Source organism: Acidibrevibacterium sp. (genome assembly GCF_049965395.1).
Lineage (GTDB): Bacteria > Pseudomonadota > Alphaproteobacteria > Acetobacterales > Acetobacteraceae > Acidibrevibacterium > Acidibrevibacterium fodinaquatile.
In genome coordinates, this window is sequence record NZ_JBMFWJ010000021.1 from 1 (window position 1) to 47,744 (window position 47,744).

A 47,744-nucleotide genomic window follows, 5' to 3' on the forward strand; every position below is an offset into this window, starting at 1 on the left:
CATGCGCCCGCCACGAATCGGCTTTCGTCGCCGCGCGGCAGTCAGAGCGATTTAGAGCAATTGCAAATCAGGAGGCAAAGACTATTTCAGGGTGTGAGAAAAATAAGTGATAGCATCTAAAGTAGCGTGTTCGTCATAGCGCGACAGTATTGTGGGAGTTTTCTCAAAATTATTTCAGACGTACGCCGGCGATCGAGCCTGTTTGCGCAGCACGCGATCCGGTCTATGAAACCTTCGCCAGGAAAAGGAAAACGACATGGCCGTTGTCGTCGGCATTCCCGCGTGTGCGATTTCCAGTAACGGCCAGGTGCATCACAGCGCACCGGCGCGCTATGGCGCGGCGCTGCTCGAGGTTGCCGGCTGCGTCCCGGTGCTGATCCCACCGATCGGCGAGGCCGCCTTGGATCTGCTCCCGCGACTCGATGGCGTGCTGCTCGATGGCAGCCCGAGCAATGTCGAACCCTGGCGCTACGGTGCCGCCGAGGATCTGACCCCCGAGGCCCACGACCCGGCGCGCGATGCGACCACGCTTACCCTCGCGCGCGAAGCCCTCGCCGTCGGCCTGCCGCTTTTTGCCATTTGCCGCGGCGTTCAGGAGTTGAACGTCGCGCTCGGCGGTACGCTGAGCCAGCGCGTCCACGCCCTTCCCGGCCGCTTGGCCCATATCGGGCGTGAGGACGATCGCGAGGCGCGTTACGCCGCCCGCCATCCGGTGCGGCTCTCAGGGCAGCTCGCCGAGATCATCGGCGAGAGCGAAATCCTGGTGAACTCCGTCCATGAGCAAGCGATCGATCGTCCGGCGCCCGATCTCGCCATCGAAGCCATCGCCCCCGATGGCACCATCGAGGGCGTGCGGGTAGCGAGCGCGTCAGGCTTTGCGATCGGCGTGCAATGGCATCCCGAGTGGCGCGCCGGCGAGAATGTCGCGAGCCGCCGCCTCTTCGCCGCTTTCGCCGCCGCCTGCCGACAGCGTTCGCGCTGAGCCCGGCGCCAGACTCGCAAGAAAGCCGGCGGCGAGCAGCACCAGGAACGCAAGCCCCAACGACCAGCGCAGAGAGTGGCGGAGCAGGCGCAATGCCTGCTCGCCATGGCCGCCGCGGAGCGCCGGCAACAACAGCAGCCGGTTGCGCGCGGCCAATCCGAGCAGCAGCAGAAACAGGAGCGATTTCACTACCACGAGCTGCCCGTAAGGCCCCGCCGTCAGCCCCGCCATACTGCCGACCAAAACGCTCGCCTGCGCGAGCGCCGTCAGCGCGAGGACGGCAACGGCACTCATCGCGAGCGCGGAAAACCGCGCGACCGGTGGCGCCGCGGCGGCCGGGGACAGCCGCCCGAGAAGCACGGCGAGCGGCCAGATCCCGCCGAGCCAGAGGGCGGTTGCCAGCATATGCAGGCTGGCAACTGCCCACAGCGCACCGCCCCGCCAGCCCGGCACCGCCGCGCCGTGGAGCGAGCCCGCGGCCAGGACGAAAGCCAACACAAGCAGCGCCGCACCAAGCATTCCCCCGCGCGCCCCCCGCCCGGCAAAGAGGGCAAGCGCCATCAGTCCCCCCTCCCCCACCAGCATCGTCCCGAAACGGCTGAAGCGGACGATATCGGGAATCACGGCGAGAGCGTCGCCGACGCTCGCCGCTCCGGCAATGACCGCCGCCTGCAGCACGAGCCGCGCCGCCGCCGCCAACAGGGCGAGCACCAGGCTCGCGCGGGCAAGGCCGGCGAGCCGTGCCGCCATGCCATCCCTGGCCGCGCCGTCCAGCGCCGCACCCGGCAGAATCGTCAGACGAAAGACGAAACTCCCGAACGCCGAGACCATGCCGCAGATTTGCACGACCTGCGCCAGGGCGACCGCAGCTTCGGCCGGCGTCACCGCCCTGCCTTAAGGCGCGAGGACGGTGAAACGGAAACTCCCCGACGTCTTATGCCCGTCATCGGCGGAAACCGCATGCCAGTGGACAGTATAGACGCCCGGCGCGAGCGACTTGAGGGTGATGCCAAACCGCGTGCCGTCCTTGTTTTCGGCGTGGAGTTCGCCGCTATCGACCCGCGTCCCGTTACTGTCCTCAACCGTAATGCCGGAAAAGCGCGGAGCGATTTCCTCAGTGAAATCGATCACCACTTGTTTCGGCGCGGTTTTCACCGCGGCTTCATTCGCGGGCTCGCTCGCGCGGAGATAGGAATGGGCGAAAGCGGCGGGCGCGCCCAGCAGAAACGAGAGCGCAAGGAGGATGGATTTCTTGCTCATCAGATGATTTCCTTTGCGAGATCAGTTTTTGCGGACGAAAACCGGCAAGCCGAGCGAATCCGGCAATGCGATCGCAAATTGCATGCCGAGCGTGGTCGAATTCGCAAGACGCGGATTGGGAACGGCAAAGCCAATCTGATCAGGATTGATGATGTATTCGACGAAGGGCTGGATCGAGACTCCGGCACCGACCTGCCAGAGATAGTTCAGTTCGAAATCGGTCTCGCCTTTGTTGGTCCGGCCGGGATAGCCGCCGAGATTGGCGAGCAAGGTCTGATCCTCGACGAGGCGCTGGTTGAACACCTGATACATCACGAGGAAGTTCACCGAATCATGCGGATGGGAGGCGAACGGCCCCTGATCCGAGAGCCCGGCTTGGTAATATTGCCGGATTTCGGACTGGTTTGAGCCAAACATCGTGCCGCCAAACACGGTGAGACCGCGCCGGGTTTCCGAGAGATCAGGCCGCCAGATCATCTGCTGGAACATTGCATAAAGCGATTCCCGCCCCTGGTCCTGCCGCGCGGTGCCGCCGTAAATCGGCAAAGGCAAGCCGGCGCCGTTGAACAGCGGATCGGGATAGGGGCTGTCATCGTAAAATCCGCCGATCGCATAGACGCGTGGATAGGAATCGGTCGGGAAATCGGTTTTATAACCGAGCTCGACCGGAACGAAGCTCCCACTCGCATGACCGAACCCCCAGTTATTGGTGAGGTTCGAGGCTTGGGTGTAGGCATAGGGATCATCTTCATAGATGCCGGCACGGAGATAGGTCTCCGAGGTCGGGTGAATCGAGATCCGCGCCCCCCAGGTCGAGGCGGGTGCGATCGCAGCACTGTCATTGACGAAGAACGCGGTAAAATTCGTGCAGGCGTTGGTAAAGACGAAATTGCAGGCAACGGGTAAGGAGTTGAAATCAAATACCGGCGACTGGCGTCCGATCAACAGCAAGACATGATCGTTGAACAGCGACTGATCCCAGTCGAACTCCTGGAATTGCAGGACTTCGTTCGGCCCGAAGGTCTGCGGCGTTAACGTGTTCGAGCCGCTGAACCCGCCGTAATAGCCGCCGACCCGGTCATCGACGACAATGTGCATCGCCGCACCGGGAATGCCGGCGATGCGAGCCATGTCGAGATCGACCTCGAGCTCGAAATCATTGTCGAAAACCGAGCCTTGCTTGGCCCCGCCGGAGACATTGCCGGCGAGGATGCCGGTCTCGCCGCCATTGAGATAAATGCCGGCATTGGCCATCGCCTGACCGACGCCGCTCGACGAGCCGAAAGTGCTAAAATCGAACAGATAGCCGCTTTGCCAGGCGGTATCACTAGCCGCGGCGGGCGCGGTGGCGCTCTGAGCAAAGGCGGCGGGAAGCCCAGGCAGAAGCCAGAGCAAGGCGGCGGCGAACGGTGCCGCACGCGACGGACGCAAGGGGGGCATGAGCGTGATCTTTCCTGAAACGAGTGCGAAAACCCGCCACCGGCGACGCCGGGACGGGGCAAGCCACTCGGATCAGGCGGGCGGGCCGCGCGGCCAGGCGCCGGCGAGGGCGATCGCTGGCGGCGCGCGCACTGGCGGCAACACGCCGCCACGGCGCTGCCAGGCAAGCGACGGTTCGGGAAGCATCGGCGACGAAGCAGGCCCGGCAAGAAAACTCGCCTCGGCGAAAGCCTGGCAGAGCGGGCAGGTATCGCAATCCGAGCCGTGATGGGGCGCGGTCGGCGCGGAGCCGCCATCGCCGACATGGCAGATGATAGTCCCCGCGCCGAGAAGGACGCGCGTCGCCTCCACCCGCATCAGATCGGCAAACGCGATCTGGCCGATCACCGCCCAAACCGCCGCGATCAGGCCAAAGCGTCGCCCGCAGCTCGCAAATCGACGGCCAGACCCAGGTTTAGCGGAATTTCGGCGCATTTGCGCGAAAACCCTAACGAGGATGCCAATCTCGGTCAATCGGCTTGCGTGATCGCCGGCTTTCGCCGATCATCACATCGTCTCGGACAATAGGGAGATAACATGCATCGCCGCGCAGCACTCGGGCTGATCGGTCTCGCCGGCCTGGGCGCCGCCCTGCGCCCGGCGTTCGCACAAATGCACCAAAAAACCCTGGTCATGATCGCCGACATGGTCGCAACCCCCTGGTCCGATCTGATGGCGAAAGGCTTGCGCCAGGGCGGCCAGAGCTATTTCCTCAACACCAGCCTGATCGGCCCCGAAAGCCCCGAGCCGTCGCGCCAAGCGGCGCTGATGCAACGCCTGATCGACGGCAAGGACGCGCCCGTTGACGCCATCGCCCTGATGCCGCTCGCGACCGCAGAACTCGCCCCACTCGTTCAGGCGGCGCGTGATGCCGGGATCCTGGTCATCACCGTGCAAGGCGAGGCGATCGCGACGCGGAGTTGGGATATTGAGCCGGTCGATCCCGCCGCCTTCGGGGTTCGGCTGATGCAGGCGCTGGCGCATGAAATGGGCGGGCGGGGCAAATATGCTCTCTATGTCGGAACACTCGCGATGCCATCGCACCGGCTTTGGGCAGACGCCGCCATCGCCCATCAGAAAGCCAATTTCCCGGCAATGACTTTGGCCGCACCGCGCTTTCCCGATGGTCTCGAGCGCGCCGCCGCGAGCCGCATCACCGCAGACGTGATCGAGGCCTTCCCCGATCTCGGCGGGATTCTGGCCTTTGGCGAAAGCGGCGCTGTTGGCGCCGGAAAAATCGTCGCCGCGCGCGGGCTCGCGCCGCAGATCGCGGTCGTCGGCATGGCGCTGCCCTCGCAAGCCCGCGAACTCATCATGGCCGGCGCGATCCGGCGCGCTTTCTGCTGGAACCCGATCGAGGTCGGTAACGCCATCGCCGCCGTTTGCGGCATGATTTTCACTGGGCACGGCCTTCACACCGGGGTTGAGATCCCCGGCCTCGGCCTTGCCGATATCAACCTCGCGCATCATCTCATTCACGCTGACCGGGTAATCGAAATCGATCGCGGGAGCCTGCCCGGGCTGATCACTGAGGGGCTTTAAGGATACCCGATCCCGCCTCTCCCTGCTCGCTTATCCGACTATGTTTGCGCGCCGGGCCCGCGCTCCATGTTACGCCTCCGCCAGCCGCGCCGCTTGATCCTCGGCGGCGAGCGCGTCGATGATCTCGTCCAATTCACCGGCCATGATCCGATCGATTTTATGCAGCGTGAGATTGATGCGATGGTCGGTGACGCGGCCTTGCGGAAAATTATAGGTGCGGATGCGCTCGCTGCGATCGCCGGTGCCGACCTGGGCGCGGCGATCGGCGGCGCGGGTTGCGTGCGCGCGCGCGCGCTGTTGTTCGTAAAGCCGGGCGCGGAGGATTTTCATCGCCTTGGCGCGGTTCTTGTGCTGGCTTTTTTCATCCTGCATCGCAACCACGATACCGCTCGGCATATGGGTGATGCGCACGGCACTTTCGGTTTTGTTGACGTGTTGGCCGCCGGCGCCGGAAGCACGAAAGACATCGATGCGAAGATCGGCCTCGTTGATCGCGACATCCACTTCCTCCGCCTCGGGCAAAACGGCGACGGTGATGGTCGAGGTATGGATGCGCCCCTGGTTCTCGGTCGCCGGCACGCGCTGGACGCGATGGACACCGGATTCGTATTTCAGGCGCGCGAAGACCGAGCGCCCGGTGATCTCGGCAATCCCTTCGCGAAGACCGCCGAGTTCGGTCGCGTTATAATCAAGAATCTCGAAGCGCCAGCCACGCCCTTCGGCATAGCGCTGATAGGTGGTGAAAAGTTCGGCGGCAAACAGCGCCGCCTCGTCACCGCCGGCGGCGGGGCGGATTTCGAGGATGGCGGCGCGCTCGTCAGCTTCGTCGCGCGGCAATAGCGCGATCTGGATTTCGCGCAGAAGGCGCGGGATGCGGGCGCGCAGTTCGGCGAGTTCGGCCTCGGCAAGGGCCGCGAGTTCAGGATCGGCGCGCAACGCCTCGGCCTCCTCGGCCTGCCGTTCGGCCTCACGCAGCTCGCTGATGCGCGCAACCAGCGGCGCCAACTCAGCGAGTTCCTTGGAGGCGCGGCCGAATTCTTCGCCGGAGAGACCGGCACTCAGCGCCGCGCGCAGCTCGTCGGCCCGCGCCTCGATGCGGTCAAGTTTCGGATCGAGGGTCAAGCGCCGCCTGCGAGCAGTTTTCTTACTTGAGTGACGACGTCTTCGATCTCGTCATGCGTGGTTTGCTCGCGCCGGCGAAGATCGCGGACGACTATTGCCCCCTGCGCAACTTCCTCACTGCCGAGAATGACCGCGACACGAACATCAGCGTCGGCAGCTCGCTTCAACGCGCGCTTGAGGGACCAGTAGGAATAGTCGACAGCAATGTTGTCACGACGTAATCTCTCCGTGATTTTCAAGGCAAGCCTTGAGTTTTCGGACAACGGGCCTTCGGTATTGAGCGGTGAAATGACGGAAACATGCCGTGGCGGATTGGGTATTCTCTCTTCATGGAGCAGCATCGCTAACCGCTCAATTCCTGCCGCAAAGCCGACCCCGCCGCTCATGCCGCCGCCGAGCTGGTTGAGCAGATCCTGATAGCGGCCGCCCGCAAGGACGGTGCCTTGGGCGCCGAGGCGCTCGGTCACGAACTCGAAGGCGGTATGGCTATAGTAGTCGAGACCACGCACGATGCGCGGATTTTCGATAAAGGCGACGTCGCACTCCGACAAAGCGACTTTGACGTTGTCATAGTATTCCCGTGCGTAGACGGTGAGATAATCCGTAATTTTCGGCGCTTGCGCGACGAGCGCCTGATCGACCGGATCTTTGCTATCGAGGATACGGAGCGGATTTTTTTCCAGACGTATCCGGCTATCGTCGGAAAGCCTGTGAGCAAAATCACGCATATACGTGATCAACGCAGCACGATGTGCCCGTCGGCTCTCATCATCGCCGAGCGTGTTGATCTCGAGCCGCACCTCATCGGCAATCCCGAGGGCTCGCAGAATATCATAGCCGCAGGCGATCACTTCGGCATCGGCGATCGCATGGGTCGGCCCTAACAATTCTACGCCGATCTGATGAAACTGGCGAAACCGCCCCTTTTGCGGCCGCTCATAGCGGAACATCGGCCCGGCATAGAACACGCGCTGCGGCAAAGTCTGGGTCAGACCGTTCGAGACCAGGGCGCGGCACACCCCGGCGGTGCCCTCGGGGCGAAGGGTAAGAGAATCGCCGCCGCGATCGGGAAACGTGTACATTTCCTTGGTGACGACGTCGGAGGTCTCGCCGAGGGTGCGGGCGAAGACCTCGGTTTTCTCGAAAATCGGCGTCACCCATTCTTCGAAACCGTAACGCGCGGCAACCTCGCGCGCGGTATCCGTCACGAACCGGTGCCGGCGCTGTTCTTCCCCGATCAGATCATGGGTGCCGCGCGGCGGCTGGACGGGCGGCATTTATTCCGCCGCCTGTTTCGGCGCTTGCGCCAGTTCGGCGGCCTTGGCCTCGACCAGATCGACGATGTGGTCGATCATGCCCTCGGCGGCAATGGTGTGGTCGGTCTTGCCGGCGTGATAGACCATGTGCCGGCCATTGCCGCCGCCGGTGACGCCGAGATCGGTCATCAGCGCTTCCCCCGGCCCGTTGACGACGCAGCCGATGATCGAAAGCGTGAGCGGCGTTTCGATATGGGCGAGGCGCTCCTCGAGCTTCGCCACCGTCTCGATGACGTTGAACCCTTGGCGGGCGCAGGAGGGGCACGAGATCACCCGCACGCCGCGATGGCGCAGCCCCAGCGATTTCAGGATTTCCCAGCCGACCAGCACCTCTTCCTCGGGCTCTGCCGAGAGCGAGACGCGGACGGTATCGCCGATCCCGGCCCAGAGCAGGCTTCCGAGCCCGATCGCCGATTTCACCGTCCCGGTGCGCCGCCCGCCGGCCTCGGTGATGCCGATATGGAGCGGATGGTCGCAGATTTCGGCGAGCTGCTGATAGGCGGCGACGGCAAGAAAAACGTCAGAGGCTTTGACGCTGATCTTGAACTCGTGGAAATCATGGTCCTCGAGAATTTTCGCGTGTTCGAGCGCGCTTTCGACCAAAGCCTCGGGGTTGGGCTCGCCGTATTTTTCCAAGAGATGGCGCTCCAGCGAGCCGGCATTGACGCCGATCCGCATCGAGCAGCCATGATCGCGCGCCGCCTTGATCACTTCGCGCACCCGCTCGGCGCTGCCGATATTGCCGGGATTGATGCGCAGGCAGGCGGCGCCGGCCTCGGCGGCCTCGATGGCGCGCTTGTAGTGGAAATGGATATCGGCGACGATCGGCACCGAGACCGCACGCACGATGGCGGCCAGCGCCGCCGTGCTTTCGGCGTCGGGGCAGGAGACCCGCACGATATCGACGCCGGCGCGCTCGGCGCGCTGGATTTGCGCGACGGTCGCCGCGACATCGGTGGTCGGCGTGTTGGTCATGGTCTGGACGCTGATCGGCGCGTCACCGCCGACCGCGACCGGGCCGACATGGATCTGGCGCGAACGGCGGCGGGTGATTTGCTGATAGGCTCGATAGCTCATCGCGGGGCTCCGGTTCTGTCGTCGCGCGCCGTCTCCGCCCTGCGGCGGGCGCGGCGCCCGATCTGGGATATGGCCGTTATTGCGCCGGGCTGGAAGAGCGGGGGCCGGAATTTGCCGCCGCCGGCGCGCCGTCCGACACCGGCGCCACACCGAGGGGAACATCCCGCCGCACCTTACCTGCCGCGCCCAAAGGCGGCGCCGGCCTGCCATCAACGACGATTTCGGTGCCGCCGGCATTACCGGTGGTGAGCAGCAATTGCGGCGCGCCCTCGGGCTGGTTCGGCACCGGCCAGGTCTCGCCGCTATGAAGGATGCGGCTCAGAAGGACGTGGCCCTTACGATCACGCACCTCAACCCACGAATCGGCGCGGGCCCGAACGAGAATATGAGTGTCCTCCGCCGCGGCCATCGGTGTCCCGCCCGCGACATTGGCCGGCGCGGCGGGCGCTGTCACGGCCGGCGCGCCTGCCGCCGCCGTGTCCTCGGCGACCAGGGCATTATTGGTGGGCGCGGCATCGGGCGCTGCCGCCATCCGCGCAGGCGGCGCGGGTGCGATCGCGGGCGCCGGCGCGGCGGCGCTCACCGGCGGGGCGGGTGAGGCGGCCGCTGCCGTCCCCGCGGATGTTCCCTCGGGCGGCGCCTGGGATGTCCCTTGAGACGCGCCTTGGGACGCCCCTTGGGATATCATCGGAGGTTGACTGGCGGCTATCTCCGGGGCGCCGGCCATCGCGGTTTTGCCGGCACTCGCCGTCGGCGGCGCCGGCGGCACCACCGCAGGCGTGATCAGCCGGTCGGGGGCGGCAGCGATGGATTCAGGCGCCGGCCGCTCGCCGGAAAGCCGGTACCACCCGACATAGGCACCGATCGCGATGACCGCGCCGAGCAGCACCACCGCACCGGCCGGCACCCCGCGCTCGGGCACCGGGGCGGGGAATTGCAAATCGGTATTGCGATGCTCGCCACCGAGTTCAGCGCGATAGCGCCGCGCCATTTCATCCGGATCGAGGCCGAGCAGCGTTGCGTAGCTGCGGACGAAACCGATCGCATAGGCCGGCGCCGGCAGGTCGGCAACGTGGCCGGTCTCGATCGCCCGCAAATGCGGCTCGCGAATGCGAAGTGTCGCCGCGACATCGGGCAGCGCCCAGCCCATGCGCTCCCGCGCCGCCGCCAAGCGCGACCCAACGCCGGGCGAAGAACGCTCCATCACGGTCATCGCGTCACTCTCGGGGAGAGTCATCGCGCGATCTCCGCCCCGCCTCCCATCTCACGGTCCCTCTGCACGCTACTCAAAGCCTCACCTTCCCTCTGGATCTCATCTTCACTCTGGCTCCGAGCCCCTCTGGCTCCGAGCCGGCAGCCCCACGTCACGGGCGGCCAAACCCTCTCGCGGCGGTGGCGCGATCGCCGGCCGTCCGGCTGCGCTCGCCGGTCTATCACCAGGCCACAAAAACGCGCCAACCAGGGTATCATCACTCATAACCATGATCGACGAAACCATCATGCCGCAATTGCTCTCCGGCGTCGAATCAATCATGCGTTGCACATCATTGCCGATTTCCGCCCAAGCAATCCGAATCCGGCGACCGACCAGCCGCATCGCCCCGCCACATCGCCGATCAGATCGGCACGTCATGCTCGCGCGCCCAAGTATCGAGCGGACCGCGCAGACTAGCAACATTCCCGGCCTGGCGGCGCAGCGTCTCGAGGACGGCGCGGAATGCCGGAAAATCCGCCGCCGCCAGCGCCGCCTTTACCGGCAGGACCGCGGCAGCGTTCATCGAGAGCGTGGTGATCTCGAGGACCGCGAGGACGAGCGCCACCAGCGGCTCGCCGGCGGCCTCGCCGCAGAGCGAGAGCGGCACCCGCGCGGCAGCCGCACGGCGCGCGAGCGATTCGAGCAGGGTCAAAACCGGGGGCGAGAGAATATCATAACGTCCCGCCAGGGCTGGCGCGCCGCGATCGGCGGCGAACAAGAACTGCATCAGATCATTCGAGCCGACGGAGACGAAATCCGCCGCCGCCAAAAGGCCGTCGATCTGCCAGAGCAGCGCCGGCACCTCGATCATGCTGCCGATCGAAAGCCGCGCCGGCGGCGGGCGCACCCGTTCGCGCTCGGCGAGCAAAAGTGCCTTGGCGGCGACGAACTCGGCGACGGTCGCGACCATTGGAAACATCACCGAAAGCGGCCGTCCGCCGGCGGCGAGCAACAGCGCCCGCAATTGCCGCCGCAGCAAAGCCGGGCGGTCGAGACCAACGCGGAGCGAGCGCCAGCCCATCGCCGGGTTTTCCCCCCCCACCGCGTCAGCATCCGGCAGCAGCTTATCGCCGCCAAGATCGAGGGTGCGAAACAGCACCGGCCGCCCCGCCGCCGCGTCCAGCACCCGAGCATAAAGTGCCGCCTGCTCGGCGACATCGAGCAAGCGGCCGCGCGCCAGCATGGCGATTTCAGTGCGAAAGAGACCGATCCCCTCGGCGCCGACCCGATCGAGCGCCGCCAATTCCTGCGCGAGACCGGCATTGATCATCAGCCGGAAGGGAGTCCCGTCGCGGCTCCGCGCCGGCGCCTGCGCGAGATCGGCCCAGGCGAGGGCACGCGCCGCCCGCTCGCGCGCCGCCCGCAAATACGCGCGTTGCAAATCCTCCGGCGGGCGCAGGATCAGTTGCCCCTCATCGCCATCGAGGATCGCAAGATCTCCCGCCGTGGCCGCCGCCACCGCGTCCCGCACGCCGCCGAGCATGGGAAGGGCGAGGGCACGGGCGATGATCGCCGCATGGCCGGCAGCACTCGCTTCCTCGACCACCACGCCGGCAATGCCGCGCCCGTGCCAATCGAGCAGATGCGCCGGCCCCAGCCGCCGCGCGAGCAAAATCGCCCCCGGCGGCACCGGCGGCGGCGGCGCGCCCGCCTCGAGGGCGGCAAGCAGCCGCTCGGCGAGATCCTCGATATCGGCGACGCGTTCGCGCAAATAGGGATCATTGATGCGGCGCATGCGTTCGCGCACCTCGCTCGCCGCCCGCTCAACCGCCGCTTCCGCCGAAAGCCCGGCAGCAACGCGCCCGGCAACCCGTCGCAGCCAGCCAGCGTCCTCGGCGACCAGCCGATAGGCCTCGAGGACGTCGCGCGTCGTCGCCGCGGCCGGCAGCTCGCCTGAGGCCGCGATCAACTGATCGATCCCATGGCGCATCCGCGCGACCGCTTGCGCAAGCCGCGCCTGCTCTTGCGCCGGATCGTCGGCGAGCAGCCGCGTCGGCGCCGGGCGCAGCCCATGCACCACCACCGGCCCGATCGCGAGACCAGCGACCAGGGTCGTGCCGACAAAGTGCCGCGGCAGCGTGGTTGCCAAATCCTCGCCGCCGGGTTCGTTCGCGGCCATCGCGGCGAGCGGCTCGGCGAGCAGCATGGCAACGGTTTCCAAGGTCTCCGCCTCATCCTCGGCATAAAGCCGGGCGGCGCGGTTTTGCACCACGATGACGCCGAGCATCCTGCCGGCCCGCCGCACCGGCACCGCAAGCAACGCGGCGAAAGGCTCCTCGCCGGTTTCCGGGCGATAGGCGAAGGCGGGATGGTTCTGCGCATCCGGAAGATTGAGGGTATCGCCGGTCGCCGCCGACAACCCGACCAGCCCTTCGCCGATCCGCAGCCGGGTGCGTCCCACCGCCTCGGGGCGCAACCCGTGCGTTGCCACCAATTCCAACACCTCGCCCGGGCGGAGGGCGTAGATCGAACACACCTCGCTCACCATTTCGGCGGCGATGACGGCGGCGAGTTCGGAGAGTGGCGCCGCACTGCGCGCCATCAAGTCGCGGAGCCGCGCGAGCAGGCGCCGGCTCATGGTGCCGGTGGTCACGGGCGGAGTGTCCCGTGCCGGGTCATTCCCTCGGCGAGGACGGCGCCGTGCGTGCCAAGCGCGCGGCGAGCGCGGCTTCGGCCTGGCTCTCGAGTTCGGCGATGATCGCGGCGATCGGCTGGATCGCCGCGACCATGCCGACCGACTGGCCAGCCATCACCGATCCGGTCTCGACATCGCCCTCGATCACCGCGCGCCGCAGGGCACCGGCCCAGAAATGCTCGATCTCGAGCTGTGCCGCCTCACGCGTGAGTTCGCCGGCGAGAAACCGGTCACGCACCGCCATCTGATGGGCGAGAAAGCGCCGCGTGCCCTCATTGGCGAGGCCACGCACTGGGATCACCGGAAAGCGCTCATCGAGCTGCACCGAGGGCACCGCGTCGCGGGCATGGGCGCGCAGAAAGGCTTCCTTGAATCGCGGATGGGCGATCGATTCGGTGCTGGCGACGAAGCGGGTGCCGAGCTGCGCGCCGGCCGCCCCCATCTCGAGATAGGCGAGAATCGCCTCGCCGCGGCCGATCCCGCCGGCGACGAACACTGGCACCTCGGTGATATGGGGCAGGATTTCTTGCGCCAACACGGTGAGTGAGACCGGGCCGATATGGCCGCCCGCTTCCGATCCCTCGATCACCAGCGCGTCAGCGCCGAGCCGCACCAAGCGCCGCGCCAAAGAGAGCGCCGGGGCAAAGCAGATCACCCGCGCGCCGCCATCCTTGATCGCGCGGATCGCGCCGCCCGGTGGCAGGCCGCCGGCGAGCACGACATGCGTGACACCGGCCGCGAGTGTCACCGCGATCAGCGCATCGAGCGCCGGATGCATGGTAATCAGATTGACCCCAAACGGCCGATCGGTCAGCGCTTGCGTGGCCGCAATCTCGGCGGCGAGCAAATCAGGCCCCATGGCGCCGCAGGCGATGACGCCGAAGCCACCGGCGTTGGAAATCGCGGCGACGAGATGGCGCTCGCTCACCCAGCTCATCGCGCCGCCGAGAATGGGCACGCGTGCGCCGAGAAACGCCGCGCCACGCGCAAAAAGCCGGGCGAGTTCGGCGGCGGGGGTTGCGGCAGTGTCCGGGGGGGTGATGTCAGGCGGCATCGAGGCCATAGGCGGTATGGAGGGCGCGGACGGCGAGTTCGATATATTCGGCGCCGATCAAGACGCTCACCTTGATTTCGCTGGTCGAGATCACCTGGATGTTGATCCCTTTCTCGGCCAGCGTGCGGAACATGGTGCTGGCAACGCCGGCGTGGCTGCGCATGCCGACCCCGACGACGCTGACCTTGGCGACATCGCGATCGGCGGTGATTTCGGCATAGCCGATCGCCTCCTTGATCCCGGCAAGCGTCGCCTCGGCGCGCGGCAGATCGGCCTTGGGGACGGTGAAGGTCATGTCGGTGGTACCGTCGGCGGCGACGTTTTGCACGATCATGTCGACATTGATCGCAGCACTCGCGAGCGGCCCGAAGATCGCGGCGGCGATGCCCGGCCGGTCGGGCACCCGGCGGATGGTGATCTTGGCTTCGTCGCGCGAATAGGCGATGCCGGCGACCAGGGCTTTTTCCACGATTTCATCCTCATCCACGACCAGGGTGCCGGGCGCTTCGGCGAAGCTCGAGAGCACCTGCACCCGGACTTTTTCTTTCATCGCCAGCTCGACGCTCCGCGTTTGCAGCACCTTGGCGCCGACGGAGGCGAGTTCCAGCATCTCCTCATAGGTGATCTTATCGAGCTTGCGGGCTTTTGCCACGATGCGCGGATCGGTGGTGAAAACCCCCTCGACGTCGGTATAGATGTCACAGCGATCGGCCGCCAGCGCCGCCGCCAGGGCGACCGCCGAGGTGTCCGAGCCGCCACGCCCGAGGGTGGTGACGCGATGATCGGGCCCCACCCCCTGAAACCCGGTGACCACCGCGACCTGGCGTATCTCGCGCATCCGGCGGATGAGCTCAGCCCCCTCGATCGCATCGATCCGCGCTTTGCCATGCGCGCCATCGGTGCGGATCGGAATCTGCCAGCCCTGCCACGAGCGCGCCTCGATCCCGATATGCTGCAACGCAATGGCGAGGAGGCCGCTCGTCACCTGCTCGCCGGTCGCGACCACGGCATCGTATTCGCGCGCATCATGCAGCGGCGAGAGTTCCTGACACCAGGCGACGAGCTGGTTGGTGACCCCCGCCATCGCCGAGACCACGACCGCGACCTCGTTGCCGGCATCGACCTCACGCTTGACGCGCGCGGCGACGTTGCGAATGCGCTCCGGATCGGCGACCGAAGTGCCGCCGAACTTCATGACGATGCGAGCCATCTCTCCCCCGGGGAACGGCCGGCCGGCTCAGGCGCGCGGCGCGCGGTTTGCCGGCTCGACGAGGATGACATAAAGCCGTCCCCGAGGAGAGGCAACATGCGGCACGAAGACTCCGGCGATCCCCGCGCCGATCTCCAAAGCGCGGACAATGTCTCGGCTGCCGAGATCGCGCGTTTCGCAGCACTCGCCGAGACCTGGTGGGATCCGGCCGGGCCGATGCGGGCGTTGCATCGGATGAACGGGATTCGCGTCGGCTGGGCGCTGGCGCGGTTTCGTGAGCGATGCGGCGCGCGGCCGCTCCGCGTGCTCGATGTCGGCTGCGGCGCCGGGCTCGCCGCGGAAGCGCTGGCCCGCGCCGGCCATGAGGTCATCGGTCTTGACGCGAGCGACGCCGTGATCGCCGCCGCCCGCCGCCACGCCGAGGGGCAGAACCTCCCGCTTCGCTATCGCGTCGGAACACTCGCCGCGTTGATCGACGAGGGCGCGGTTTTCGACGCCGTCACCGCCTTCGAGGTGATCGAGCACGTGCCTGAGCCGCCCCGCTTCCTCGCCGAGATCGCCTCTCTCCTCGCCCCTTGTGGGGTTCTCGTGCTGTCGACGCTCAACCGCACGCGGCGCTCGCTCGCGTTCGGCAAATTCGCCGCCGAGTATCTGCTACGCTGGGCGCCGCCGGGGACACATGACTGGCGGCGCTTCCTTGCGCCGGCCGAGATCGAGGACTGGCTCGGCGCCGTGGGGATGGGTCTCTTCGATCTCGCCGGGATGCGCTTCGATCCGCTCCGCCAGCGGTTTTGCCTGAGCCGCGACGTCGCCATCAATTATCTGCTCGCCGCGTGGAAACCGGCGGCCTCGCCGTAATGTGAGCGGATTTCCGCCGCTCGGTGCTGTTCTGGCGGCCTCGAAAGCCCTTATCTCCAGGCTCCATTCCCAAAGGAGCCGACATGACCCGCGACGAGATTCTCGCCTCTTCCTCCATGCCGCTCGTAAGCCCGAGCTATCCCAAAGGGCCCTATCGTTTCATCAACCGCGAATATCTGGTCATTCATTATGAAAGCGACCCCGATGCGATTCGCGCCATGCTGCCCGAGCCGCTAGAGCCGGACGGCAACCATGTATTTTTCGAATGGATGAAAATGCCAGACTCCTCAGGATTCGGGAGTTACCAAGAAAGCGGCTGTGGCATCGCCGCGAAATGGAACGGAACGCCCTGCAACTATAGCGCCCAGATGTATCTCGATGACGAGGCGCCGACGACGGGCGGGCGGGAAATCTGGGGATTTCCGAAAAAAATCGGCCAGCCCGATCTCCGCATCATCCATGACACCCTGACCGGCACCCTGCATTACGACGATATCCGCGTCGCCATGGGCACCATGGCCTATAAATACCCCGATCTCGTGCTCGATCACGGGAAGGTGAAGGCGGAGATGGAGAAGCTCAACGTCAATCTCAAATTCATCCCTCATATCGATGGCACACCGCGGATCGCTGAGTTGATCGGCTATCACCTCACCGACATTACCGTGAAGGGCGCCTGGGGCGGGCTGGCGCGGCTCGATCTCGTCCCTCACGTCAATTGCCGGGTCGCTGATCTGCCGGTGCGGAAAGTGCTGTACGGCCGTCACTTGGTCGCCGACCTCACCTTGCCCTACGGCAAGGTTCTGCACGATTATCTCGCCCGCTGAGCGCATCCCGATTCACCCTCAAGGAGAAAAATCACATGAGTCTCAAAGGTAAGGTGGCGTTGGTCACCGGCTCGACCAGCGGGATCGGCCTCGGCATCGCCCACGCGCTCGCCGCAAGCGGCGCGCATATCATGTTCAATGGTCTCGGCGATCGCGCCGCGATCGACACGCTGGTGCGCGACACGGCGGCCAAATTTTCGGTCAAAACCGCGTTCTCGGGCGCCGATATGACCAAGCCCGCGGAAATCCGCGGCATGATCGCGGATGCGCAAAAGACCCTCGGCGGGCTCGATATCCTGGTGAATAACGCCGGCATCCAGTTCGTCGCGGCGGTGGAGGATTTCCCGGCCGAGAAGTGGGATGCGATCATCGCGATCAATCTCTCGGCGGCGTTTCACGCGATCAGCGCCGCGATCCCGGCGATGAAACAGAAAGGCTGGGGGCGGATCATCAACATCGCCTCCGCCCATGGCCTGGTCGCGAGCCCGCACAAAGCGGCCTATGTCGCCGCCAAGCATGGCATCGTCGGCCTCACCAAAGTGGTCGCGATCGAAGCCGCCAATGACGGCGTCACCGTCAATGCCATCTGCCCAGGCTGGGTGCTGACGCCGCTCGTGCAAAAGCAGCTCGAGGATCGCGCCAAGCAGAACGGCACCAGTGTCGAGCAGGAAAAGAAGGCGATGCTCGCCGAAACCCAGCCGATGCAGCAATTCTCCTCCCCCGAGGAGATCGGCGCGCTAGCGGTATTCCTGTGCTCGGAGGGCGCCAAGACCATCACCGGCGTGCCGCTGTCGATCGACGGCGGCTGGGTCGCGCACTGACCGGGCGCCGCGCTCGACGCACGCGTGATGGCGGCCGGCGGCGAGCGCCCCGGCCGCGCCGTTGCTGGCCCTAATGGGAGCGGCGCCTGAGCGTTTCATGGCGGCGCGCGCCGCTGTGCCGCTGAGCGGTGTTTGCTATGGGCTGGTCTGGCTCGGAACGCTGCTTTCTGAGATCGCCGGCTTGCCGCTCGCCGGCAATGCCGCGGGGCTGTTCTTGCTCGTGTTCCTCGTCTTGGAATGGCCGCGCCAGAGCCGCTATGCCCGCCTCGTGCTGGTCGGTTTTGCCGCCGCCGGCGGGGTCGGCATCGCGCTTTCGGTGCAGAGCGGCGCGGCGGCGATCGGCCTCTTTCTGACCGGCTGGCGGCGCGGCGCGGCGCTCGCGGCTTTCTATTTCGCGCTCGCGGCCCTGCGCGACGCGGCGGAAACCAGCCCGCTTTTTCGCCGCTCGGGGCGGCTTCTACTCGCCCAACCGCCGGGGCGGCGTTACGCCGCGCTCACCATCGGCGGCCATCTTTTTGGTATCATCCTCTCCTATGGCGCGATCGACCTGCTCGGCGCCATGGTCAGCCGAACCCGTGCCGAGGGGACGCCGGTGGCGCTGCCGGCGCGGCGCATGATGCTCGCCATCAATCGCGGCTTTTGCACGGTGAATGCCTGGAATCCGCTCAATGTGATGACCGCGGTGGTGACGACGGCGGTGCCGGCGGCGCCAATGCGACTCTTGATGCCGCTCGGCCTGGTTGCCGCGCTGTTGATGATGGCGATCGGCTGGGCGGAGGATCGCTGGCGCTGGCGGCGGCAGGTGGAACGAACAACATCGCCGAAAGTTGCGATCGGGTGGGCGGAGCCGCTGCGCCTGATCGGCCTGGTCGGGCTGGTCATGGTGCTTGCCGCGGCCGCCAATGCCGCCCTCGGCGGCGGGCTGATCGTCGCGGTGACTTTGGTTGTGCCGCTGGTCGCGCTGATCTGGGTCGGGACGCAGACATGGGGTGGCATCGCTCAGCTCGGCGCGGTCGGTGTCAAGCCGGCCGCCCTGCCGGCCTGGCTCAGCCGGCGCGGTCGGCGCTTCATCGCCCGCGCGCCGGCGTTTCGCGCCGAGGCCCTGGTGCTCGGCGCGTCCGGCTTCATGGGGGTGGCGCTCGGCGGGGCATTGTCTGGCGCCGGCCTGGCGCCGCGCCTCTCTGGCGTGCCGCCGCTTACGATCCCGCTCGCAGTGCCGCCCCTCCTCATGCTCACCGGGCAGATCGGGCTCAATCCGATCGCGGTCGTCGCGCTCATAGGTGCGGCGATACCCAACCCCGCGGCGCTCGGCATCGCGCCTGCCGCGCTCGCCTTCGCCTGCATGCTCGGCTGGGCGCTCGCGGTCTCGGTGACGCCGATGTCAGCGAGCGCGATCACCACCGCGCGCTGGCTCCATGTCTCGCCCTGGCGGGTGAGCACGGTCTGGAACGCCGGCTTCGCCGCCGCCGCACTCGTGCTTGCCTGGGGCGCGATCGGTGCCATATCGTTCGCGATGGAAAGCCGAGCAGGAGGGTAGAATGTCGACACGGCGCGGTTTTCTCAGTCTGGCGGCCCTCGTGCTCGCCGGCTGTGCCGCCAAGACGATTCCGGCAACCGCCCACCTGCCACGCCCGGCGCGCATCTATGTCGAGGATTTCCATGCCCCCGCGGCAACCGCCTTGGTTGACACCAATCAGTTCAGCTATGTCATGGAAGGTCTCGATTATCCGCGCGATACCCATTCGCGTGAAGCCGATGCCGCGGCGGCACAAGCGGCGGTGCGCGAGACACTGATCAGCGAACTCCGTGCCTTGGGTTTTGATGCCCGCCCCGGCTCACCAGCGACTTTCTCGGGCGATGCTGTCATCATCGCCGGCAGCATCACCAATATCATCGAGGCGCTGCCGAGCCAGCTCGCGACCCTCGAGGTTGGCGCGCCGAGAAGCCAGGTGAACGCGCGCAGCGTCGTTCTCTACCGGCCGGCCGGCCAAGCGCCGCGGCGCTGGCAAGAATTCACCGTCAACGCGCCGGTGGTGCCTTCGCCAGAGGAGGCACAGACCAGCGCGGGCGCCTATGGCACGTCGATCGCTTATCTTCCGCCCCAATCGGCCGATATCCGCACCCGCGACGTCGCGCTCCAGGCGCATCGCCTCGCCTTGCGGCTGGTTGACCGTCTTCGCACGCTGTTCGCTGCCGAGGGCTGGCTCAGTCCGACGCCTGCGGCGAAATGACGGCGATCACCTCCCGCTGCGGGCGCGGGCGGAAGCCGGCGACCAAAATCAGCGACAATAGCGCCGACGCGACGAGATAGAACGCCGGCACGAAGCGGCTCGCGGTGAGCCCCGAGAGCCAGGTGACGGTGAGCGGCGCAAGCCCCCCGAACAAGGTGACCGAGAGATTATAGCTGATCGAAAGCCCGGTCGAGCGCACCCGCGGCGGGAAAAAGCTGCCGAGCAAGCCCGGGATCGGCCCGGCGACGCACCCGAGGATGAGGGTCGCGATCACCTGCACAAAAAACAGGTTGAGCCGGCTCGGATGGGCGAGCACGAACGCGAATAGCGGATAGGTCAGCAGGGCGGCGGCGATGACGGCGGGAAAAAACACCCGATAAGGGCCGATGCGGTCGGCGAGCGCGCCGGCGGCCGGGTTCACCACCATGTTGACCAGCCCACACACGGCGATGCCGGCCAACGGTGCTGCGAGCGGCAGGTGCAGCGTGCGCACGACATAGACGGGGAGGTAGGAGTTCCAGAGATAGGTCGAAGCGGTGCCGCAGACGATGGTGCCGATGGCGCAGAGCAGCGGGCCGCGGTAATCGGCGAGCACCAGCGCGAGCGGCGCGCGCTCGGTCCGCGCCTTCGCCTGCCGGCGTGCCTCGAGGAATTCCGGCGCGTCGGCGACGCGGCGGCGGATATAGAACCCGGCCGGCCCGACCAACCCGCCGAGCAGGAACGGCACCCGCCAGCCCCAGGCATTGAGCGCCGGTGGCGAGAGGAGGGTGGTGAGCAGGAACGCCATGCCGGCGGCGAGCGCGACCGCGAAGGATTGCGCGACCATCTGAAAGGCGCCGAAATAATGCCGCCGCCCGGCCGGGGCGTATTCGACCAAGAGCGCGGTCGAGGACGCGAATTCGCCGCCCACCGAAAGCCCTTGCAACACCCGCGCCGTCACCACCAGGATCGGCGCAGCGATGCCGATCGCAGCATAGCTCGGGGTGATGCCGAGCATCACCGTGCCGATCGCCATCACCGCGATGAGCATGGAAAGCGCCTTCTGCCGCCCGGCGTGATCGGCATAGATCCCGATCAAAACCCCGCCGAACGGGCGCACGACGAAGCCGACGCCGAAGGTCGCGAAGGTCAGGATCAGCGAAAGCTCGGGATTACGCGCCGGGAAGAACACCTCGGCGATCACCGCGGCGAAAAATCCGTAAATGAGAAAGTCGAACCATTCGAGGCCATTGCCGATCACCGAGGCGATCACCGCGCGGCGGAGCGTTGCGGCATCGGGGGGATTTACTATCGCCATCGGCGGCGTTTCGCTCTCAGTCCTGGCGGTAATTGGGGGCTTCGCGGTCGAGCGCGACGTCATGCACGTGGCTTTCGCGCAAACCAGCACCGGTGATGCGGCGGAAACGGGCGGATTTCTGCAGCTCGGCGATGCTGGCAGCGCCCGTATAGCCCATGCCGGCGCGCAAGCCCCCGACCAGTTGATGCACCACCGCCGCGACCGGCCCCTTGTAGCCGACCCGCCCCTCCACCCCCTCGGGCACCAGTTTTAGCGTGTCCTTGACCTCCTGCTGAAAATACCGATCGGCCGAGCCGCGCGCCATCGCGCCGATGCTGCCCATGCCGCGATAGGATTTGTAAGACCGCCCCTGATAGAGGAAAACTTCGCCCGGCGCCTCATCGGTGCCCGCGAGGAGGCTTCCGATCATCACGCAATCGGCGCCGGCGCCGATCGCTTTGACGATGTCGCCGGAATGGCGGATGCCACCATCGGCGATCGCCGGCACGCCCGCCGCATGGCACGCCGCCGAGGTCTCGCGCACCGCCGAGAATTGCGGCATCCCGACCCCGGCGACGACGCGCGTCGTGCAAATACTGCCCGGCCCGATCCCGATCTTCACCGCGTCCGCCCCAGCCTCGATCAGGGCACGGGCGCCCTCGGGCGTTGCGACATTGCCGGCGATCACCTGAACCGCGTTGGAGAGCTGCTTGATCGCCGCAACCGCGCGCAAAACGCCGGCGGAGTGGCCATGCGCGGTATCGACGATGATCACATCGGTTTCCGCCGCGACCAGAGCCCGCGCCCGCGCCTCACCATCCTCGCCGACGCCGGTCGCCGCGGCGACGCGGAGCCGCCCGAGCGCGTCCTTGTTGGCGAGCGGATGCGCCTGCGCCTTGTCCATGTCTTTGACGGTGATGAGGCCGATGCAGCGATAGGCGTCATCCACCACCAAAAGCTTCTCGATGCGGTGACGATGGAGAAGATGCCGCGCCTCCTCATGCCCGACCTCGGCCGGTACCGTCACCAGATTTTCCCGCGTCATCAGCTCATAGACTTTGAGCGCGGGGTCGGTTGCAAAGCGCACGTCGCGGTTGGTGAGAATGCCGACCAGGCGCCCAGTCTCGCGCTCCACCACCGGCACGCCGGAGATATGATGCATCGCCATCAGGGCACGAGCCTCGGCGAGGGTTTGGTCGGGATGGATGGTAAGCGGGTTGACCACCATCCCGGATTCGAATTTCTTGACCCGCCGCACGTGCGCCGCCTGGTCCTCGATCGAGAGATTCTTGTGGATGACCCCAAGGCCGCCATGCTGGGCCATGGCGATCGCCATCGGCGCCTCAGTCACGGTGTCCATCGCCGCCGCGATCAGCGGGATGTTGAGGGTGATCTCGCGTGTAAGACGCGTCCGGGTGTCGGCGGTGGTCGGCAGGATTTCGGAATAGGCAGGGACGATCAGCACGTCATCGAAGGTCAGCGCCTCCTCAATCGGCGCACGCGTGGCGGCCTCCGAGGGGCGTTCGGGAATTGTGGGGGCGAGGGTATCGGGGGCCATGGCGGCAACAACCTTTCCGCGACTTTGGCAACCCCCCTTAATGACGCCGGCGGGGGAGCGCAAGCGCGACCAGCGACGGTCAGAAATTCGTCACGCGGCGCGCGGCTCGCCGCCATGGCGCGCCGGCGCGCGCCGCGATAAGCTGCGGCGCTCTCATCTCGCGTTCGAGCCAACGATGACCCCGCTGCCCTCGCCGCAACAATTGCGTTATCTGCTCGCGCTTGCCGAGCATCAGCATTTCGGCCGCGCGGCACAGGCCTGCGCGGTGACGCAATCCACGCTCTCGGCCGGCATTCTGATGCTGGAACATCAGCTCGACGCCGAAATCCTCGATCGCGGCATGGGCAAGCGGGTAGTGTTCACGGCGCTTGGGCGCGAACTGGTCGAACGGGCGCGAGCGGCGATGGCGGCGCTGCAGGAGGTGGTCGAGGCGGCGGTTTCGGCGCATGCGCCGATGAGCGGGCCGCTTCGCCTCGGCATCATCCCGACCATCAGCCCCTTCCTGCTGCCACGGCTGATGCCGCGGCTGCGCGCCGCCTTCGCGCATCTCCGCCTGTTTCTGCGCGAGGATACCACGACGCGCCTCATCGAGCGCCTGCGCGAGGGGCAGCTCGACGCGCTGATTCTCGCGCTGCCTTGCGATTGCGTGGGGGCGGAGACACTGGCGGTGGCGCGCGACCGGTTTCTCGTCGCCCTGCCGCCCAATCATCTGCTCGCATCCCGCAGCGAGGTGCCGGCCGCAGCCCTCGCCACCGAACCGCTTCTTCTCCTCGAAGACGGGCATTGCCTGCGCGACCAAGCCCTCGCCGCCTGCGGCCTGCTCGACACCGGGGGAGAGCATGAGGCCGATTTCGCCGCAACCAGCCTCCATACCCTGGTGCAGATGGTGGCGGGCGGGCTTGGCGTGACGCTGCTCCCCGAACTCGCCATCGCCGGCGGCGTCACGGCCGGGGCGGATCTGGTATTGCGTCCGCTCGGCGGCGAGGGGGCGTGGCGCACGATCGGGCTTGCCTGGCGCCAGGGGGCAGCGCGTGAGGCCGATTATCGGGCGCTGGCGCCGGTGATCGCGGCGGCGCTGTCGGGCGTCTTGCCGACATAGAGCGCCCGCCCCGCACCGGCGCCGCTCCAGGCCAACGCCGCGCCGATCACGGTGATCCAGACGGCGACCAGCGTCCAGCCGCCGCTCATGCTGTGCAGCAGCCCGGCAAGCAATGGGCCGAACGAGGCGAGAAGATAGCCGATCCCCTGCGCCATCGCCGAAAGCTGCGCCGCGACCAGGGCATCGCGGGCGCGGAGCACGATCAGCATCAAAGCAACGCCGAACAAGCCGCCCTGGCTCAACCCGAGGACGCAAGCCGCCAGCCACAGCGTCGCCGGCGGCGCAAACAGACAGGCGAGCAGCGAGATCACCGCCAGCGCCGAGAAAAACACCGCAACAAAGCGCTGGTCGCGGCCGCGCGCGGCAAGGCTTGGGGCGATTAGCGAGGTCACCGCCTGGCCGAGAATGGAGAGCGACAGCAGATAGCCGGCGGCCTCCGGGCTCAGCCCGCGATCGCGCAAAATCGGCGCGAGCCAGCCGAACACCAGATAGGCGAGCGCCGATTGCAGCCCCATGAACAACGTCACCTGCCACGCGAGCAGATCGCGCCAGAGCGAGCGCGGCCGGGCGATATGGCGCACCCCCGCCTCCTGCCGCCGTGCCCCCGCCGCCCACAGGAGAAGCGCGAGCAACGCGGGCAGCGCCCAGGCGGCGAGCGCGAGCGACCAGGAGCCACCGAGCCAGCGCTGCAGCGGCACCGTCACCCCGGCAGCCAGCGCCGCGCCAAGGCAAAGCGACATGGTGAACAGCCCGGTCATCAGCGCGGTATGGCCGCGAAAATCACGCTTCATCAGCGCCGGCGCCAACACATTGATCGCGGCGATGCCAAGACAGGCGAGGGTCTGCGCGGCAAACAGCGCAGGAGCGCCTGCGAGACCACGCAGAGCGGTCCCGAGGGTGAGCGCACCCAGCATCAGCAACACTGTGCGCTCGTCGCCGATGCGGCGGCTGAAGACCGGGGCGAGCGGGCTGAAAAGACCAAAGCAGAGCGAAGGGAGGGTGGTCAGCATGCTTGTCGCCCATGGCGAAAGCCCGCTCGCCCGCGCCGCCTCGGGCAGCACCGGGCCAAGGCTCGCGATCGGGATGCGGAGATTGAAGCCGATCAGCACCAGACCGGCGCCGAGCAGAAAACGGCGGCGCGGGTTGAGACCGCCGTCCCCTTCGGCGCGTGTCACCGCCTTGCCCGCTCAGGCGAAAAGGGCTGCGATCGCAGACGGATCGACCTCGGCGAGGGTCGCCGGCTGCCAGCGCGGCGCGCGGTCCTTGTCCACCACCATGGCGCGCACGCCCTCGAGAAAATCGGGGTGGCGGGTGATCCGCCGTGTCAGCGCCAATTCCTGCGCGAGACAGGCGGAAAGCGTCCGCGCCGCGCCGCGCCGGAGCAGGGCGAAGGACCAGGCGAGCGCCGACGGCGAGCGGGCGCTGAGCGTTTTCAGCGTCTCCTCGGCGAACGCCGTTCCCGCCGACTCGAGGGCGGCGATAATCTCGGGGACGGAGGCTTCGCCGAAACAGCGATCAATCAGCGCCCGGTGCGGCGCGAGGCTGAACGGCGGCAGCGAGGCGGCGAACCCGGCGACGGCGGCGGGACCATCGGCGATGATCGCGCGTTCGAGATCGGGAAACGCCGCGCGCGGCACGAAATGGGTGGCAAGGCCGGCATAGACGGCGTCCGCCCCGCGCAATTCGGCGCCGGTGAGCGCGAGATACATGCCAATCTCGCCGGGAAGACGCGGCAAAAAATAGCTCGCGCCGATATCGGGAAAGAAGCCGATCCCGGTCTCGGGCATGGCGAAGCGGCCATGCTCGCTCGTGACCCGGATGTCGCCATGGACGGAGACACCAATGCCGCCGCCCATGCAAATGCCGTCGATCAGCGCGATGTAGGGCTTGGGATAGCTCGCGATGCCCTCGTTGAGGGCGTATTCGTCGGCGAAGAAGCGCTCGATCGCACTCCCCTCCCCGGCCAGCGCCGCTTCGCGGATCGCACGGATGTCGCCGCCGGCGCAGAAGGCGCGCTCGCCGGCGCCGGTGATCAGCACCGCCTGCACCGAAGGCGCTTCGCGCCAACCCGCCAGAGCCTCGGCCAGCCCCGCGATCATGCCGAGATCGAGCGCATTCAGCGCCCGCGGCCGGTTCAATTCGAGCCGGCCAACCCTTCCCTCGTGCCAAACACGAAGGTTTGCCGCTTCACCCATCGCTTGTTCGTCTCCTCGCTCGTGCCGTGCCGGCGCCCCTATACAGGCTGGGGCACGCCAAGGCGAGGGATCAGCGCCGCCGCGTCTCGCGCCAGAGGCGGCGGAGAGCCGCGAGCAGCATTGGCGGCGATTCGGCGCGGAGTTCGGCAAGCGCCGCGCGCCGCAGCGCCTCCGCTTCGGCGGCCAAGCGTGCGCCGCCGCGTGCGGCAAAAAAAAGCAGAACCAGGGCGAGGGCGAGGTCGAGGCTGGCGAGAGTGAGGGCAGCGCCGATCACACCGAGGCGCGCCGCAAGCCAGAGAACCGCCGCGGCATGGCCGAGGGCAAGCGCAAACAACAGGAAAATCAGTGCGACAAACGCCAGCGCCGCTTGGCGCAGCCGGGCCCGCGCAAGCACCCGCCAACGGAGCCCCTCCGCCGCCAGCGCGATCCGCGCGAGATGAAACGCCCGCCGCACCTCAATCGCCGCCTTGCTCAGCGCGCAAAACGGCCGATGACGAACCCGGCGAGGCCAGCGATCAACAAAGCGGTCAGCGGCCGCTCGCGCACTTTTCCCGCCACCAGCTCGGATTGCTGGCAGACCGCATCCCCCATCTCTCGCGCCATGGTCTCGGCCGTGCGCGCCGTTTGTCGCACCTTTTCTTCGGCCCCGGCGCGGAGCGTCTCGATCTCGGCGCGCAGCCGTGCGATTTCGGCGGCGGCGGCGTCTTCGGCGGGCTTGGCGTTGCTCATCGCGTGATCTCCATGACTTTTATATAACGAAAACATAACAATCTACGAAGGGAGGTTGCCTTCCCTTGCCACCCCATACGAAAACGCTCTTTGCGATGCAGTCAATGACCCTCTCAGATCCCGGGCGGATTCCGGCGGTGGCCGCGTTCGCGAACGAGGCCGACAGGTTTCTCGATCTCAGCAACCTCGTGCCGCACGATCAGGCGGCCGCGGGCGGGCTCCAGCCGTTTTCCCTCACCGCGCGGCGGGGCGAGAAACTCTGTCTGCTCGCACGCGAGGGCGAGGCGGCGCGCGCCGTGCTCGCCATGGTCGCGGGCGTGCGCCGGCCGGCGGCGGGCGAGGTCATCGTCAATGGCCGCCGCCTGCAGGCAACGCCGCCGGGAAAGCGGGGCTTCGGCTATCTCCCGGCGCGGATCACGTTGCCGCGTTTTGGTCGTGCCGGCGCTCATGTGGCGACGGCACTCACCGATCAGCGCCTCAGCCGCGCGGCACGCCAAGCCCACGTCGCGCGTATGCTCGCCCTCGTCGGCCTCACCGAGTGTGGCGCCACGCGGTGTTACGCCCTGACCGCGGGTGAGCGGTTTCGCGCTGCCCTCGCCCGCGCCCTGATCGCCGCGCCGAAACTGCTGCTGATCGAAGAACCGGATGAGGGCTTCGCCGAGCCCGAGCGCCAGATGTTGACAACCCTGCTGCGCGGCAGCCCGGTTGCGTCCGCTCTCACCACCCTGATTGCGGCGCGCACGCCGGCGACGGTGTTCGCTCTCGCCGACCGCGCCCTAGTTCTGCATGAAGGCACGATCGCGCAGAGCGCTTCGCCGCAAAGTCTCTATGACGCGCCGGCCAGTCTCGCGGTCGCCGAGGCGCTCGGCGAGGCGAATGTGCTGAGCGGCGTCCTGGTCGAGAACGACGACGATATCGCACGCGTGCGACTCGACAATGGCGCGATCGTTAGTGGCTCTCTTGCCGAAAGCATCGCGATCGGGCAACGCTCGCTGTTGATGGTCCGGCCGGAGCGGATCGCCGTCGCGGCGATCGCCGCCGAGGAATTGGGGGAGGGGGCGCTTTCCGCCGTGCTTTGCAAAATGATGCCGCTTGGCGCGCAAACCAGGCTTTTCGCATCACTCGGCGGCGGCGTCGATATCATCGTTACGCGTCCCGCGAGTGCGACGCTGCGCGGATTGCAGCCGGGACGCGAAATAGCGATTGCGTGGACCGCGCAGCAGGCTCGCATCTATGCTGCCGCTTCGCCGGCGGATGCGGCATGACGACGCCCAGGAGGCGGCGCGCATCGCGTGGCCGCGGCATTTTTTTTACCGCTCTTTTGTTTGGCACGGTTTGGGCGGGCGCTCATGGCGCGCAGGCGCGTGATTTCACCCTCGCCGCGCCCCCAGGGGCGCTGATCGTGGCGCTGAAAACCGCCTATCTCGATCCTTTTGCATCGGCCAACGGGATCACCGCCAACGGCTTGTCCTGGGATGGCGACTATGCCGATCTGGTACAAAATGCCGGCATCTACACGCCCTGGGACGTGGTGCTGGTGACGATGCCGGTGCTTGAGGAGGGGTGCGCGCGCGGCGTGTTGCAAAAACTCGATTGGAACGCGCTTGGCGGGCGTGACCGCTATCCCGCCTTTGCAACGAGCGATTGCGGCGTTGGCGCATTCATGACCAGTGTCGTTCTGAGCTGGGACAACGACAAGCTGCAAGGCACGCCGAGCTGGGCGGATTTCTGGGATGTTGCGAAATATCCCGGCAAGCGCGGCCTGCGCCGCGATCCGCGCATAACGCTGGAAATCGCGCTCCTCGCCGATGGCGTCGCGGCCGGCGATGTCTATGCCACGCTTCGCACCGAAGACGGCATCAAACGTGCCTTTCGCAAGCTCGATCAACTGCGCCCCTATATCGTCTGGTGGGAAAAACCCGAGGAGGCCGTGCGCATTCTCGGCGAAGGCAAAGTTTTGATGACGATGGCGCCGAGCGCCGAGGTCGCCGCCGCAGACCGCGACGGCACGCATCATTTCGGCCTGCAATGGAATGAAAGCCTCTATCGCGTCAAAAGCTTCGCGATCGTCACCGGCTCGCCGAACATCCCACTTGCGCAGAAATTCCTCGCCTTTGTCGGCGATCCTGGCGCCGAAGCGCGGCTCTTCGCCGCCATCGCCTATGGGCCGCTCGCCAAGGGCGCGCTCGAGCAGATCCCGCCCGAGCGACGCGGGCAAGCGCCGAGCAACCCCGCCAACCTCAAAACCGCGCTCGCCTATGACGAAAATTTCTGGGAGCAAAACGCAGCGAAGCTCACGAGCCGTTTCGAGACTTGGCTCGACCAGTCGCCACACTGAGCCCGCGAGGGTGGCTTGCCCGCGGTTGCGCCGGGGGCGGCGACGGTATTAAGTCTCGGTGATGCGACAAGATCACGTCCGGCGCGCGGCGCTGCTTGCTTTGCTGGCATCCGCGTTTGCGCTCGCGGTCGCGATCGCGAGCGAGCGGCTCGGTGGCCTCGTTCCCTGCGCGCTCTGCCTCGTTGAACGCTGGCCCTACCGGATCGCGATCGTGCTCGCCGCCCTTGCCTTCCTCGCGCCGCCGCGCCCGGCACGCTGGCTGCTTGCCGCCCTCGCCCTGGTGATCCTGGCGGACGCCGCGGTCGCCATCGTGCATGTCGGCGTCGAATGGCATTTCTGGCCGAGCCCGCTGCCCGAATGCGCCGCCCCGCATCTCCACGGCTCGATCGCCGAGCGGCTTGCAGCAATGCCGCTGCGCCCCGCCAAGCCCTGCGATGAGCCGAGCTATTTGATTCCCGGGCTGCCGGTTTCGATGGCGGCGATGAACGGGCTTTACGCCCTGGCGTTTGCTGCCACCCTCCTCACCCATCTCCGCCGCCCTCGGAGCCCCCGACGATGAACGAAACCCGAAGACTCCCCGGCGATCTTCACCCTCGGCGCGCGATCGCCCGCATGCTGCGCGTCGATCATGCCGGCGAATACGGCGCGCTCCGCATCTATGCCGGCCAGCGCGCCGTCCTGCGGCGGCCGGAGACCGACGCCCTGCTCGCCCATATGCAGGCCCAGGAGCAGCACCATCTCGACAGCTTCGCGGCCCTGCTCACCCGCCGCCGGGTGCGGCCGACGGCGCTGTTGCCGCTTTGGCACCTCGCCGGCTTCGCGCTCGGCGCCGCGACGGCCGCACTCGGCGAGCGCGCCGCGATGGCTTGCACGGTCGCGGTCGAGGAAACGATCGACGCCCATTACGCCCGCCAAGCCGCCGCCCTCGGGCCCGAGGAAGCGCCGCTCCGTGACACCATCGAGACCTTTCGGGCGGAGGAATTGGAGCACCGCGATATCGGTCTCGCCCATGACGCCGAGCAGGCGCCGGCCTATCGCCTGCTCTCGGCGGCGATCAAGGCCGGCTGCCGTGTTGCAATTGCGCTCAGCGAGGTTATCTGAAGTAAAGCGTTTGTTCTTTTTTGAAAAAAAGAACCAAAAAACGTTTCTCCGTTAGGCGTTGCCGGCGGCGATGTCCGTGTCGTGTCAGGCGATAGCCGGTGCCCGCCGCCCTCTCGCCGCCAGCGCCGCGAGCGAGGCGAGCAAGCAGGCGATGCCGGCGGTGTAGAAGGCAGGAAGGTAGCTTGCGGTGAGGCTGCGCGAGAGCCCGCCGCCATAAGCCGCGACCGCCGCCCCCAACTGATGCGCCATGAACACCCAGCCGAACACCATCCCGGCCCGCTCGCGCCCAAAGGTCGCCCCGGAGAGCCGCACCGTCGGCGGCACGGTTGCCACCCAGTCGAGCCCATAAAACACCGCAAACAGCGAGAGGCCGTAAAACGTGAAGTTCGAGGAGGGCAGCCAGAGCAGCGAAAGTCCGCGCAGACCATAATACCAGCCGAGCAGGAAACGGCTGTCGAACCGGTCGGTAAGCCAGCCGGAAAAGATCGTGCCGATGAAATCGAACACCCCAATCGCCGCGAGCATCGAGGCGGCGGTGACCTCGGGCAGGCCGAAATCATGGCAAAGCGGAATGAAATGCGTCTGCACCAGGCCGTTGGTGGAAAGCCCGCAGACGAAGAAGGTGAAGAACAGCATCCAAAACATTGGCGAGACGCTGGCATCGGCCAGCGTCACGAGCGCGGCGCGGGCAGGATTGCCCCGGTTTTCCGGCGGCGGTTCGACAAGGCTCTCGCCATAGGCGGGAAGGCCGATCTCGCCCGGGTGGTCGCGCCCGAAAACCAGCATCAGCGTCCCCGCGAATACGCATATCCCGGCCGCCGGCATCACCGCCGCGCGCCAGCCGAGATGGGTTGCGAGAAACGCGGCGATCGGCAGAAACAGCAATTGCCCGGTTGCCGTGCTCGCGGTCAGCATCCCGACGACGAGGCCGCGCCGCGCGACGAACCAGCGATTGGCGACCGTCGCCCCGAGCACGATCGCCGTCATCCCGGTGCCAAGCCCGACCATCACCCCCCAGCCGAGCCAAATCTGCCAGAGCCGGGTCGCGAACGCGGCGATGGTGAGGCCGGCGATGATCAGGATGAGGGCGGCAAACACCACCCGGCGCAGGCCGAAACGCTGCAAAAGTGCCGCCGCGAACGGCGCCGTGAGGCCGAACAGCATGAGACGGAGCGCAAGCGGGCCGGAAATATCGGCGGCACTCCAGCCCATCGCCTGTTCGAGCGGCACGATGAGCACGCCCGGAAGCCCCATCGCTGCCGCGGTCGACAGCATGACGAGAAACGTCACCGCCGCCATCACCCACGCATAATGCACCCCCGCCCTCGCGAGGCGCCGCGCCAGCCACGCCGCCATCGGCTTCTGCCCTTTCAACCCAACGGCGGCGATCCTGGCGATCCCCAGCCCCCCTTGGCAAGCGGGAAATGCCGAGCCGCACGCATGGCAGGTTTTCTGCCACCTGCTATTCTCGCGCAAGAAACACGCTGAGACACCTCATGCCGCCCCGCATTGCCGCCGTCACCATGGTCTATAACGAGCCGGATTTCCTGCCGCTCTGGCGTCGCCATTACACTCGCCTGGTCGGCGCCGAACATTGCCACGTCGTCGATCACGGCTCCGATGACGGCAGCACCGAGGGATTAGGCGCGATTAACCGCCTCCGCCTGCCCCGCTCGCCGCAGGACGATCCCCGCCGCGCCCGCTTCATCTCGCGCTTCTGCGCCGGGCTGCTCGAGTGGTACGATTGGGTGATCTATACCGACGTCGATGAACTCCTGATCCCCGATCCAAGGCTCCATCCCGATCTCGCGACATTTTGTGCCGAGGCGCGGGCCGAGGTGATCCACGCGATCGGGCTCAATCTCCATCATCTGCCCGAGGAGGCGCCGTTCGACGTCACCCGCCCGCTCGGGCCGCAGCGGCGCTGGGTGCGGTTTTCCGGCGCGATGTGCAAGCCGGCGCTGATCCGCAGGCCGGTCGCCTGGGCGCCGGGGTTTCACGGTGCCGACGCGCCGGTGACCTTCGCGCCGCTCTATCTCATCCATCTTCGCTGGTTTGATCATGATGTCGGGCTCCGGCGTCTGGCCAAAACCCGCGCCATGCCCTGGGCAGACGCGGCCGCAGCCCCCTGGCAGCGGGGACCGGACGAGGCGTTCGCCGCACTGTTTTCGGTGTTCGCTGCGCTGCCGCGCCTGCCGGTGGTTGATTTCAGTCTCGCCGCACCACCGATCGATGGGGCGCTGGCCGCCCTCTTGGCCACCCGCGAGCGGTGCGCCGCTGGCCCCTACCCCTTCGATCTCGATTTCAACATCGACGCGCTCTGGCCGCTGCCGCCGCGTCTCCGCGACGCTTTGCCATAGCGGCGGGCATCATACCGAGCAGTAGCGCTCCTTGATCGCCGCATCCGCGAGCAGCGCCCGCGCCCGCCCCTCATGCACGATCACCCCTTGGTCGATGATATAGGCGCGGTCGGCGATTTCCAGCGCCCGTTCGACATTCTGCTCAACCAAGAGAATGGTGGTCCCGGATTTCTTCAGGCGCGCGAAGAGCGCGAACATTTCATCGACCAGCGCCGGCATGATCCCTTCCGATGGCTCATCGAGCATGATCATGCGCGGGCCGGCGATCATCGCACGCGCGATCGCCAGCATCTGCTGCTCGCCGCCGGAAAGCGTCACCGCGATCTGATCGAGGCGCTCGCCAAGACGTGGAAACAGCGCCACCATCGCCGCGATCTCGCTTTCGGCTACGCGAAACCGCTTTGTCGCGATCAGGCCAAGGCGAAGATTTTCGCCGACCGTAAGACCAGGGACGATCCGCCGCTCCTCCGGCACATAAGCAAGACCGCGGCCGAAGCGGGCATAGGCAGGGCGGGCGAGGATGTCTTCCTCGGCAAATAGAACCCGGCCGCGACGACGCGCAATCAGCCCCATCACTGCCTTCAGCGTCGTCGTCTTGCCGGCGCCATTGCGGCCGATGAGACAGACGATCTCGCCCATCCCGACCTCGAAGCTCACCCCCTGCAAGACATGGCTCGGCCCGTACCAGGCGTTGAGATCATGGACGCGGAGCATCCTCAGACCTCCCGCTGGCCGAGATAGACACGGCGAACCTCGGCATTGGCGCGAATTTCCTCCGGCGTGCCGATCGCCAGCACCTCGCCGTGATGGAGCACGAGGACGCGCTCGGCGATGCCCATCACCAGCTTCATCTTGTGCTCGACGAGAATGACGGTATGGGCGGGCACGAGGCCAGCGATCAGGGTCATCATCGCCGCCGTCTCCTCCGGGCTCATCCCCGCCGTCGGCTCATCGAGAAGAAGAAGGCGCGGGCGGCTCGCCAGCGCCATCGCGATCTCGAGCGCCCGCTGCTCGCCATGGGCGAGGCGCCCGGCGATAACGCCGGCGCGATCGCCAAGCCCGACGCGCGCGAGTAGCGCCTCGGCTTCGGCCGCAAAGCGCGGATAGGCCTCGCGCGTGCGCCAGAAATTCAGCCGGATGTCACGCGCCTGTGCGACCGCGCGGACGTTCTCATGCACCGTGAGCTCGGGAAAGATCGAGGTGATTTGGAAGGATTTGGCGATGCCGAGAGCGGCGAAGCGCGATTGCGCAAGGCCGGTGATGTCGCGCCCCTCGAAATAAATCCGCCCCGTGCTTGGCCTCAACGCGCCCGATAAAAGGTTGAAATAGGTGCTTTTGCCGGCGCCGTTGGGGCCGATGATGGCGGTCAGCCGACCACGGTGGAATTCGCAAGTGATGCCCGCGAGAGCCCTGAACCGGCCGAAGAATTTGCCGACAGCCGCGGTGCGGAGAATGACGCTCTCGCCGCTCATGCCGGGCGCCACCGCGCCACCTGCCCCCAAAGACCGCGCCGGAAAAACAGAATGCAGGCCATGAACACGAGACCGACCGGCAATTGCCAATGCGGCGAGACCAGGGCGACGAGATTTTGCAGGAGAAGAAACACCAGCGCACCGAAAAACGGGCCGAAAAACGTCCCCGCGCCGCCGAGGAGGCACATCATCACCACCATGCCGGAATTGCTGTAATCGAGGGTCTCGATCGGCACGATCGCGAGATGCAGCGCCTGCAAACCACCGGCAAGGCCCGAGAACGCACCCGAGAGCACGAACGCCAGCACCTTCACCGCCCGCACATCGACGCCAGAGGCCCGCGCCCGGGCTTCGTTCTCGCGCACCATCTCCATCACCGCGCCGAACGGCGAGGCGAGGATGCGCGACAGCATCGCGAGCGCCGCGGCGACGATCGCGGCGATGACGAAATAGCGGGTCAGCGGGTCGATGAAATCGAGGGTCAGGCCGAAGAGATCGATTTTGCTGAGAACGATGCCGCGGAGGCCATTTTCCCCGCCGGTCACACCGCTCGCCTGATAGGCGATATAATAGACGCATTCGGCCAACGCCAACGTCACCATCGCGAAATAGATGCCGCGCGTGCGCGTCGCCAAAAGGCCGATCACGCCGGCGAGCACCGCGCCGGCGATTAGCCCGAGCGCGAGCGCGCCGTACCAAGGGAGACCAAGGCGAAGCAGCGCGAGCCCGGTCGCGTAAGCGCCGCTGCCGAACAGCGCGGCATGGCCGAAAGAAAGCAGGCCGACATAGCCATAGACGAGATTGAATCCGACCGCGAACAAACCATCGATCAGCACATTGACCGCGGTTGCACGAAACGGCAGCAGGAACGGCAGCGCGAGTAAAAACAGCGCCGCGAGCAGCGCGCGATGGCGGGCGGCACGGGCGAACGAGAGTGCGATCAACTCATCAACCCGGCGCGGCCAAAAAACCCCTGCGGGCGGATCAGCAACACCACCGCCATCAGGACGAAAATCGCGACATCGCCAGCCTCGGGTGCGAACAAAGCGGTGAGCGAGACGATGACGCCGACCACCAAACCGGCGAGGATGGCGCCGGGAAGCGAGCCCATGCCACCGACCACGGTGACGACGAAGGCATCCGCCAGGATCGCGTTGCCCATTTCCGGGCTCACCCCCTGCAAGGGGGCGGCGAGCAGGCCCGCGAGCCCGGCGATCGCGGTGCCAAGCCCGAAGACCAGCCGCCAGATGCGCCCGGTATCGACGCCGAGCACGCGCATGATCTCGGGGTCGCGAGCGCCGGCGCGAATGATCAGGCCGACCCGGGTGCGCTCGAGAAACAACCAGAGCAGCGCCAGGATCGCGACCGTCACCGCGATCACGAACAGGCGATAGAGCGGAAAATAGCCGATGCCGAGATCGACCGCGCCGGCGAGCGCATCGGGGGCATCGAAGGGCAGACCCTGGGTTCCGGCGAAAATGCGGATCAGTTCGACGAGGACATAGGAAAGCCCGAAGGTCAGCAGCAGCGGATCATCGATCCCGCGGCCATAGAGATGGCGCACCAGCCCCCATTCGACCGCCATGCCGAGAAGCCCGGTCAGCACCGGCACGGCGAGAAGTGCCAGCCAGAAATTGCCGCCGAGGCTGAGCACCAGGAACCCAGCATAGGCGCCGAGTGCGAAAAACGCGCCATGGGCGAAATTCACCACCGTCAGCATGCCGAAAATCAGCGACATGCCAATCGCCAGCAGGACATAAACCGCGCCCAGCGCGAGCCCGGTGAAGATCTGCAGCGCCAGCAGGTCGAGAGACAGTCCGGCCATCCCCCGCGCTCAGCCGAGACCCTCTTGCGCGCAGGTTTTCAGCATGTCCTCCCGCCCTGGCACCGTCGCCAGAACAGTGAACACGTCCTCGGGCACGCTGCCATTGGCTTTCGATTCGATGATGAACACCGACTGCACCGATTGATGATCGCAGGCGCGGTAAAATTGCGGCCCTTTGTAGAAATCATATTTCATGCCGGCGAGCGCGGCCGCGACCTTGGCGGTTTCGGTGCTGCCCGCCTTCACCGCCGCGGCCAAAACCGCGCGCACGCCGCTATAGCCGAGCGCGCCGTAATCAGAAGGCAGCCGCCCGTCATAGGTTTTGCGAAACCGGTCATTGAACGCCTTGGCGCTCGCGACCTCGCGCTCGATCCCCCAGTAATAGGAGGTGCCGCCGAGCACGCCCGCGAAAGCTTGGGCGCCGCCAGCGATGCGCGCCGTCTGCAACAATACCGGAGCGACGAGATGGGTCATGCGCTTGAGGCCCGACTCCTCTGCCTGCTTGACGAAAATCTGCTGATCGCGGCCGAAATTGCACAAAAACACGATGTCGGGCCGCAACGCCTGCAGCCGCGGCATCACGGTCGAGAAATCGCGGGTGCCGATCGGCATGTTGATTTCCGCCAATTCCTCGGCGCCGATCTCGGCGCCGACGGCGCGAAAGCCCGCCACCATCTCGTGGCCATAGGCGTAATCGGCGGCGACATAGGCGCAGCGTTTGCCGAACTTGCCGAACGCATAGCGCCCGACCGCGCCCGCCGTCATGTGCGGGGTCATCGCCTCGTGGAACGTGGTCGGGCCCCAATCGGGGGCGTTCACGATCTGATCGGACTGGCTGATGGAATTATAGAGGACGCCGCGCTGTTTGGTGACGGTGTTGACCGCGAGCTGCACCGAGGCCGACAAACTGCCGACAATGAAATCGACATGGTCCTTTTCGATCAGCTCGATGGCGCGGGTCGCCGCTTCGCCGGGGTCGAGCTTGTCGTCGCGCACCAGAAGCTCGGCCCGCCGCCCGCCCAAACCACCGGATTCGTTGAATTCGGCGATCGCGACTTGCGCCGCCCGCACCTGATCGGCGGCTTCGGTCGCGTAGGGGCCGGTAATCGGGACGGGAAAACCGATGCGAATCGGCGCTTCTTCGGCGCGGAGAGCAACGAACGGCGCACCCGCGGCCAAAAACGCCGCGGTTTGCAATACGCTTCGCCGCCCCACGCTGCGGCCCTGCTTGGCTGGCATCGTCATCTCCCCCCGTGTTCTTTGCCGACACTCTATCGGAGCAGAGGCAGCGCGCACAAGCCAGTGCGATCGCCGCTGCGGGCAAAGCGTTTCGCGGGCGGTTTTGTCGAGACCTGCGAGGGAATTCGGAGCGGCGTCAGCGCGCCGCGGAAGATTACGCGGCTGCGGTCAAAACTTCCAGCGGCGTCAGACCCTCGGCGGCCTCGGCGCGGAGCCAGACCGCGGTGTCATGGAACGCGGCCCCGCCCTTGGGGGGTGCTGCGTCATCGCCGGTCAGCGCGTTGATGCCCACTCCGTCAGGGAAATCGGCGCTCGGCCAGATGCTTTCGACGACGATCACCCCTTGTTGCAGCCCATCGAACAGCCGCGCATGGACGCGAACCTCACCGCGCGCGTTGCCGAGCCGCACCAGGCCGCCCTCCTCGATGCCGAGCCGCGCCGCATCCTCGGGATGGATCAGCGCCGCCGGGCGCTGTTCGCGTTTGCGCCCGGTCGGTGTCTCGGTGAAGGTGGTATTCAGGAATTGCCGCGCCGGCGCGGTGACCAGGCGGAAGGGGAATGAAGCCGTCGCGTCCTCGGGCGAGGGCATGTGATCGGGAAGCGGCGGCATCGCCGCGTGGTTCGGCCCGATCGCCGCCCAGTCCGGGGCGAAATGGAACTTGCCGTCGGCATGGCCGAAGCCGTTTAGGAAGTGGCTGGTCGCGAAATCGGGCTGGGCGTCGATCCAACGCGACGCCAGCACGGTTGCGGCGTCCGGCCAGCCCGAGGCGCGCAGCGTCGCGTCGATCAGTTCCATCGCGTTCATCGCAAATCCCGGATGGCGCGCGCCCAACCGCTCGGCCAGCGCACACAAAACCTCATGGTTCGAGCGGCACGCCCCAGGCGGGTCGATCAGCTTCGGGCCGATCTGGAAATGGCTGTGGCCGCCGGCCTGGTAGAGATCGTCATGCTCCATGAACATCGTTGCCGGCAGCACGATATCGGCGAATTTCGCAGTCTCGGTGAGGAATTGCTCATGGACGCAGACAAACAGATCGTCGCGCGCAAACCCGCGCCGGACGCGGTTGGAATTCGGCGCCACCGTCACCGGGTTGGTGTTTTGGATGAGCAGCGCATGCACCTCCGGCCCGTCGCCGAGTTCGCTGCGATCGCCGGTGAGGACGGCGCCGATCCGGCTCATATCCATCTCGCGCACCCGCAATGAGCGGGCATCGAGCCCCTCGATCAGGGTTTTGTCCCAATGGTAGATGTGGCGATTGTTCCAGAACGCGCCGCCCCCCTCGTGCTGCCATTTGCCGGTGACGGTGGGGAGGCAAGTCACCGCGAAAAGATTGGCGGCGCCGTTGCGCAGCCGCGAAAACCCGTAGCCGACGCGGATATAAGCACGCGCGGTCTCGCCGTAGAGCTTCGCGAAGGCCTCGATGGTTTCGACCGAAAGCCCGGTGATCGGCGCCGCCCATTGCGGCCCGCGATGCGCGAGATGGGCCTCGAGCCGGGCCGGGTCATCGCTGTAGCGGGCCATGTAGGCGCGATCGGCATAGCCGTCACGAAACGCGACATGCATGACCGCGCAGGCCAGCGCCGCGTCCGAGCCGGGACGGAGCGGCAGATGGAGATCGGCGAGCTCGGCGGTGCCGGTGCGGTAGGGGTCGATCACCACCAGCTTGGCGCCGCGCTCTTTGCGCGCGCGCGCGATATGGGTCATGACATTGACCTGGGTCGCGACCGGATTGGTGCCCCAGACGACGATCAGATCAGAGCGCGCCATTTCCCGCGGGTCCGGCCCCCAGATCTTGCCGACCCCCGCCTCCCAGCCGGATTCGGCGAGATAGGTGCAGATCGTGGTGCGCTGGCGGGAATAGCCCATGACATGGCGGAGGCGGTTGATCCCGTCGCGCTGCACGAGGCCCATGGTGCCGGCGTAGTAATAAGGCCAGACCGCTTCCGCGCCATGGCGGGCGGCGGTTTCGCTGAACGCGCCGGCGACGCGATCGAGCGCCTCGTCCCACGAGATCGGGGTGAACTGGCCCGATCCCTTGGGACCGGTGCGTCGCAGCGGGGTGGTCAGCCGCGCGGGGTGGTGGATACGCTCGGCATAGCGCGAGACCTTGGCGCAGATGGCGCCAGCCGTGTAGGAATTGGCCGCCGCCCCGCGCACCGCGCCGATCCGAGATCCGTCATGGACCTCGACCTCGAGCGCGCAGGTGGAGGGGCAGTCATGCGGGCAGACGGAGGAACGGATTTCGCGCACCGGGCACTCTTTCACGATCGCAAAACGTGAGTTTAGGTTTCGCTCCGGCTCTTGGCAATGCAGGTCCGTCTCGTTAGGCATCAAGGGGTTTTTCGTCCCCTCCATCCCCGCTCGAGAGGTTTTCATGCGCCGTCGCCATTTCCTCCTCGCCCCGCTCCTGTTCGCGCCCCTCTCCGTCGCCGTCTCTCCCGCCGCCTTGGCGCAAGCCGTCGCGCACGGCGGCATCGTCGTCCGGCATGTTTGGGCGCGGGCGGCGGCGGAGGAAGGCATGTCGAGCGTCGTCTATCTCACCATCGTCAATCGCGGCGCTGATGATGCCCTGACCCACGCCCGCACCCCAGTCGCGACCGCCGCGGTCCTGCACCAGACTCGCAACGATGGCGGGGTGATGCGCATGCTCGGCGTCGCCAGCGTTCCGGTTCCGGCCGGCCAGAGTGTGACGTTCAAGCCCGGCGGCTATCACATCATGCTGGTCGGGCTGCAAAAGCCGCTCAAGCCCGGCGACACGTTTCCGATCTCGCTGACGTTCGCCCATGCCGGGACGTTGATCGTCGAGGCGCATGTGCTCAAGGCGGGCGCGAGCGGGCCGGGGCATGACAGCGATGACGACATGGGAGACATGAAGGATATGGGGACGAGCGGCGACATGAAGGACATGGGCGGGATGGATATGAAATAAGTGCCCGCGCCGCCAAAGAAGCCCCGCCGGGCATGATCCCGGCGGGGCAGTCAACAGGGAGGCTTCACACCCGGACGATGAAGGGGGTATGCGCCCGGGCAAGCCCGGCGGGACGGCCGGGCCGGCGCCGCCGCGCGGCCGTGGCGGGTCCGTTGACCCATAACCAGGGGTTGCGGCAACACACGCCGCACTATGCCGCTTTCTCGGTCCAAGGCCAGGGACAAATCAGGGCAGCTTCCATGCCCAAAGTGCATACCCAAGCCGCGCTCACGCCATTTCCGCCAGGCGCGCCAGCAGGAAGTCGCGAAATACCGCGACTCGCTTGGAATTGCGCAGCTCCTCGGGATAGACGAAGAACACATCGACGGTTGGGGATTTCACCTCCGGCAGGATGCGGACCACGTCCTCGGTTTCCGTCGCGAGATAGTCGGGCATGGCGCCGATCCCAAGCCCGGAGCGAATGGCGAGCAGCATGGCGTGCAGGCTGTTGACTTCGAGCAGCGGTTTGCGCCGGCTGCCGTCGCGCCGCCCGGCCTGCGCCAGCCAGTTGATATCGGCGACCGGCGGGTGATAATCGCCGAACAGGATCAGCCGGTGCTGGTCGAGATCATCGACGCTCTGCGGCGTCCCGAATTTCTGCAGATAGGCCGGCGAAGCGCAGATATGCCAGTGCATCGACATCAGATGGCGTTGCACCAAATCGGGCTGCTTGGGCGGATGCATGCGAATAGCGACATCGGCCTCGCGCATGGCGAGATCGAGATCGGTATCGTCGAGCAGGAGGCTCACCGTGACATCCGGATAGGCTTCGAGAAAGCTCTGCAGCCGCGGCGCGAGCCAGGAGGCGCCGAAGCTCACGGTGGTGGTGATTTTGAGCCGCCCGGCCGGTTTTTCCTTGCTTTCGGTGAGCAGCGCCTCGGTCATCGCGAGCTTGGCGAACACCTCGCGCACCGTGCGGTTCAGGCTTTCGCCCTGCTCGGTGAGGATCAGGCCGCGGGCATGGCGGTGAAACAACGGCACTTGCAGCGCTTCCTCGAGCGCCGAAATCTGGCGTGACACGGCCGATTGGCTGAGATTGAGCGTGTCGCCCGCATGGGTGAAGCTACCGGCCTCGGCGACGGCGTGAAACACCCGCAATTTGTCCCAGTCCATGGTCAAAATCCCTCCGCCGCCGGGACCGTGCCGGAGGCTCTGCATCATACTGCCGTCATTCTCATCGCCGTTCCCGCGCCGGTGCGCGCGGTCCGGCGCCACTTCTCGCCCCCGCTCCATGTCAGGCGGCGGCCTGATCATGCGCGGCAAGGCGGGCGGCGAGATATTTTTCCGCCTCCAACGCCGCCATGCAGCCGGTCCCCGCGGCGGTGACGGCCTGGCGGAACAGTTTGTCTTGCACGTCGCCGGCGGCGAACACGCCGGCGCGCGAGGTGCGGGTGCTGCCCGGCGTGGTGATGATATAGCCTTCCGCGTCCATCGCGATCTGGCCCTTGAAGATCGCGGTGTTCGGGGTGTGGCCGATGGCGACAAAGACACCGTCGGTCGCAAGGTCCGAAACCGCGCCGGTCAGGGTGTCGCGCAGCCGCACGCTTGTGACCGTCGCCGGCTGGCCGGCGCCGAGAATGTCCTCGACGACGCTGTTCCACAGAATGCGGATCTTGGGATGGGCGAAAAGCCGCTCTTGCAGGATGCGCTCGGCGCGGAGCCGGTCGCGGCGATGGATCAAGGTGATGGATGCTGCATGATGGGTGAGATAGAGGGCTTCCTCGACCGCGGTATTGCCGCCGCCGACGACGACGACGTTTTTGCCGCGAAAAAAGAACCCGTCGCAGGTGGCGCAGGCCGAAACCCCGGCGCCGGCGAGTTTTTTCTCGGCAGGCAGACCAAGCCAGCGCGCTTGCGCGCCGGTCGCGATGATCACCGCATCGGCCAGATACTGCACCCCGCTATCGCCGCGCGCGGCAAACGGGGTTGCCGCGAAATCGACGGCGGTGATGACGTCGTCGATGAGGCGCGTCCCCATTTTCTCCGCCTGCACCGCCATTTGCTCCATCAGCCAGGGGCCCTGGATGATGTCGGCAAAGCCGGGATAATTTTCGACATCGGTGGTGATGGTGAGTTGGCCGCCGGGCTGCAGGCCGCGCACCAGAACCGGGGCGAGCCCTGCGCGGGCGGCATAGATCGCGGCGGTATAGCCGGCCGGCCCGGCGCCGATGATCAGCGCCGAGCTGGTGATGGGAACCGAAGCGGGATCGTTCATTCGGTCATTGCCTAATTTTTGTCAGTCGCCGACAATATCGAGCCGTGCCGGCCTTAAGCAAGCGATCATACGTGTTTCGGTTGATGTTTCCCCCTTGCTCTCTGCCGTCAAGGTAATATTCTTTCGCCAATCCCGAGAGAGAGGGAACGCCTGCGGGCGTTCGGATGGGACGCCGACGCCGTGGAAACACCATGAAAACGCCGCCTATTGACGCGACACATCCCGAGCCGCCGGGGATCGACGCCATCGACCGCCGCATTCTCGCCGAATTGCAGGCTAATGGGCGCATCACCAATGTCGATCTGGCGAGCCGGACCGGGCTTTCGCCGCCGCCTTGTCTGCGCCGCGTGCGGCGGCTGGAGGAGGCGGGGTTCATTCGCGGCTATCACGCCGATCTCGATCCCGAGCGACTCGGCTGGCAGATCATGTTTTTCGCGATCGTCGGCCTCGACAGCCAGAAAGAAGCGGTTTTGGCCGAGTTCGAGGCGATCGTCGGGGCCTGGCCGGAGGTGCGCGAATGCCACATGACCCGGGGCGGGGTCGATTTCCTGCTGCGGCTGGTGGCGCGCGACGCGGCGCACGAGAATCAGCTGACCGAGCGCCTGACTGGCCTCGAACGGGTGAGCCGCGTCCAAACCCTGCAAACCATCCGCACCAGCCGAGCCCTGACCGGCGTTCCCCTCTGATCCCGGCCGCCCGGAATGTCTTCCTCTGCCCCGACCCTGCCCGCGCGGCTCACCGTCGTCGTCCCGTGCTATAATGAACGCGCCAATGTCGCGCCGCTGATCGCGCGGCTGGAGGCGGCGCTGCGGGGGATCGCCTGGGAGGCGGTGTTCGTCGATGACAATAGCCCCGATGGCACCGCTGCCGCGGTGCGCGAGATCGCGGCGCATGATCCGCGCATCCGCTGTCTGCGGCGGGTTGGCAGGCGGGGCCTCTCCTCCGCGGTGATCGAGGGTGCCTTGTCCTCCTCGGCCGAGTTCGTCGCGGTGATCGACGGCGATATGCAGCACGATGAAACCCGCCTCAAGCCGATGCTCGCCAAGCTCGCTGCCGGCGAGGGCGATATCGCGATCGGCAGCCGCTATGTCGAGGGCGGCGGCGCCGCGGGGCTCGCCGGCGGTTTCCGCCAGCGGCTCTCGCGGCTCGGCATCCGCTTCGCCCAGCTCTTTCTGCCCGCTCCGGTCAGCGATCCGATGAGCGGGTTCTTCATGATGCGCCGCCAGCGTTTCGAGGAGATCGCGCCACGCCTGGCCGGGAGTGGCTTTAAAATTCTCCTCGATCTGCTGTTCAACGCCCGCCCGCCGCTCCGCGTCGTCGAGATTCCCTTCGAATTCCGCGCCCGCGCCTTCGGCGAAAGCAAGCTCGATGCGTTGGTGCTGACCCAGTTCGCCGGTTTGCTGATCGATCGCGTGCTGCGTGGCGCGGTGCCGCTGCGCTTCATCGCGTTTGCCGGGGTCGGCCTGGTCGGCGTTGGCGCCAATCTCGCGTCGCTGGCGGTCGGGCGGGCGTTGGGGCTCGGCTTTGCGCTGGCCCAAGCGATCGCGACGGTGATCGCCATGGGCGTCAATTTTCAACTCAACAACACCCTCACCTATCGCGATCAGCGTTTGCGCGGCGGCCGGCTGTGGCGGGGTCTGGTGCTGTTCATGCTGTTTTGCGGCATCGGCGCGGTGGCCGATCTCGGCATCGCCCGCACCCTCTATGAGGACCACAACTCCCTCACCGTCGCCGGCGCCGCCGGGGCGATCGTCGCGGTGGTGTGGAACTACGCCATTTCCGCGACCCTGGTCTGGCGCGCCCGATGAACGGGATAGGGTCCAGGGACAATGTCCCTGGTGGCGTTAAGGGGCAGCGCCGCTCACCTTCCCTGCCTTTCCTTCTCCTGGCCCTCCTCGCTCTGACCGGCGTGCGGCTTTGGGTCGCGGCGCAAACGCCTCTCTCCCCGGACGAAGCCTATTACTGGGTATGGTCGCGGGCGCTGGCGCCGGGTTATCTCGATCATCCGCCGATGGTGGCGCTGTTCATACGGCTCGGGACCATCCTCGCCGGCCCCTCGGCACTCGGGGTGCGGTTGCTCGCGCCGGTTTCGGCGCTAATCGGCTCGCTGCTTCTGGCATGGGCCGCCGAGGATCTGTTTCCCGACCGGCGCGCCGGCATGTGGGCGGCAATACTGCTCAATGCGACGTTGCTGATGGCGGCGGGGGCGGTGACGATGACGCCGGATACGCCGCTTCTGCTGTTCTGGACGGCGACACTCTGGGCGCTGGCGCGCTTTGTCGTGACCGGCAAAGGCGGTTGGTGGCTGCTCGCCGGTCTTTTCGCCGGCCTCGCCATAGACAGCAAATATACCGGATTGTTGCTGTTCGTCGGCGCGGGTCTCTGGCTAATCGCGGTGCCGGCGCTGCGTCCCTGGCTTTGGCGCTGGCCGGTTTGGGGCGGGGCGGGGCTAGGAATTTTGCTTTTCGCCCCGGTCCTCGCCTGGAATGCCGGGCATGGTTTCGCGAGTTTCGCGAAACAAGGCGGACGGAGCGCGGTCTGGCATCCCGGTTTGCGGTTTTTCGGCGAATTGCTCGCCGGCCAGATCGGGCTTGCAACACCTTTGGTGTTTGCACTCGCTGTGACCGGCGTTGTCGCCGCGGCGCGGCGGTTCTGGCGGGAACGGGCGCCGGGAGACGGGCTTTTGCTCGCCGTCGGCGCGTTGCCGGCGCTGGTTTTCCTCGAACACGCGATCGGCGACCGGGTGCAGGCGAATTGGCCGGCGATCTGCTATCCGGCGGCGCTGGTCGCAACCGGCGGGCTCGCCGACGCCTGGCGGCGATGGATGGCGCCGGCGGCGGCGCTCGGTTTCGCCATCGCCGGCTTGGTCTATTGGCAAGCGGTCGCGGCGCCGTTTGCCCTTCCCGCGCGGCTCGACCCGACGCTGGCGCGGCTCGGCGGCTGGCGCGAATGGGCCGATCGGATCGAGGCGGCGCGGCAAGCGAGCGGCGCCGCCTTCGTCGCCGACGAAAATTACGGCGAGGCGGCGATGCTCGCCTGGCTCTTGCCGCGCGCTGTCGTCGTGGTCGGGGTCGCGCCGCGTTGGGCGCTGTTTTCGCTCCCGCGGGCGGATCAGGCGCTTGCGGCGGCGCCCGGGCTGCTGGTCGAGAGCGCGCGGCGCGCCGAGCATCCAAGCAGCACGGGGCTTGGCGAGGTCATTCGCCAGCGTCGGGGCGTGACCGCCGAGCGCTACCGGTTGTATGGTTTGCGCCTCGACGAGGGCGCGCCGCCTTCGGTGCTGCTGCCACGACCAGGAGAGAGGTTTTGATGGCCGAAGATGCGCCTCTTTTCACGGACGTGCTGGCGGCGGCCGAGCGTCTCGCCGGCCGGATCGTGACCACGCCGCTTCTCTCCCACCCGTTGCTCGATGAGATCGCCGGCGGGCGCATCCTTCTCAAGGCCGAGCCGCTGCAACAGACCGGCAGCTTCAAATTGCGCGGCGCGACCAACGCCGTGCGCCAGCTTCCCGAAGCGGCCCGGGCGGCGGGTATCGTCACTTATTCCTCCGGCAATCACGGCCAGGCGGTCGCCGCCGCCGCCGCCGCCGCGGGGATCGCGGCGAGCGTCTTCATGCCCGCCGATGCCCCAGCGATCAAACGCGAAAGCACCGCGCGCTGGGGGGCGTCAATCCGGCTCTATGACCGCGCCCGCGAGGACCGCGAGGCCCTCGCTCTCGCCTTCGCCGAAGAGCACGGCGCGACGATCATCCCGCCGTTCGACCACCGCGACGTCATCGCCGGCCAGGGGACACTCGCGCTCGAGATCTTCGCTGAAAGCCGCGCGCGCGGGATCACGCCCGAGGCGCTGCTGGTTCCTGCCGGCGGCGGCGGGCTGATCGCCGGCTGCGCGCTCGCCACGTCGGGGGTCGCGCCCGAGACCCGGGTCTACGCCGTCGAGCCCGAGGGGTGGGACGATACCACGCGCTCGCTCGCCGCCGGTGAGCGGGTTGCGAACGACCAAACGGGGAGCGGGTTCTGCGACGCGCTGCTGGCGCCACGCCCTGGGCGCCTCACCTTCGCGATCAACCGCGCCCATCTCGCCGGCGGCCTCGTCGTCAGCGAGGCAGAGGTGCGCGCGGCAATGGCGTTCGCGTTCCGCCATCTCAAACTCGTCGTCGAGCCCGGCGGCGCGGTCGCGCTGGCGGCCCTGCTCGCCGGCAAGTTTCCCGCCAAAGGGCGGGCCATCGCGGCAGTGCTCAGCGGCGGCAATGTCGATCCCGCCGTGTTCGCGGCGGTTCTCGCTGAGGGGGGTTGAGGCAAGGCATGAGCGGGGCTGACCTCAAGGCAATCTACGATCAGGATTTTTTCATCGGCCATGCCGAAGGCACGGCGGAAGCGGCGGCGCTGGTGGTGCCGCTGATCCTTGAGATGCTGCCTGGGCTCGGCGCGGTCGTCGATATCGGCTGCGGTGCCGGCCATTGGCTCGCGGCGTTCGCGCGCGGCGGGGTCAGCGACATTCTCGGCCTCGATGGCGGCGAAGCCGCGCCGGCGCTGGCGATCGCACCAGCGCAGTTCCGCGAGACCGATCTCGCCCGGCCGATCGCGCTGTCGCGGCGTTTCGATCTCGCGCTCTCGCTCGAGGTCGCCGAGCATTTACCGGCGGCGCGCGGCGAAAGCTTCATCGCCGAGCTCTGCGCCCTCGCCGATATTGTGCTATTCAGCGCCGCCATCCCCGGCCAGGACGGCACCCATCACATCAACGAGCGCTGGCCGAGCTATTGGGCGGGGCTGCTCGCCACCCACGGCTATACCCCGCATGACGTCATCCGCCCACGCATCTGGACCGATCGGCGCATCCCATTCTGGTATCGCCAGAATGTCTTCCTCTACGCTAACGACGCTGGACGGGCGCGGCTCCGCCTGCCGGCGGATACCGGCTGGCCGCGCGAGCAGGCGAGCGACATCGTCCATCCCGATCTCTACCGCTTCCAGAGCCATGAATTGCAGGAGCGCCGGCGCGCCGAAACCCCGGCGACGCGCTATCTGATGCGGCTCGAGCGTCAGCTCAGCGCCACCGAAAACCGGCTCGCCGCCATGACCATCGAACACAAGGCGGCCCGCTATGACGTCTATCTGCGCGAAACCACGCTCGCCGAGCGCGATGCCGAGATTGCCGCCCTCAAGGCTCAGCTCGCCGAGGTCAACGCCCTGATCGCCCGTGGCTTCGCGGTCCCGGCCACCAGGCGGCCGCTTCGCCGGGCGGCGACGCTGATCGGAAGCCGCGCTCTCGCCCTGGCCCGGCGCTATTTCCGCTTGATGCGAGGAGGATGAGAGATGTCAGACACCACCGCGACTGCGCCGCCCACCAACGAGACCACCGGCACGGCGGGGATCGGCCTCGATCAGGTGCGGGCGCATGTCACCGCGGCGGAATGGCGGGCGCGGCTCGACGCCGCCGCCTGTTATCGCCTGGTCGCGCATTTCGGAATGAGCGATCTCGTCTATAACCACATCACCGTGCGGGTTCCCGAGGACGCGCCCGGGGGCGGCGAGCGGCTGCTGATCAACCCCTATGGCTGGATGTATGAAGAAATCACCGCCTCCAGCCTGATCACCATCGATCTCGCCGGCCGGGTTCTGCTTAATCCGCACACCGATATCGGGATCAACCAGGCGGGCTACGTGATCCATAGCGCCGTGCATGGCGCGCGGGCCGATGTC

The 47,744-nt window shown here is 66.9% G+C and carries 46 protein-coding genes; 20 read left to right on the forward strand and 26 right to left on the reverse strand.

The window, feature by feature from the left end; all coding sequences use genetic code 11:
- Positions 1-256 precede the first annotated feature (256 nt).
- Positions 257-982, forward strand: a complete 726-nt coding sequence (locus tag ACP5M5_RS08125) for a gamma-glutamyl-gamma-aminobutyrate hydrolase family protein (RefSeq protein ID WP_427936619.1) — start codon at positions 257-259, stop codon at positions 980-982.
- Here ACP5M5_RS08125 and ACP5M5_RS08130 read toward each other — a convergent pair.
- The 4 genes from ACP5M5_RS08130 to ACP5M5_RS08145 form a co-directional block, all read right to left on the reverse strand.
- Positions 869-1,867 (reverse strand): CopD family protein, encoded by a 999-nt coding sequence (locus ACP5M5_RS08130; protein ID WP_427936620.1) that lies wholly within the window; start codon positions 1,865-1,867, stop codon positions 869-871. The genes ACP5M5_RS08125 and ACP5M5_RS08130 overlap by 114 nt on opposite strands.
- A 9-nt stretch (positions 1,868-1,876) precedes the next feature.
- Positions 1,877-2,242 (reverse strand): copper resistance CopC family protein, encoded by a 366-nt coding sequence (locus ACP5M5_RS08135; RefSeq protein ID WP_427936621.1) that lies wholly within the window; start codon positions 2,240-2,242, stop codon positions 1,877-1,879.
- A 21-nt stretch (positions 2,243-2,263) separates the two neighbouring features.
- On the reverse strand, positions 2,264-3,682 hold the full coding sequence (locus tag ACP5M5_RS08140) for a carbohydrate porin (RefSeq protein ID WP_427936622.1): 1,419 nt from the start codon (positions 3,680-3,682) through the stop codon (positions 2,264-2,266).
- A gap of 72 nt (positions 3,683-3,754) precedes the next feature.
- Positions 3,755-4,069: a hypothetical protein gene (locus tag ACP5M5_RS08145; protein ID WP_427936623.1), complete on the reverse strand. Its 315-nt coding sequence runs from the start codon at positions 4,067-4,069 to the stop codon at positions 3,755-3,757.
- A 189-nt stretch (positions 4,070-4,258) separates the two neighbouring features.
- On the opposite strand from ACP5M5_RS08145, the gene ACP5M5_RS08150 reads away from it, so the two are divergent.
- Positions 4,259-5,263 (forward strand): substrate-binding domain-containing protein, encoded by a 1,005-nt coding sequence (locus tag ACP5M5_RS08150; RefSeq protein WP_427936624.1) that lies wholly within the window; start codon positions 4,259-4,261, stop codon positions 5,261-5,263.
- A 69-nt stretch (positions 5,264-5,332) separates the two neighbouring features.
- Here the strand turns inward: ACP5M5_RS08150 and prfA are convergent, their stop codons facing one another.
- The 7 genes from prfA to ACP5M5_RS08185 all read right to left on the reverse strand — a co-directional run bounded on the left by prfA (position 5,333) and on the right by ACP5M5_RS08185 (position 14,932).
- Positions 5,333-6,385: a peptide chain release factor 1 gene (prfA, locus tag ACP5M5_RS08155; protein WP_427936625.1), complete on the reverse strand. Its 1,053-nt coding sequence runs from the start codon at positions 6,383-6,385 to the stop codon at positions 5,333-5,335.
- Positions 6,382-7,662: a histidine--tRNA ligase gene (gene hisS, locus ACP5M5_RS08160; RefSeq protein ID WP_427936626.1), complete on the reverse strand. Its 1,281-nt coding sequence runs from the start codon at positions 7,660-7,662 to the stop codon at positions 6,382-6,384. The genes prfA and hisS overlap by 4 nt, the downstream gene beginning before the upstream one ends.
- On the reverse strand, positions 7,663-8,778 hold the full coding sequence (gene ispG, locus ACP5M5_RS08165; RefSeq protein WP_274965836.1) for a flavodoxin-dependent (E)-4-hydroxy-3-methylbut-2-enyl-diphosphate synthase: 1,116 nt from the start codon (positions 8,776-8,778) through the stop codon (positions 7,663-7,665). It abuts the gene before it with no gap.
- A 76-nt stretch (positions 8,779-8,854) separates the two neighbouring features.
- A complete protein-coding gene (locus ACP5M5_RS08170; RefSeq protein WP_427936627.1) occupies positions 8,855-10,015 on the reverse strand; it encodes a helix-turn-helix domain-containing protein in 1,161 nt (386 codons plus the stop codon).
- A 379-nt stretch (positions 10,016-10,394) separates the two neighbouring features.
- Positions 10,395-12,626 carry a putative PEP-binding protein gene (locus ACP5M5_RS08175; protein WP_427936628.1) on the reverse strand — a complete coding sequence of 744 codons (2,232 nt, stop codon included), beginning with the start codon at positions 12,624-12,626 and terminating at the stop codon, positions 10,395-10,397.
- Between the two features lie 22 nt (positions 12,627-12,648).
- Entirely contained in the window at positions 12,649-13,722 is a 1,074-nt protein-coding gene (locus ACP5M5_RS08180; RefSeq protein WP_427936629.1) for an NAD(P)H-dependent flavin oxidoreductase, read from the reverse strand.
- Positions 13,712-14,932: an aspartate kinase gene (locus tag ACP5M5_RS08185; RefSeq protein WP_427936630.1), complete on the reverse strand. Its 1,221-nt coding sequence runs from the start codon at positions 14,930-14,932 to the stop codon at positions 13,712-13,714. Before ACP5M5_RS08185 ends, ACP5M5_RS08180 begins: the two co-directional genes overlap by 11 nt.
- Before the next feature lie 96 nt (positions 14,933-15,028).
- On the opposite strand from ACP5M5_RS08185, the gene ubiG reads away from it, so the two are divergent.
- The 5 genes from ubiG (at position 15,029) to ACP5M5_RS08210 (ending at position 19,669) form a co-directional block, all read left to right on the forward strand.
- Positions 15,029-15,790, forward strand: coding sequence for a bifunctional 2-polyprenyl-6-hydroxyphenol methylase/3-demethylubiquinol 3-O-methyltransferase UbiG (gene ubiG, locus ACP5M5_RS08190; RefSeq protein ID WP_427936631.1), 762 nt, complete (start codon positions 15,029-15,031; stop codon positions 15,788-15,790).
- An 83-nt stretch (positions 15,791-15,873) separates the two neighbouring features.
- Positions 15,874-16,617, forward strand: coding sequence for an acetoacetate decarboxylase (locus tag ACP5M5_RS08195; RefSeq protein ID WP_427936632.1), 744 nt, complete (start codon positions 15,874-15,876; stop codon positions 16,615-16,617).
- Positions 16,618-16,652: 35 nt separating this feature from the next.
- Positions 16,653-17,438 (forward strand): 3-hydroxybutyrate dehydrogenase, encoded by a 786-nt coding sequence (locus ACP5M5_RS08200; RefSeq protein ID WP_427936633.1) that lies wholly within the window; start codon positions 16,653-16,655, stop codon positions 17,436-17,438.
- A 97-nt stretch (positions 17,439-17,535) separates the two neighbouring features.
- Positions 17,536-18,975, forward strand: a complete 1,440-nt coding sequence (locus tag ACP5M5_RS08205) for a hypothetical protein (RefSeq protein WP_427936634.1) — start codon at positions 17,536-17,538, stop codon at positions 18,973-18,975.
- Position 18,976: 1 nt separating this feature from the next.
- Positions 18,977-19,669, forward strand: coding sequence for a hypothetical protein (locus ACP5M5_RS08210; protein WP_427936635.1), 693 nt, complete (start codon positions 18,977-18,979; stop codon positions 19,667-19,669).
- Here the strand turns inward: ACP5M5_RS08210 and ACP5M5_RS08215 are convergent.
- Both ACP5M5_RS08215 and guaB read right to left on the reverse strand, forming a co-directional pair.
- The gene (locus ACP5M5_RS08215; RefSeq protein ID WP_427936636.1) at positions 19,644-20,966 is read right to left on the reverse strand and encodes an MFS transporter; all 1,323 of its coding nucleotides are present in this window, start codon (positions 20,964-20,966) and stop codon (positions 19,644-19,646) included. The two genes, ACP5M5_RS08210 and ACP5M5_RS08215, sit on opposite strands and share 26 nt — an antisense overlap.
- 16 nt (positions 20,967-20,982) lie before the next feature.
- The gene (guaB, locus tag ACP5M5_RS08220) at positions 20,983-22,503 is read right to left on the reverse strand and encodes an IMP dehydrogenase (RefSeq protein WP_427936637.1); all 1,521 of its coding nucleotides are present in this window, start codon (positions 22,501-22,503) and stop codon (positions 20,983-20,985) included.
- 175 nt (positions 22,504-22,678) lie between these two features.
- On the opposite strand from guaB, the gene ACP5M5_RS08225 reads away from it, so the two are divergent.
- A complete protein-coding gene (locus tag ACP5M5_RS08225; RefSeq protein ID WP_427936638.1) occupies positions 22,679-23,602 on the forward strand; it encodes a hydrogen peroxide-inducible genes activator in 924 nt (307 codons plus the stop codon).
- Here the strand turns inward: ACP5M5_RS08225 and ACP5M5_RS08230 are convergent.
- From ACP5M5_RS08230 to ACP5M5_RS08245, 4 genes are all read right to left on the reverse strand, one after another.
- Positions 23,545-24,777 (reverse strand): CynX/NimT family MFS transporter, encoded by a 1,233-nt coding sequence (locus ACP5M5_RS08230; RefSeq protein WP_427936639.1) that lies wholly within the window; start codon positions 24,775-24,777, stop codon positions 23,545-23,547. The genes ACP5M5_RS08225 and ACP5M5_RS08230 overlap by 58 nt on opposite strands.
- 12 nt (positions 24,778-24,789) lie before the next feature.
- Entirely contained in the window at positions 24,790-25,797 is a 1,008-nt protein-coding gene (locus tag ACP5M5_RS08235) for an enoyl-CoA hydratase/isomerase family protein (protein WP_427936640.1), read from the reverse strand.
- Between the two features lie 70 nt (positions 25,798-25,867).
- On the reverse strand, positions 25,868-26,251 hold the full coding sequence (locus tag ACP5M5_RS08240; RefSeq protein ID WP_427936641.1) for a hypothetical protein: 384 nt from the start codon (positions 26,249-26,251) through the stop codon (positions 25,868-25,870).
- Positions 26,252-26,268: 17 nt separating this feature from the next.
- A complete protein-coding gene (locus ACP5M5_RS08245; RefSeq protein ID WP_427936642.1) occupies positions 26,269-26,526 on the reverse strand; it encodes a hypothetical protein in 258 nt (85 codons plus the stop codon).
- 104 nt (positions 26,527-26,630) lie between these two features.
- Here ACP5M5_RS08245 and ACP5M5_RS08250 point away from each other — a divergent pair, with 104 nt between their 5' ends.
- The 4 genes from ACP5M5_RS08250 (at position 26,631) to ACP5M5_RS08265 (ending at position 29,965) form a co-directional block, all read left to right on the forward strand.
- Positions 26,631-27,791: an ATP-binding cassette domain-containing protein gene (locus ACP5M5_RS08250; RefSeq protein WP_427936643.1), complete on the forward strand. Its 1,161-nt coding sequence runs from the start codon at positions 26,631-26,633 to the stop codon at positions 27,789-27,791.
- Entirely contained in the window at positions 27,788-28,864 is a 1,077-nt protein-coding gene (locus tag ACP5M5_RS08255; protein ID WP_427936644.1) for an extracellular solute-binding protein, read from the forward strand. Before ACP5M5_RS08250 ends, ACP5M5_RS08255 begins: the two co-directional genes overlap by 4 nt.
- 61 nt (positions 28,865-28,925) lie before the next feature.
- The gene (locus tag ACP5M5_RS08260) at positions 28,926-29,423 is read left to right on the forward strand and encodes a disulfide bond formation protein B (protein ID WP_427936645.1); all 498 of its coding nucleotides are present in this window, start codon (positions 28,926-28,928) and stop codon (positions 29,421-29,423) included.
- Positions 29,420-29,965 carry a demethoxyubiquinone hydroxylase family protein gene (locus ACP5M5_RS08265; RefSeq protein ID WP_427936646.1) on the forward strand — a complete coding sequence of 182 codons (546 nt, stop codon included), beginning with the start codon at positions 29,420-29,422 and terminating at the stop codon, positions 29,963-29,965. The genes ACP5M5_RS08260 and ACP5M5_RS08265 overlap by 4 nt, the downstream gene beginning before the upstream one ends.
- 84 nt (positions 29,966-30,049) lie before the next feature.
- On the opposite strand, the gene ACP5M5_RS08270 is transcribed toward ACP5M5_RS08265, so the two are convergent.
- Positions 30,050-31,321 (reverse strand): MFS transporter, encoded by a 1,272-nt coding sequence (locus ACP5M5_RS08270; RefSeq protein ID WP_427936647.1) that lies wholly within the window; start codon positions 31,319-31,321, stop codon positions 30,050-30,052.
- A 140-nt stretch (positions 31,322-31,461) separates the two neighbouring features.
- On the opposite strand from ACP5M5_RS08270, the gene ACP5M5_RS08275 reads away from it, so the two are divergent.
- The gene (locus ACP5M5_RS08275) at positions 31,462-32,325 is read left to right on the forward strand and encodes a glycosyltransferase family 2 protein (protein WP_427936648.1); all 864 of its coding nucleotides are present in this window, start codon (positions 31,462-31,464) and stop codon (positions 32,323-32,325) included.
- A 9-nt stretch (positions 32,326-32,334) separates the two neighbouring features.
- Here ACP5M5_RS08275 and ACP5M5_RS08280 read toward each other — a convergent pair whose 3' ends face one another.
- The 6 genes from ACP5M5_RS08280 to ACP5M5_RS08305 form a co-directional block, all read right to left on the reverse strand.
- On the reverse strand, positions 32,335-33,039 hold the full coding sequence (locus ACP5M5_RS08280; protein ID WP_427936649.1) for an ABC transporter ATP-binding protein: 705 nt from the start codon (positions 33,037-33,039) through the stop codon (positions 32,335-32,337).
- Positions 33,040-33,041: 2 nt separating this feature from the next.
- A complete protein-coding gene (locus ACP5M5_RS08285) occupies positions 33,042-33,797 on the reverse strand; it encodes an ABC transporter ATP-binding protein (RefSeq protein WP_427936650.1) in 756 nt (251 codons plus the stop codon).
- On the reverse strand, positions 33,794-34,741 hold the full coding sequence (locus ACP5M5_RS08290) for a branched-chain amino acid ABC transporter permease (protein WP_427936651.1): 948 nt from the start codon (positions 34,739-34,741) through the stop codon (positions 33,794-33,796). The genes ACP5M5_RS08285 and ACP5M5_RS08290 overlap by 4 nt, the downstream gene beginning before the upstream one ends.
- Positions 34,738-35,622, reverse strand: a complete 885-nt coding sequence (locus ACP5M5_RS08295) for a branched-chain amino acid ABC transporter permease (protein ID WP_427936652.1) — start codon at positions 35,620-35,622, stop codon at positions 34,738-34,740. Before ACP5M5_RS08295 ends, ACP5M5_RS08290 begins: the two co-directional genes overlap by 4 nt.
- A 9-nt stretch (positions 35,623-35,631) precedes the next feature.
- Positions 35,632-36,861, reverse strand: a complete 1,230-nt coding sequence (locus tag ACP5M5_RS08300) for an ABC transporter substrate-binding protein (protein ID WP_427936653.1) — start codon at positions 36,859-36,861, stop codon at positions 35,632-35,634.
- Between the two features lie 154 nt (positions 36,862-37,015).
- Positions 37,016-39,112: a molybdopterin-containing oxidoreductase family protein gene (locus tag ACP5M5_RS08305; RefSeq protein ID WP_427936654.1), complete on the reverse strand. Its 2,097-nt coding sequence runs from the start codon at positions 39,110-39,112 to the stop codon at positions 37,016-37,018.
- A gap of 124 nt (positions 39,113-39,236) precedes the next feature.
- Here ACP5M5_RS08305 and ACP5M5_RS08310 point away from each other — a divergent pair, with 124 nt between their 5' ends.
- On the forward strand, positions 39,237-39,791 hold the full coding sequence (locus ACP5M5_RS08310; RefSeq protein WP_427936655.1) for a copper chaperone PCu(A)C: 555 nt from the start codon (positions 39,237-39,239) through the stop codon (positions 39,789-39,791).
- A 267-nt stretch (positions 39,792-40,058) separates the two neighbouring features.
- Here ACP5M5_RS08310 and ACP5M5_RS08315 read toward each other — a convergent pair whose 3' ends face one another.
- Positions 40,059-40,943: a LysR family transcriptional regulator gene (locus tag ACP5M5_RS08315; protein ID WP_427936656.1), complete on the reverse strand. Its 885-nt coding sequence runs from the start codon at positions 40,941-40,943 to the stop codon at positions 40,059-40,061.
- Between the two features lie 121 nt (positions 40,944-41,064).
- Positions 41,065-42,045, reverse strand: coding sequence for a thioredoxin-disulfide reductase (gene trxB / locus ACP5M5_RS08320; protein ID WP_427936657.1), 981 nt, complete (start codon positions 42,043-42,045; stop codon positions 41,065-41,067).
- Positions 42,046-42,236: 191 nt separating this feature from the next.
- Between trxB and ACP5M5_RS08325 the strand changes: the two genes are divergently transcribed.
- From ACP5M5_RS08325 to ACP5M5_RS08350, 6 genes are all read left to right on the forward strand, one after another.
- A complete protein-coding gene (locus tag ACP5M5_RS08325; protein WP_114912620.1) occupies positions 42,237-42,731 on the forward strand; it encodes an Lrp/AsnC family transcriptional regulator in 495 nt (164 codons plus the stop codon).
- A gap of 15 nt (positions 42,732-42,746) precedes the next feature.
- Positions 42,747-43,853: a glycosyltransferase gene (locus ACP5M5_RS08330; RefSeq protein WP_427936658.1), complete on the forward strand. Its 1,107-nt coding sequence runs from the start codon at positions 42,747-42,749 to the stop codon at positions 43,851-43,853.
- Entirely contained in the window at positions 43,850-45,352 is a 1,503-nt protein-coding gene (locus tag ACP5M5_RS08335) for a glycosyltransferase family 39 protein (RefSeq protein ID WP_427936659.1), read from the forward strand. The genes ACP5M5_RS08330 and ACP5M5_RS08335 overlap by 4 nt, the downstream gene beginning before the upstream one ends.
- Positions 45,352-46,338, forward strand: coding sequence for a threonine ammonia-lyase (locus tag ACP5M5_RS08340; RefSeq protein ID WP_427936660.1), 987 nt, complete (start codon positions 45,352-45,354; stop codon positions 46,336-46,338). The genes ACP5M5_RS08335 and ACP5M5_RS08340 overlap by 1 nt, the downstream gene beginning before the upstream one ends.
- 8 nt (positions 46,339-46,346) lie before the next feature.
- The gene (locus ACP5M5_RS08345) at positions 46,347-47,354 is read left to right on the forward strand and encodes a class I SAM-dependent methyltransferase (RefSeq protein WP_427936661.1); all 1,008 of its coding nucleotides are present in this window, start codon (positions 46,347-46,349) and stop codon (positions 47,352-47,354) included.
- 3 nt (positions 47,355-47,357) lie between these two features.
- Positions 47,358-47,744, forward strand: a 387-nt coding sequence (locus ACP5M5_RS08350) for a class II aldolase/adducin family protein (protein WP_427936662.1), incomplete at its 3' end; no start/stop codon positions are given.

What these genes read in the sequence shown, in the direction of transcription:
- ACP5M5_RS08125 (WP_427936619.1), top strand. Translation starts at nt 257, where the DNA reads ATGGCCGTTGTCGTCGGCATTCCCGCGTGTGCGATTTCCAGTAACGGC.
- ACP5M5_RS08135 (WP_427936621.1), bottom strand. Translation starts at nt 2,242, where the DNA reads ATGAGCAAGAAATCCATCCTCCTTGCGCTCTCGTTTCTGCTGGGCGCG.
- ACP5M5_RS08140 (WP_427936622.1), bottom strand. Translation starts at nt 3,682, where the DNA reads ATGCCCCCCTTGCGTCCGTCGCGTGCGGCACCGTTCGCCGCCGCCTTG.
- ACP5M5_RS08150 (WP_427936624.1), top strand. Translation starts at nt 4,259, where the DNA reads ATGCATCGCCGCGCAGCACTCGGGCTGATCGGTCTCGCCGGCCTGGGC.
- hisS (WP_427936626.1), bottom strand. Translation starts at nt 7,662, where the DNA reads ATGCCGCCCGTCCAGCCGCCGCGCGGCACCCATGATCTGATCGGGGAA.
- ispG (WP_274965836.1), bottom strand. Translation starts at nt 8,778, where the DNA reads ATGAGCTATCGAGCCTATCAGCAAATCACCCGCCGCCGTTCGCGCCAG.
- ACP5M5_RS08170 (WP_427936627.1), bottom strand. Translation starts at nt 10,015, where the DNA reads ATGACTCTCCCCGAGAGTGACGCGATGACCGTGATGGAGCGTTCTTCG.
- ACP5M5_RS08180 (WP_427936629.1), bottom strand. Translation starts at nt 13,722, where the DNA reads ATGCCGCCTGACATCACCCCCCCGGACACTGCCGCAACCCCCGCCGCC.
- ACP5M5_RS08185 (WP_427936630.1), bottom strand. Translation starts at nt 14,932, where the DNA reads ATGGCTCGCATCGTCATGAAGTTCGGCGGCACTTCGGTCGCCGATCCG.
- ubiG (WP_427936631.1), top strand. Translation starts at nt 15,029, where the DNA reads ATGCGGCACGAAGACTCCGGCGATCCCCGCGCCGATCTCCAAAGCGCG.
- ACP5M5_RS08195 (WP_427936632.1), top strand. Translation starts at nt 15,874, where the DNA reads ATGACCCGCGACGAGATTCTCGCCTCTTCCTCCATGCCGCTCGTAAGC.
- ACP5M5_RS08200 (WP_427936633.1), top strand. Translation starts at nt 16,653, where the DNA reads ATGAGTCTCAAAGGTAAGGTGGCGTTGGTCACCGGCTCGACCAGCGGG.
- ACP5M5_RS08205 (WP_427936634.1), top strand. Translation starts at nt 17,536, where the DNA reads ATGGCGGCGCGCGCCGCTGTGCCGCTGAGCGGTGTTTGCTATGGGCTG.
- ACP5M5_RS08210 (WP_427936635.1), top strand. Translation starts at nt 18,977, where the DNA reads ATGTCGACACGGCGCGGTTTTCTCAGTCTGGCGGCCCTCGTGCTCGCC.
- ACP5M5_RS08215 (WP_427936636.1), bottom strand. Translation starts at nt 20,966, where the DNA reads ATGGCGATAGTAAATCCCCCCGATGCCGCAACGCTCCGCCGCGCGGTG.
- guaB (WP_427936637.1), bottom strand. Translation starts at nt 22,503, where the DNA reads ATGGCCCCCGATACCCTCGCCCCCACAATTCCCGAACGCCCCTCGGAG.
- ACP5M5_RS08225 (WP_427936638.1), top strand. Translation starts at nt 22,679, where the DNA reads ATGACCCCGCTGCCCTCGCCGCAACAATTGCGTTATCTGCTCGCGCTT.
- ACP5M5_RS08235 (WP_427936640.1), bottom strand. Translation starts at nt 25,797, where the DNA reads ATGGGTGAAGCGGCAAACCTTCGTGTTTGGCACGAGGGAAGGGTTGGC.
- ACP5M5_RS08245 (WP_427936642.1), bottom strand. Translation starts at nt 26,526, where the DNA reads ATGAGCAACGCCAAGCCCGCCGAAGACGCCGCCGCCGCCGAAATCGCA.
- ACP5M5_RS08250 (WP_427936643.1), top strand. Translation starts at nt 26,631, where the DNA reads ATGACCCTCTCAGATCCCGGGCGGATTCCGGCGGTGGCCGCGTTCGCG.
- ACP5M5_RS08255 (WP_427936644.1), top strand. Translation starts at nt 27,788, where the DNA reads ATGACGACGCCCAGGAGGCGGCGCGCATCGCGTGGCCGCGGCATTTTT.
- ACP5M5_RS08260 (WP_427936645.1), top strand. Translation starts at nt 28,926, where the DNA reads ATGCGACAAGATCACGTCCGGCGCGCGGCGCTGCTTGCTTTGCTGGCA.
- ACP5M5_RS08265 (WP_427936646.1), top strand. Translation starts at nt 29,420, where the DNA reads ATGAACGAAACCCGAAGACTCCCCGGCGATCTTCACCCTCGGCGCGCG.
- ACP5M5_RS08270 (WP_427936647.1), bottom strand. Translation starts at nt 31,321, where the DNA reads ATGGCGGCGTGGCTGGCGCGGCGCCTCGCGAGGGCGGGGGTGCATTAT.
- ACP5M5_RS08275 (WP_427936648.1), top strand. Translation starts at nt 31,462, where the DNA reads ATGCCGCCCCGCATTGCCGCCGTCACCATGGTCTATAACGAGCCGGAT.
- ACP5M5_RS08280 (WP_427936649.1), bottom strand. Translation starts at nt 33,039, where the DNA reads ATGCTCCGCGTCCATGATCTCAACGCCTGGTACGGGCCGAGCCATGTC.
- ACP5M5_RS08285 (WP_427936650.1), bottom strand. Translation starts at nt 33,797, where the DNA reads ATGAGCGGCGAGAGCGTCATTCTCCGCACCGCGGCTGTCGGCAAATTC.
- ACP5M5_RS08295 (WP_427936652.1), bottom strand. Translation starts at nt 35,622, where the DNA reads ATGGCCGGACTGTCTCTCGACCTGCTGGCGCTGCAGATCTTCACCGGG.
- ACP5M5_RS08300 (WP_427936653.1), bottom strand. Translation starts at nt 36,861, where the DNA reads ATGCCAGCCAAGCAGGGCCGCAGCGTGGGGCGGCGAAGCGTATTGCAA.
- ACP5M5_RS08310 (WP_427936655.1), top strand. Translation starts at nt 39,237, where the DNA reads ATGCGCCGTCGCCATTTCCTCCTCGCCCCGCTCCTGTTCGCGCCCCTC.
- ACP5M5_RS08315 (WP_427936656.1), bottom strand. Translation starts at nt 40,943, where the DNA reads ATGGACTGGGACAAATTGCGGGTGTTTCACGCCGTCGCCGAGGCCGGT.
- trxB (WP_427936657.1), bottom strand. Translation starts at nt 42,045, where the DNA reads ATGAACGATCCCGCTTCGGTTCCCATCACCAGCTCGGCGCTGATCATC.
- ACP5M5_RS08325 (WP_114912620.1), top strand. Translation starts at nt 42,237, where the DNA reads ATGAAAACGCCGCCTATTGACGCGACACATCCCGAGCCGCCGGGGATC.
- ACP5M5_RS08330 (WP_427936658.1), top strand. Translation starts at nt 42,747, where the DNA reads ATGTCTTCCTCTGCCCCGACCCTGCCCGCGCGGCTCACCGTCGTCGTC.
- ACP5M5_RS08335 (WP_427936659.1), top strand. Translation starts at nt 43,850, where the DNA reads ATGAACGGGATAGGGTCCAGGGACAATGTCCCTGGTGGCGTTAAGGGG.
- ACP5M5_RS08340 (WP_427936660.1), top strand. Translation starts at nt 45,352, where the DNA reads ATGGCCGAAGATGCGCCTCTTTTCACGGACGTGCTGGCGGCGGCCGAG.
- ACP5M5_RS08345 (WP_427936661.1), top strand. Translation starts at nt 46,347, where the DNA reads ATGAGCGGGGCTGACCTCAAGGCAATCTACGATCAGGATTTTTTCATC.